Below are 57,671 nucleotides of genomic sequence, written 5' to 3' on the forward strand. Positions count from 1 at the left end.
GCCGCGAGCTTCTCGAGGTCGCCGAGGTCGATCTGCCAGGTGTTGCGGATGCCGGGGAGGTCGGGGTGCACCTCGTCGAAGCGCGCGAAGTGGTCGGCGGTCTCGACGATGATCGCGATGGCGCCCGAGTCGCTGAGGTTCCAGCGCACCTGCGCGGGGGAGCTCGTCTCGTAGACGGGCACCAGGACTGCGCCGGCGAACCAGGTGGCGAAGTCGATGAGCGTCCACTCGTAGCGCGTCTTGCACATGAGGCCGATCTTGTCGCCCGGCTCGATGCCGGCGGCGACGAGCCCCTTCGCGAGCGCGATGACCTGATCGTAGAACTCGCGCGTCGTCACCGGCGACCAGCCGCCGTCGGCGGTGGGCAGTGAGAACAGCACCGAGTCGGGCGTCGCGGCGAGCCGGTCGACGAGCAGGTCGGTGGTGTTCGCCGTGGGGTCTGGTGAGACCACGGCGGGCGTGGAGAATTCGGTCACGGTAGCTCCTTCGGCACCGGGAGGATCGCGCCCGGCTCGGGTACCTGCGCGACCTCGGCATTGGGGTCGATTACACTCTAGTCGTTGCTCGCGTGGCCACGGTCCCGGCACGAATCAGCCTCGTTCCTCTTTTGTCCCAGAAAGGCGGCGTCCGCGTGCACGCGATCGGAATCGACATCGGGGGGACGAAGATCGCCGGAGCGGTCGTCGACGAGCTCGGCGGCATCGTCCGCAGCGACCGCGTCCCGACGCCCGCCGGCGACGCGGCGAGCCTCGAGACCGCCGTCGTCGAGATGATCGAGGGCCTCCGCGCCGGCGAGGAGATCGGCGCCGTCGGCGTCGCCGCGGCCGGATTCGTCGACGCCGCGCAGTCGACCCTCTACTACGCGCCGAACATCGACTGGCGCAACGAGCCGTTGCGCGAGAAGCTCGAGGCGCGCGTGGGCGGCACCGTCGTCGTCGACAACGACGCAAATGCGGCGGGCTGGGCCGAGTTCCGGTTCGGCGCGGGGCGTCTCGTCAGCGACATGGTCATGCTCACGATCGGCACCGGCGTCGGCGGCGCGATCGTCGCGAACGACCGGCTGTTCCGCGGCGGATTCGGCGCGGGCGCCGAGCTCGGCCACCTCCGCGTCGTGCCCGACGGGCTCGCGTGCGGCTGCGGCCAGCGCGGGTGCATCGAGCAGTACGGCTCGGGGCGGGCCCTCCTGCGCATGGCCGGCGAGATCGCCGACGCCGGCGGGATCGGGCAGGCGCTCGCACGTGCCCGCGCCGAGCACGGCGAGCTCGACGGCGCCCTCGTCGGCGGGCTCATCGCCGAGGGCGACCCCGGCGCCGTCGCGGCGCTGCGCCAGCTCGGGCACTGGCTGGGCGAGGCCGCAGCGAGCCTCTCGGCGGTGCTCGACCCGCAGCGCTTCGTGTTCGGGGGAGGCGTCGCGATCGCGGGCGACCTGCTGCTCGACCCCATCCGCGAGTCGTATCTCGAGCACCTCCCGGCGCGGGGCTACCACCCCGAGCCCGATTTCGTCGTCGCCGAGCTCCAGAACGACGCCGGCGTCGTCGGCGCGGCCGACCTCGCCCGCGTGTGGGTCGCCGAGCACGCCTGAGCGGGCCGGCGGTAGGCTGATCGATGCGCCACGAGAAGGGAGCCGCGCGGTGTTCTACTGGATCATGAAGAACCTCGTGATCGGGCCGATCCTCCTCTCGATCTTCAGGCCGTGGGTCGTCGGGCTCGAGAACGTGCCCAAGGAGGGCGCCGTGGTGCTGGCGTCGAACCACCTCTCCTTCATCGACTCGATCTTCCTGCCGCTCGTCGTCGACCGCCCGGTGGTCTTCCTCGCGAAGAGCGACTACTTCACCGGCAAGGGGCTCAAGGGCTGGGCGACCCGCGTGTTCTTCCAGGCTGCCGGCCAGCTGCCGATCGACCGCTCCGGAGGCAAGGCCTCCGAGGCATCCCTGAACACCGGTCTCCGCGTGCTCGCCGAGGGCAGCATCCTCGGCATCTACCCCGAGGGCACCCGCAGCCCCGACGGCAAGCTCTACCGCGGGCGCACCGGCGTCGCGCGCATGGTCCTCGAATCGGGCGTCCCCGTGATCCCCGTGGCGATGATCGGCACCGAGCACGTCATGCCCATCGGCACCCGGCTGCCGAAGGTGCGCCGCATCGGGATCATCGTCGGCGAGCCGATCGACTTCTCCCGCTTCGAGGGTCTCGAGGGCGATCGCTTCGTGTTGCGTTCTGTGACGGACGAGCTCGTCTACCGTCTCCGCGCGTTGAGCGGCCAGGAATACGTCGACGTGTACGCGAGTTCCGTGAAGGAGCAGCGGGCCTCCCAATCGCGGTAGGCTCGAGGCGCGGCGGCGCGAACTGCGTCGCCGTTCCGCATCACGGCGCACCAGCGCCCCTCACCCCTCAGGACACACCCGTGGTACAGCTTGTCGAGCCCTTCGTGAACGCAGATCCTTCCGTGATCGCGGGCCTCGACTATTGGCGCGAGCTGCCGATCAAGCAGCAGCCCACCTGGCCCGACGCCGAGGCGGCGCGCGCGGCCTCGGCCGAGCTCGCCACGCTGCCGCCGCTGGTCTTCGCGGGCGAGGTCGACACGATGCGCGAGCGCCTCGCGGCCGCCTCGCGCGGTGAGGCCTTCCTCCTCCAGGGCGGCGACTGCGCCGAGACCTTCGCCGGTGCGACCGCCGACCAGATCCGCAACCGCGTGAAGACGGTCCTGCAGATGGCCGTGGTGCTCACGTACGGCGCCTCGATGCCGGTCGTGAAGATGGGCCGCATGGCGGGCCAGTTCGCGAAGCCGCGTTCGAGCGACCACGAGACCCGCGGTGACGTGACGCTGCCCGCGTACCGCGGCGACATCGTCAACGGGTACGACTTCACGCCCGAGTCGCGCGCCGCCGATCCCGGTCGCCTGATCCGCGGCTACCACACGGCCGCGTCGACGCTGAACCTCATCCGCGCCTTCACGCAGGGCGGCTTCGCCGACCTGCGCCAGGTGCACTCGTGGAACCAGGGCTTCGCGAAGAACCCCGCGAACTCCCGCTACGAGTCGATGGCGCGCGAGATCGACCGCGCCGTGAAGTTCATGGATGCCTGCGGTGCCGACTTCGAGGCGCTCAAGCACACCGAGTTCTACACCGGCCACGAGGGCCTGCTGATGGACTACGAGCGGCCGATGACGCGCATCGACTCGCGCACGGGCACTCCGTACGTCACGAGCGGCCACTTCATCTGGATCGGGGAGCGCACGCGCGAGCTCGACGGCGCGCACGTCGACTTCCTCTCGCGCGTCCGCAACCCGATCGGCGTGAAGCTCGGCCCGACGACGAGCCCCGAGACGATGCTCGAGCTCATCGAGAAGCTCGATCCCGAGCGCGAGCCGGGCCGTCTCACCTTCATCACGCGCATGGGCGCGGGCAAGATCCGCGAGGCGCTGCCGCCGCTGCTCGAGGCCGTCAAGCAGAGCGACGCGAACCCGCTGTGGGTGACCGACCCGATGCACGGCAACGGCATCACGACGCCGACCGGCTACAAGACCCGTCGTTTCGACGACGTCGTCGACGAGGTCAAGGGCTTCTTCGAGGCGCACCGCGCGGCCGGCACGCACCCGGGCGGCATCCACGTCGAGCTCACCGGCGACGACGTCACCGAGTGCCTCGGCGGCTCCGAGCAGATCGACGAGGCGACGCTCGCGACGCGCTACGAGTCGCTGTGCGACCCCCGCTTGAACCACATGCAGTCGCTCGAGCTCGCGTTCCTCGTGGCCGAGGAGCTCGCGGCGCGCTAGCCCGCACGATCCCCGACGTCGGCGCGGGGCATCCCCTTCTCGGGCGGATGCCCCGCGCCGAACTCGTGCTCCCGGGACGCACGCCGACGACGGGGAAGGCCGGGACGCGGGCCGGCACGGTCGAAGGCGTGTGCAGGCGCCCCGCTGGACCGCCGCGCGGAGCCGACGTGCCGGTGCCGCTCAGACGGTGAGGGTGGCGACGAGGGTGATCGTGCTGCCGCGGATCGCCTGCGTCTCGGCGGCCGGGTTCTGCTCGCTCACGGTGGCGAAGGCGATGAAGGCCTCGGGGAAGCTGTGGGCGACCTTGAACCCGGCGGCCTCGAGCTCGTCGATCGCGTCCTGGAGGGGCTTGCCGACGACGTTCGGCACCGCGACCAGGTCCTGGCCCTTCGACACCGTCAGCTCGACGGTCGACCCCGGGCGCATGGGGTCGCTCAGCCAGTCGGCGGTGACGACGTGGTCCTTCGGGACGTCGTTCGAGAAGACCGGGTCCTTGTAGGTCACCTCGAGCCCGGCGTCCTTCAGCTTCGCCTCGGCGTCGGCGACGGCGAGGCCCTCGACGGGCGGCACCGGGCCGACCGAGACGATCAGGGTGACCTCGCCCCGCTCGGGGTAGCTCGACGGAAGCGCCTCGCCGTCGGCGCCCAGGGCGCCGATCACGGAGCCGGGCGGCACGTCGGCCGAGAACTGCTCGACGGGGTCGAGGAGCGTGAACTCGGCGAGCAGTTCGTTCGCCGCGTCGACCGGCTGGCCGACGACGTCGGGCACCTCGAGGATGCGCGGCCCCTCGGAGACGAGGAGGATCACCGTAGAGCCGTTGCGCGCCGAGCTCCCGCCGGCGGGATCGGTGTCGATGACGGAGCCTGCGGCGATCTCGGGATCGGTGCGGGTCTCCTGCTTCACCTGGAACCCGGCGTCGGTGAGCAGCTCGAGCGCCGCCTCGGGCGTCTTCGCGGTCGTGTCGGGGATCGTCACGTACGCGCCGGGGCCGGCGCCGAAGTACCAGCCCGTTCCGGCGGCGAGGCCGGTGACGAGGAGGACGAGCGCGAGGATCCAGTAGCCGCGCCGCTTGCGTCGTGCGGCGCTCGTCGAGAGCTCGGCGGCGTCGTCGCCGTCCGACCCCTCGGCCGTCGCGACCGCCGCGGGAGCGGCGAGCGCCGCTGCGCCGAGCACGCGCGTCTCGGCCGTGGCGGTGCCCAGCGGCTCGCCGGCGGCGGGCAGCACCATCGTCGCCTGGGTGGTGAGCGGGACGTGCGAGGAGCGCAGCACCGGCTCGGCCTCGCGCAGGCGGTCGAGCAGCTCGCGGGCGTCGCGTGGGCGCTCGTCGGGGTCGCGGCGCGTGGCCCAGAGCACGAGCTCGTCGAGCTCCGCCGGCACGGCCGGGTTCTTCGAGCTGGGTGCCGGGACCTCGTCGTTCGCGTGCTGGTACGCGATCGTCATCGGCGCCTCGCCGACGTACGGCTGCTCGCCCGTCAGCATCTCGAACATCATGATGCCGACGGCGTAGATGTCGCTGCGAGCGTCGGCGACCCCGCGGGTCACGAGCTCGGGGGAGAGGTAGGCGATCGTCCCGAGGAGTGCCTGCCCCGTCGCGGTGTTCGCGCTGGCGGCGCGGGCCAGCCCGAAGTCGCCGAGCTTGATGCGGCCGTCGTCGGCGAGCAGCACGTTCTCGGGCTTGAGGTCGCGGTGCACGATGCCGGCCTTGTGCGCCGCGGCGAGGCCGGAGAGCACCGCGTCCATGATGTCGACGGTCTGCTCGGGGGTGAGCTTCTTGTAGTCCTTCAGGAGCTCGCGGAGCGTGATGCCGGGCAGGTACTCCATGACGAGGTACGCCATGTCGGCGTCCTGGCCCTGGTCGAAGACGTTCACGACGTTCGGGTGCGCGAGCCGGGCGGCCGAACGGGCCTCCTGCACGAAGCGCGTCTTGAAGGTGTTGTCGTCGGCCAGGTGACCGTGCATGATCTTGATCGCGACCCGCCGCTCCAGACGGAGGTCGGTCGCGAGGTAGACGGTCGCCATGCCGCCACGGGCGATCCGGGAGCGCACCTGATAGCGGCCGTCGATGAGACGGCCGATCATCGGGTCAGCGGGCGCGTTGGTCACCGTCCGAGTCTACGAAACGGCATATGCCCCGATCTGAACAAACGCCGCAGACGCGCCGATCGAAACCCCATCGTGATGCGGGTCAGCCGAGCTCGGCGAGCCAGGCCTTCGCCTGCGCCTCCCACTTGGCGTAGTGGTCGGGGTGGGCGCTCCGCTGCACCGATTGCGCCGCCTCGGTGAGCGACATCGATTCCCATCCGGGAATGTCGAGCAGCCCGGCGGTGACGCCGGGGTTGGGATTGGTCGGGCCGCCGTAGAAGGCGGTCGCGGCGCGGACCGGGTCGAGCACCTCCTCGACCGTGCCCCAGCCCTGGCTCGGTCGCTGCTGGAAGAGCCCCTGCGAGTCGCGATCGCCGTGCCGGACGTTCTTCAGCCCGGACTCCTGGGCGGCCGCTGCGAGGGCGACGACGATCCCCGAGTCGGGAACGCCGAGCTCTCGCCCCACGTCGACGATGAGCTGGGCGTTGGCGCGCATCTCCTCGGTGAGCACGACGCTCACGGACGCGACGGCGACGACCGGGACCGGCCGGGGGATGGCGAGCCGCTGGCCCGCCCTGATCGTCGCGTTCGCGTCGAGTCCGTTCGCCGCGATGAGCGCGGCGACCTCGACGTCGTTCCGTGCCGCGATGTCCCATACGGTGTCGCCGTCGACGACGAGGTGCGTGTCGGCCGGAGCGGTCGCACCGGGCTCCGCGGCGGATGGCGCGGTGACGGGCGGGGGAGCCGAGGCGTCCGCCGAGCGATCGTCGGCGTCGGGCGGCAGCACGATCGCCTCGCCGGGGAAGATGAGGGACTGGCGGCCGAGTCCGTTGACCCTGAGCAGCTCGTCCAGCGCGACGCCGTAACGCTCGGCGATGCCGCTCATCGTGTCGCCGTCGACGACGAGGTGCTTCGCGATGGCGTCGCGGGCGGGCGGCGCCGGCGCGGCCGCACGGCCGCCGGGCAGTGCGAGGCGCTGGCCGGGGAAGATCAGGCTCGACCAGCCGAGCCCGTTGTGGGCGAGCACCTCCGCGGTCGAGAGGCCGTACCGCTCGGCGATGCCGCTGACCGTGTCGCCCTCGGCGACGACGATCTCCGCCGGCACGGCGCCCGTGGCCGCGGCGGCGCGCACGGCCGCCCCGGAGGTCGACGCCTTCGCCTTCGGCTGGCGCTTGACCGGCTGCGGCGCGGCTTCGGCCGGCTGGGCGATGCCCAGGGTGACGGCCACGGCGCTCACCACGGCGAGCGGCACGGTGAGCAGCCCGCGGATGCCGCGAGCCGGCCCGCGTCCGCCGGGTCGACGCGGTTCGCGCCCGCCGGCGTCGTCGACGTCGTACGCCATGGTTCCCCCTTCGCCGGCCTGGAGCTCCGGCTCTCGCCACCGTCGCACAGGCGTCGGGGCGAGTCAAACACCCGGCCGCGAGTCCGCCGACTCGGGGCGGACGCGGGCGAGGGGGCCGGCCCGCGCCCGTTCCGCCGAACGCCCTCGGCTCGGGGCGCCACTTCCCGGTCGGCCCCCGGACGTGGCAGGCTTGTGCTGTGACCGATGCCGCCCAGACCACCTGGCTGACCGTTCCCGACCTCGTCGAGCTGCTGGGCGAGAGCCCCAGCCGCGTGCGCCGCATGATCGACGACCGGCATCTGCTGGCCGCTCGCGTCGACGGCGTGCTGAAGGTCCCCGCCGTCTTCATCAAGAACGACGCGCCGATGCCCGAGATCCACGGCACCGCGATCGTGCTCGCCGACGCGGGCTTCAGCGACACCGAGGCGCTCGAGTGGTTCCTCGCCGAGGAGGACAGCCTCGGCACCACCCCGATCGACGCGCTGCGCGCCGGCCGGAAGGCGGAGGTCCGACGGATCGCCCAGGCGCTGGCCTGAGCTCGAGCCGGCCGGGCCGAGCGCGCTCCGCGTCGCTCAGCTCGTGCGGCGGGTGACCGTCTTCGCCATCGCGGCGAGCTCGTTGCGGGCCTCGTTGCCGAGCGGTGCGTCGTCGAGGGCCGCGACCGCTCGGGCCGCGTTCCCGGCGATGAGGTCTTCGACCTCGTCGACGGCTCCGCATTCGGTGATCGTGCGCTGCAGCATCCGCACCTGCTCGGCGCTCAGCGACGGGTCGCCGAGGAGTTCGTCGAGGAGTCGCCGCTGTCCGGCCGAGAGCCGTCCGCGTGCGATCGCGATGAGCACGGTCCGCTTGCCCTCCCGGAGGTCGTCGCCGCTCGGCTTGCCGGTGACCTCGGGGTCGCCGAACACGCCGAGCAGGTCGTCGCGCAGCTGGTAGGCGATGCCGAGGGGCAGGCCGAAGTCGCGGAGCGCGCGGAGCTGCGCCTCGTCGGCCCCGGCGATCGAGGCGCCGATCACGAGTGGCGCCTCGATGCTGTACTTCGCCGACTTGTAGACGATGACGCGTTCGGCGCGAACCCGCTGCTCGTCGTCGGGCTGCACGTTCCAGGCGCGCTCCTCGAGGATGTCGAGGTACTGGCCCGCCGTGACCTCGGTGCGCATCCGCATGAACTCGCGACGCGCCGCGCGGGCGGCCGCGCGGTCGCCGAGGGCGTCGAGCCCCTCGTCGAGGATCTCGTCGCTCCAGCCGAGCAGGAGGTCGCCGAGGAGGATCGCCGAGTCGACGCCGAAGTCGGCGGAGTCCCCGGCCCAGCCGGAATCGGCGTGGAGCCCCTCGAAGAGGCGGTGCGCGGAGGGGAGGCCCCGGCGGGTGTCGGAACGGTCGATGAGGTCGTCGTGCACGAGCGCCGCGGCGTGGAAGAGCTCGAGCGCGGCGGCGGCCGAGACGACCGGGAACCGGTCGGGCCCCCCTGCCGACTCGAAGGGATCGAAGCCGCGCGTTCGCACGGACTCCCAGCCCCAGTAGCAGAAGAGTGCGCGGAACCGTTTTCCGCCGCTGAGAAAGCGCCGAGAGAAGCCGTCGAGCGGTTCGAGATCGGCGCTGATCGAGCGGAGAATGGAGGTGCGTTCGGCGAGGAATTCCTCGATGCGTTCGTGCACCATATCGACCAGTCGGGAGCTGTGAGCCACCCGCCTAGCCTACCGACGCAACGCAGGGCTAGAATGGACTCGGATGCGTCGATCCCGAGCCTGAGGGGAAAGAGATGCCGCTTTCAGAGCAGGAGCAACGTCTTCTCGAGGAGATGGAGCGGAACCTCTATCGCAACGATGCCGATTTCGTGCATGCCGTCGGTGGCGTGCGTGGTCGGCGACCGAACTACCGCGCCATCGTGCTCGGCGTGCTGCTCGCCGTCGCCGGCGTCGGTGCGCTGATCGTCGGCGTCGCGACGCAGATCCTGATCGTCGGCATCCTGGGCTTCGCGCTCATGTTCGCCGGCGTGCTCGTCGCGATCACCCCGTCGAAGCGCGGGGCCGCGGCCCCTGCTCCGAGCGAGCAGTCCTCCGGTGCGGCCAAGCCGCGCTCCGGCTCGGGCTTCATGGACCGCATGAACGAGCGCTGGGACCGTCGCCAGGACGGGCACGAGTAGCCACTCCACTTCGCACCACCTGAACGGGCCGATCGTCTGATCGGCCCGTTTTTCGTGTCCCCGGGGCGCCCGTCCCGTCGCCGCGGGGGTCGTCGCGAGGCATCCGGGCCGTGATCGACCCCATTTCGCCCCTCCGGCGTGTCGATTCCCTCCACCTTCCTCCACCCGCGGAAATCCGCGTGAACACGGGAGATCTCCGACCGATCCTCAGCGAATTCGAGCGAATATCGTTGATCGGTGGATGGAGGTGGAGTAAAGTGGGGGCACCTGGATTCTGGCCGGAGGAAAGGGGGTGGTGCGGTGTTCCTCGGGAGTTACGAACCAAAGCTCGATGAGAAGGGCCGCGTCATTCTTCCGGCGAAATTCCGGGAGGAGCTGTCGAACGGGCTCGTGCTGACACGCGGGCAGGAGCGCTGCGTCTACGTGTTCAGCGCTCGCGAGTTCGAGAGCATGAGCGAGAAGATCCGCCAAGCCCCGGTCACGAGCAAGCAGGCACGCGATTACATGCGCGTGTTCCTCTCGGGGGCGTCCGCGGAGACCCCCGACAAGCAGAACCGGGTCACCATCCCAGCCATGCTCCGCAGCTATGCGGGGCTCGACCGGGACCTCACGGTCATCGGCGCCGGCAGCCGGGTGGAGATCTGGGACCAGGCGGCGTGGCAGAGCTACCTCGCCGAGCAGGAGGCGGCCTTCGCGGAGACGGCGGAGGAGGTGATCCCCGGACTCTTCTGATCCACGGGTCCCGACTCCCAGCCGGCCGGGCCTGGTGCACTTCCCCGCATCAGGACGAACGGATGGGGATCAGGGCTCGAAGGCCCGGAAGGCAAGGCGGAATCATGGACATCGAACGCATTCACACCCCGGTCATGCTCGAGCGCACGCTCGAGCTGCTCGCCCCGGCGCTCGAGCAGCGCGGCGCGGTGATGGTCGATGCGACCCTCGGCATGGGCGGCCACACCGCGGCGTTCCTCGAACGCTTCCCCGAGCTCACCGTCATCGGCCTCGACCGCGACACCGACGCGCTCGGCATCGCCCGCGAGCGCCTCGCGAAGTACGGCGACCGGGCCCGCTTCGTGCACACGGTCTACGACGGCATCGCGAAGGCGGTCCGGTCCGAGGGGTTCACCGAGGTGCAGGGCGTGCTCTTCGACCTCGGCGTCTCCTCGTTGCAGCTCGACCGCGCCGAGCGCGGCTTCGCCTACTCGAAGGACGCCCCGCTCGACATGCGGATGGACTTCACGAAGGGGCGCACCGCGGCCGACGTCATCGCGGAGTCGAGCGAGGACGAGCTGCGACGCATCTTCCTCGACTACGGCGAGGAGAAGCTCGCGGCACGCTACGCGCGCGCCATCGTCAGGGCGCGCGAGGAGGCCCCGATCACGCGATCGGCCGAACTCGTCGCCGTGATCCAGGCGGCGACCCCGGTGGCCGTGCAGCGACAGGGGCACCCGGCGAAGCGGGTCTTCCAGGCCCTCCGCATCGAGGTGAACGAGGAGCTGTCGGTGCTCGAGCGGGCGATGCCCGCGGCCCTCGACTCGATCGCCGTCGGCGGCCGCATCGTCGTGCTCGCGTACCAGTCGCTCGAGGACCGCATCGTCAAGCGGGTGCTGCAGGCCGCATCGAGCTCGTCGGCACCCGCAGGGCTTCCGATGGAGCTGCCCGAGCACCGCCCGCAGTGGAAGCTCCTCGTCAGGGGCGCGGAGCTCGCGAGTGAATCCGAGCAGGCGGAGAACCCGCGTGCGAAGCCGGTGCGACTGCGCGCCGCAGAACGAGTGAGGAGGCCGTCATGAGCGCTGTGCCGGCCCAGTCCCTTCCCGCGCCCCGGCGCGCACCCGAGCGGCCCCGATGGCTCCGCCCCGCGCCCGAACCCGGCGGCGGTCGTGCGAAGCCCCGGCTCGCGTACGCGATCATCGCGGTCGCCGGCGTCGCGGTCATCGTCGTCGCGCAGCTGCTGCTCTCGATCGCCATCACGCAGGGCGCCTACGACATCGACGCGGCGACGATGCAGCAGTCCACCCTCGACCGCCAGGAGCAGCAGCTCCGGGAGGACCTCGACCGGGTCGAGTCGCCGCAGTACCTCGCCGCGAACGCCGAGGCGCTCGGCATGGTCCCGAACTCGAACCCGGTGCTGCTCCGGCTCTCCGACGGATCCGTGAGCGGCGACCCGTCCGCGGCGACCGGGGGAGCCGCGGCATCCGCGCCGCTCGTCCCGAATGCGCTCATCGACGGCGTGCCGCTCGTGACCGAGCAGCCCGCGGAGGAGACTCCGAAGGGCGAGACCGCAGCGGGGGCGGCGGGCGGATCGGGGGCCGAGGTCCCCGCTCAGGCTCCGGCACCTCCGCCGGTCGGCGAGGGCCTGCCGACGCCGGCCACCCACTAGCACCAGCACCAGCACCACGAGCACGAACGAGGATCGCAGCGGATGAACCGGACGAGTCGCCACCCGATGCGCAGGATCCTCGCCTCGGCGGTCGTGCTCCTCGTGCTCGTCGGGGTGTTCGTCGTGAAGCTCGTCGACATCCAGGTGGTGCGCGCCTCCGCGCTGAACGCCAAGTCGCAGGATGCGAGATCCCAGCCGGTGAAGGTATGGGGCGCCCGCGGCGACATCGTCGACGCGAACGGCACCGTGCTCGCCGACAGCGTGATGCGCTACGACATCGTCATCTCGCCGAAGCAGGCGCAGCTGGCGGTCCTCGAAGAGCGGCAGAAGAAGGACCCGAAGCGGAAGGCCGAGGTCACGACCGAGGAGCTCGTCGCCGCGCTCGCACCGGCGGCGGCCGAGCTCGGTCCCCTGCTCGGCCTCACCGCCGACCAGGTGATCGGGGTGGTCACCTCGAAGCTCGCGGAGGACCCCGACTCCGACTACGCCTTCCTCGCGAAGCAGGTCGACACGGAATCGTACGAGGCGGTCAAGGCCCTCGACGTCCCATGGGTGTACGCCGAGAAGCACCCCAGCCGCACGTATCCGAACGGCGCGGTCGGCGGCAACCTCCTCGGGTTCGTGCAGCCCGACGACGGCACGCCGCTCCAGGGCCTCGAGCTCGCCGAGGACCAGTGCCTCGCCGGCACCGACGGCGAGGTCAGCTACCTGCACAGCGCGGCCGACTGGGTGCCCATCCCCGGCAGCGAGATCGTGCACAAGCAGGCGAAGGACGGCGGCACGCTGAAGCTCACGATCGACGCCGACCTGCAGTACTTCGTGCAGCGCGTCGCCGAGGAGCAGCGTCGGGCCGTCGGCGCCGACTGGGCGACGGTGACGGTCATGGAGGTGAAGACCGGGCGCCTGCTGGCGATCGCCGACGTGCCGACCGTCGACCCGAACGACCCGTCGGCGACCGACGCCGACGACCGCGGCTCGCGCGCGTTCACGGCGCCGTTCGAGCCCGGCTCGACGTTCAAGGCGCTCACGGCCGCCTCGGTGCTCGACGCGGGCAAGGCGACGCCGGTCGACCAGATCATCGCGCCGTACCGGTACCTGCCGCCGAACGGCGCGAACATCAACGACAGCGCGTATCACGACGACTCGCGGCTCACGCTCACGGGCGTCCTCGTCGACTCGTCGAACACCGGGATGTCGATGTTCGGCGAGCGGATCAGCGACCGGCAGCGCTACGAGGACATGCTCGACTTCGGGCTCGGCGAGCCGACGGAGGTCGGATTCCCCCAGGAGGCCGCGGGCGACCTGCACGGCGACCCCGACGACTGGGACAACCAGACGAAGTACGCGACCATGTTCGGACAGGGCCTCACCACGACCGCCGTGCAGATCGCGAGCGTCTACCAGACCCTCGCGAACGGCGGCGTGCGCATGCCGGTCACGCTCGTCGACGGTTGCACGACCGCCGACGGGGAGACGACCTCCCCGCCGGCGCAGGGCACGAGGGTGGTCTCCGAGAAGGCCGCCGACGAGACGAGCGCGATGCTCGAGCGCGTGTACGCCGAGGGTTGGCTCGCCGACCGGTGGGAGATCCCGGGGTACCGCGTCGCCGCGAAGACGGGCACCGCGCAGGTCGCCGGTCCCGACGGGCAGTACCTGCCCGGCTACCTCGTCTCCGTCTCCGGCTTCGCTCCGGCCGACGATCCCGAGTTCGTCGTTTCGGTGAGCTTCCAGAATGCCGTTAAGATGAACTCGTCCGCCGCATCCGCTCCCGTCTTCCAAGAAGTGATGAGCCAGGTGCTGAAGAAGTATCGGACCGTTCCATCCGGCGCCCCGGCGCCCGATCTGCCAGCCACCTGGTGAGAAAGTTGGGTTCGTGACCGGATCGCCTCCAACGGCCCTCCGGCCGCAGCACCCGAGCCCCCGATCGCTCCGCGGCCTCGCCGAGGAGTTCGGGTTCGACGTGCGCGGCGAGCTCGGCGACCTCGAGGTCACGGGCGCGGGCCTCGCCTCCGGCGCCGTGCGCCCCGGCGACCTCTACGTCGGCGTGCCAGGGCGCAACGCCCACGGCGCCGGCTACGCGGTCGCCGCCCGCGACGCGGGTGCGGTCGCCGTGCTCACCGACGAGGCCGGCGCGACGCTCGCCGCCGAGTCCGGCCTGCCGATCCTCGTCACCCCCGACGCCCGCGCAGCGCTCGGCGAGGTCGCCGCGTGGATCCACCGCACGGCCGAGAACCCGGCGACCACGTTCGCGGTGACCGGCACGAACGGCAAGACGAGCGTCGTGTACCTGCTCTACGGCATCCTCCGCCAGCTCGGCGTGACGGCCGGACTCACCTCGACCGCCGAACGGCGCATCGGCGACGAGGCCGTGACGAGCTCGCTCACCACTCCCGAGGCGAGCGAGCTGCACGCGCTGCTCGCCCGCATGCGCGAGGTCGAGGTGCGCGCCGTCGGCATCGAGGTGTCGGCGCAGGCGCTCTCGCGGCACCGGGTCGACGGGCTCGTCTTCGACGTCGCCGGCTTCACGAACCTCACGCACGACCACCTCGACGACTACGCCGACATGACCGAGTACTTCGAGGCGAAGCGCGAGCTCTTCCAGCCCGATCGCGCCCGCCGCGGGGTCGTCACGGTCGACTCCGAGTGGGGCCGCCGGCTCGTGGCCGAGTCGCGGATCCCGGTGACGACGCTGACGAGCGACGCCGAGGTTCCGGCCGACTGGCGACTCACGATCCTCGACGAGGCGGCCGCGTACACGGCGTTCGCGCTCGACGCGCCCGACGGGCGCCGGCTCGAGACGCGCGTGCCGCTGCTCGGCTGGTACATGGCGGCGAATGCCGCGCTGGCGATCGTCATGCTCACCGAAGCGGGCTACGACCTCGATCGCATCGCCGTCGCACTCGAGCGCGACGGCGGCATCGACGCCTACATCCCCGGTCGCGCCGAGCGCATCTCGGGCGATCGCGGTCCGATCGTCTACATCGACTACGGGCACAGCCCCGACGCGTTCCTCCAGACGCTCGGCGCGATCCGCCGCTCGACCTCGGGTCGCGTCATCATGGTCTTCGGCGCCGACGGCGACCGCGACACGACGAAGCGCGCCGAGATGGGCGCGATCGCCGCCCGTGGCGCCGATGTCGTCGTCATCACCGACTTCCACCCTCGATTCGAGGATCCGGCGGCGATCCGCGCCGCGCTGATCGCCGGCGCGCGCGAGGCCGTGCCCGAACGCGAGATCCACGAGATCGCCGACCCGAGGGCGGCGTTCCGTGCGGCCCTGGCCCTCGCCGGCGACGGCGACGCCATCCTCTACGCCGGACCCGGCCACGAGGACTACCACGAAGTGAAAGGCGTGAAGATCCCGTACTCGGCACGCGAAGACTCCAAGCAGGCGCTCCGCGAAGCGGGGTGGCTCGAATGATCGCGCTCACGCTCTCCGAGATCGCGTCGGCCGCGGGCGGCACCCTCCGTCTCGACGGCTCGCCCGCGACCGCCGAGACCGTCGTCTCGGGCGCCGTCACGACCGACTCGCGCGAGATCGGCGCGGGTGACGTGTTCGTCGCCAAGCGCGGCGAGTTCGACGACGGCCACCGCTTCGCACCGTCCGCGGTCGAGCGCGGCGCCGCCGTCCTGATCGTCGAGCACGCCCTCGAACTGCCCGTGCCGCAGATCGTGGTCGCCGACTCGATCGACGCGCTCGGCGCCCTCGCGACCGAGGTCGTGCGCCGGGTGCGCGCCCTCGGCAGGCTGCGCATCGTCGGCGTCACCGGCTCGAACGGCAAGACCACGACGAAGAACCTGCTGCGCGCCGTGCTCGAGCAGGTCGGCCCGACCGTCGCCGCGCGCGCCTCGTACAACAACGAGGTCGGCGCTCCCGTCACCATGCTCGAGCTCGCGGAGGACACCGAGTTCCTCGTCGCCGAGATGGGCGCCTCCGGCGTCGGCGAGATCGCCCGCCTCATCCGCATGGCGCGCCCCGACGTCGGCATCGTGCTGAAGGTCGGCCTCGCGCACGCCGGCGAGTTCGGCGGCATCGAGAAGACCGTGCAGGCGAAGTCCGAGATGGTCACCGACCTGCTGCCCGGCGACGTGGCGGTGCTCAACGCCGACGACCCGCGAGTCGTTCCGATGGCCGGCCTCACCGACGCCCGCGTCGTCTGGTTCGGACTCGGCGACACCGCCGAGGTCCGCGCGACCGAGCTCCGCGCCCACTCGCGCGGCACCGACTTCACGGTGACGGTGCCCGGCGGCGAGCAGGCTCGGGTGCACTTCGGGGTGCTCGGCGAGCACCACGTCATGAACGCACTGGCCGCGGTCGCGGCATCCATCGAGCTCGGCGTGCCCCTCGCCGACGTGGTCGCCGCCCTCGAGCAGGTGACCCTCGCCGAGCGCTGGCGCATGCAGCTCATGGGCGGTCGCGACGGCATCACCGTCATCAACGACGCGTACAACGCGAGTCCCGACTCGATGTCGGCCGCACTCAAGACCCTCGCCCAGGTGCGAGAGCCCGGCAGCCGCACGATCGCCGTCCTCGGCGAGATGAGCGAGCTCGGCGAGTTCTCGGGGGAGGAGCACGACCGCATCGGCCTCCTCGCCGTGCGCCTCGGGATCTCGCAGCTCGTCGTCGTCGGCCAGGCCGCGCGTCGACTGCACATCTCCGCGATCAACGAAGGATCGTGGGACGGCGAATCGGCGTACGTCGAGACCGCCGACGAGGCCTTCGAGCTCGTCACCGCGGGCGCCCGCCCCGGTGACACGATTTTGGTGAAATCGTCGAACTCGGCGGGTCTCCGCCTGCTCGGCGACCGACTGGGAGAATGGTTCGCGTGAGCGCAGTGCATCATCTCGGCGAGGCTGGGCAGTCGAACTGCCTGCTCGGCGACCGACTGGGAGGATGGTTCGCGTGAGAGCACTGCTGACCGCCGGAGCGTTGTCGCTCGCCTTCACGCTGTTCCTGACCCCGCTGTTCATCCGCCTGTTCACGCGGATCGGCTGGGGCCAGTTCATCCGTGACGACGGGCCGCAGAGCCATCACGTCAAGCGCGGCACGCCCACGATGGGCGGCATCATCTTCATCCTCGGCGCGCTGTTCGGCTACTTCGTCGCGACGCTGCTCGTCTCGAACGAGAAGCCCACCGCCTCGGGCCTGCTGGTGCTCTTCATGATGGTGGGCCTCGGCCTCGTCGGCTTCGTCGACGACTTCCTGAAGACCCGCAAGAAGCAGAGCCTCGGGCTCGGCGGCTGGGCGAAGGTCGCGGGCCAGGTGATCGTCGCGGCGATCTTCGCGCTGCTCGCGCTCCAGTTCCCGAACGCGCAGGGCGTGACGCCCGCGAACACGAAGATCTCGTTCATCCGCGACCTGCCGCTCGACTTCATGGTGTTCGGCACCTTCTTCGGCATCCTCCTGTACGTCGTCTGGATCTGCCTGATCGCGTCGGCGACCTCGAACGGCGTCAACGTGACCGACGGCCTCGACGGCCTCGCCGGCGGCGCCTCGATCCTCGCGATCGGGTCGTTCGTGTTCATCGGGTTCTGGCAGTTCAACCAGGCGTGCGGCGCGGTCGGGCTCAACCCGAGCGACGAGTACCGCTGCTACAACGTGCGCGACCCGCTCGACATCGCGATCGTGTCGGCCGCCATCGTCGGCGGGCTCATCGGGTTCCTCTGGTGGAACACGAACCCGGCGAAGATCTACATGGGCGACACCGGATCGCTCGGCCTCGGCGGCGCCCTGGCCGCACTGGCGGTCGTGAGCCACACCGAGCTCCTCGTCATCATCATCGGCGGGCTCTTCGTCATCGAGACCGGCTCGGTCATCCTGCAGCGGGCCTACTTCAAGGTGACGCACGGCAAGCGCATCTTCCTGATGAGTCCGATCCACCACCACTTCGAGCTGAAGGGGTGGGCCGAGGTCACGATCGTCGTGCGCTTCTGGATCATCGCCGGACTCTTCGTCGCGGCGGGCGTCGGCGCGTTCTACTTCGAATGGCTGCAGAGCTGATGGCGGATGCCTCGGCGTCGGCCCCGGACCGTCTCGACACCCTCACGAGCTGGAACGCGGACTGGCGCGGGCTCAGGGTCGCGGTGCTCGGGGTCGGCGTCACCGGCTTCGCGGTGGCCGACACACTCACCGAGCTCGGCGCCGACGTCCTCGTCGTCGCGCCCGAGGTCGACGACGACCGCGCCCGCATCCTCGAGGTGATCGGCGCGAAGCTCCTCCGCCACCCCCTCGACGTCGTGCCGGCCGAACTCGAGGCGTTCGCGCCCGAGGTCGTCGTGGTCTCGCCCGGGTTCCACCCCGACCACCCGGTGCTCGAGTGGGCGGGCCGCGAGGGCGTCGCCGTCTGGGGCGACATCGAGCTCGCCTGGCGCGTGCGCGACAAGGTGAACGCCGCCGAGTGGATCCTCGTGACGGGCACGAACGGCAAGACGACGACCGTGCAGATGACCGCGACGTTCCTCGCGGCGAACGGCCTGCGGGCCGCCCCGTGCGGCAACATCGGCGTGCCGGTGCTCGACGCGGTGCGCGACCCCGGCGGGTTCGACGTGCTCGTGGTCGAGCTCTCGAGCTACCAACTGCACCACCTCCCGACCGTCGGCGTCGGCGCGGTGCACCCGTGGGCGAGCGTCGTCCTCAACATCGCCGACGACCACCTCGACTGGCACGGATCGTTCGAGGCGTACCGCGCGGCGAAGGCGAAGGTGTACGAGAACACGAAGCACGCCTGCGTCTTCAACCGCGCCGACGAGGCGACCCGGCGCATGGTCGAGGACGCCGAGGTCGAAGAGGGTGCCAGGGCGATCGGCTTCGGCCTCGACGTGCCCGGGCCGAGCGACTTCGGCGTCGTCGAGGGCATCCTCGCCGATCGGGCGTACCTCGACGACCGGCGCAACACCGCGCTCGAGATCACGACCCTCGCCGAGCTCGAACCGCGGGGACTCGACGCGCCGCACGTGGTCGCGAACATCCTCGCCGCGTCGGCGCTCGTGCGATCCTTCGGCGTGCCGGTCGGCGTCGTCCACGACGCGTTGAACGACTTCAGGCTCGACGCGCACCGCATCGAGACGGTGGCCGTGGCCGGGGGCGTCCGCTGGATCGACGACTCGAAGGCCACGAACCCGCACGCCGCCGAGGCGTCGCTGCGGGCGTTCGGCCGCGTCGTCTGGATCGTGGGCGGGCTCCTCAAGGGCGTCGACGCGGACGCGCTCGTCGCGGCGCACGTGGGGCGACTGCGCGCGGCGATCGTGATCGGCGTCGATCGCGAGCTGCTCGTGGCGGCGTTCCGCCGACACGCGCCCGAGCTGCCCCTCTTCGAGGTGATCGCCGACGACACTGAACAGGTGATGCCCGAGGCGGTCGCACTGGCCGCGTCGGTCGCCGCAGAGGGCGACACCGTGCTCCTCGCGCCCGCTGCGGCGTCGATGGACCAGTTCGCCGATTACGGCGATCGCGGCCGGCGGTTCCACGAGGCGGTCAGAACGATGCTGGGAGGTGAGGCGGATGGCGACTCCGCCCCGCTCGACCCGTCGCCAGAAGGCTGACCAGCAGGGCGTCTCGGCCGCCCGCATCCGGCTCGGGCGGGTCTTCCGCGTCGAGTCGGCCGACTACTTCCTGCTGCTCGGAACGACGCTCTTCCTCGTCGTCCTCGGCCTCGTCATGGTGCTCTCGGCGTCGCTGGTCGAGTCGTACCTGGAGGACGGCGGGCTGCTCGACCAGGCCGTCCGGCAGGGCGTGTTCGCGATCATCGGCATCCCGGCGATGCTCATCGCGAGCCGCATGCCCGAGCGCTTCTGGATGCGCATCGCCTGGCCCGCGCTCATCATCACCTGCATCCCCCAGCTGCTCGTGGTCGCCACCGACCTCGGCATCGAGGACGGCGGCAACACGAACTGGCTGCGCATCGGCCCCGTGCAGTTCCAGCCCTCCGAGTTCATCAAGGTCGCCCTCGTCATCTGGCTCGGGCTCATCGTCACGAAGAAGCAGGACAAGCTCGGCGACTTCACCCACGGCGTGCTGCCGATCCTGCTCGTCGGCGGCGGGGCGATCGGCCTCGTCCTCCTCGGCGGCGACCTCGGCACCGTGATGATCATGGGCGCGATGCTGCTCGGCGCGCTGTTCCTCATCGGGGTGCGGCTGCGGCTCCTGCTGCTGCCGATCGTGGTCGCGGTCGTGGGCTTCGTGATCGTGGCGTTCTCGAGCGAGAACCGCATGCGACGGATCATGTCGTTCGTCGACTCGAACTGCGACACCGGGTCGGCCGACACGCTGAACTCGTGCTGGCAGGTGATGCACGGCACGTACGCGCTCGCGAACGGCGGCGTCTTCGGGGTCGGCCTCGGCAACTCCGCGGCGAAGTGGTCGTGGCTGCCCGCCGCCGACAACGACTTCATCTTCGCCATCATCGGCGAGGAGCTCGGCCTCATCGGCGCGATCGTCGTCATCGGGCTGTTCGTGCTGCTCGCGGTCGCGTTCGCCCGGGTGCTCCGCAGCTCGCGCACGATGTTCGCGAAGACGGTCACCGCGGCCGTGATGGTGTGGGTCATCGGTCAGGCCTGTGTCAATATCGGAGTCGTGCTCGGAGTCTTCCCCGTCCTCGGTGTCCCGCTGCCGCTCGTCTCGGCCGGCGGCACCGCCCTGTTGACCACCCTCGTCGCGATCGGCGTCGTGCTGTCGGTCGCCCGCGATCCCGAGGCGCCGGCGCGCGCTGCCGCGCGCGCGGCGGCGCGCCGGGCCCGCGCCTCGGAGCGTGCCGCCCGATGAGCGTCTACCTGCTCGCCGGCGGCGGCACCGCCGGCCATGTGAACCCCCTGCTCGCCGTCGCCGACCGGCTCCGCGAGCGCGACGCCGACGCCGAGGTGCTCGTGCTCGGCACCGCGGAGGGCCTCGAGGCGCGGCTCGTCCCGGCGCGCGGCTACGAGCTCCTGACGATCGCGAAGGTGCCGTTCCCGCGCCGACCCAACCGTGCGGCCCTGGCGTTCCCGTCGCGGTTCAGCCGCTCGATCGACGACGTCGCGCGGATCATCTCCGACCGCGGCGTCGAGCTCGTCGTCGGGTTCGGCGGCTACGTCTCGACGCCCGCCTACCTCGCCGCCCGTCGCGCGGGCATCCCCGTCGTGATCCACGAGGCGAACGCGAAGCCGGGCCTCGCGAACCGGCTCGGCGCACGCTGGGCCGAGCAGGTCGGCGTCGCCTTCGAGGGCACGCCGCTGCCGCACGCCGAGGTGGTCGGCATGCCGCTCCGCCGCGAGATCGAGTCGCTCGACCGCGCGGCGCTGCGCGCCGAGGCCGCCGAGTTCTTCGGCCTCGACCCCGATCGTCCGGTGCTGCTCGCGACCGGCGGCTCGCTCGGGGCCCGTCGCATCAACCGCACCATGGTCGACAGCGCGGCCGCCATCACGGGTGCCGGCTGGCAGGTGCTGCACATCACGGGGGCGAACTCCGAGGTCGACGACCCGGGCGTGGCCGACTATCGCATGGTCGAGTACGCCGACCGCATGGACCTCGCCCTGGCGGCGGCCGACCTCGCGGTCTCCCGGGCCGGCGCGGCGACGGTCAGCGAGCTCGCGGCCCTCGGTCTTCCGGCCGTGTATGTGCCCTATCCCGTCGGCAACGGCGAACAGCGCTTCAACGCGGCCGGCGTGGTCGACGCAGGCGGAGGCATCCTCGTCGACGACGCGCGATTCGTGCCCGAGTGGGTGGACGCCGAGCTCGTCCCGCTCCTCGCCGACCGCGACCGCGTCGCCGCGATGGCCGCGGCGGCCGCGACCGCGGGCGTCCGCGACGGCACCGCGCGCATGGTCGCGCTCATCGACGCCGCGCTCGGCGGGGGAGCCGCGCACCAGGCCTGAGGCGCGTAACGTTGAACGTGGCGGATGCCACGTGCATCGCCCTCGAACCATCCGCACGCACGTCGTGCGACGCCCGCCCGACCGCACCGACGACACCCGAGGAAGAGCACCCGAACGTGACCATCAAGCCCGATCTCTCGATCCAGATCCCCGCCGAACTCGGCGCCGTGCACTTCGTCGGCATCGGGGGATCCGGCATGAGCGGCATCGCGCGGCTCTTCCTCGACGCCGGGCACCGGGTGACCGGCTCCGACGTGCGCGACTCGGCGAACATCGCCGCCCTCCGCGAGCTCGGCGCCGAGATCGCCATCGGCCACGCCGCCGAGAACCTCGGCGACGCCGAGGCGGTCGTCGTGACGGGCGCGCTGTGGCAGGACAACCCCGAGTACCGGCTGGCGCTCGAGCGCGGCCTCCCGGTGCTGCACCGCTCGCAGGCGCTCGCGTGGCTCATCTCGGGCCAGCGCCTGGTCTCGGTCGCCGGCGCGCACGGCAAGACGACCTCGACGGGCATGATCGTCACCGGGCTCCTCGCCCAGGGCGCCGATCCGAGCTTCGTCAACGGCGGCGTGATCGAGGGCCTCGGCGTCTCGTCCGGCGCGGGCGCCGACGAGCTGTTCGTCGTCGAGGCCGACGAGTCCGACGGGTCCTTCCTGCTCTACGACACCGCGATCGCGCTCATCACGAACGTCGATCCCGACCACCTCGACCACTACGGCTCGCGCGCGGCGTTCGAGCAGGCCTTCGTCGACTTCGCCGACCGGGCGAGCGAGCTCGTCGTCGTCTCCTCCGACGACGCGGGGGCGAAGCGCGTCACCGAACGTCTCGCGCACGAGCACGTGGTCACCTTCGGCGAGGCGGCGGATGCCACGGTGCGGGTGCACTCCATCGAGACCGACGGTCCCGTGGCCTTCTCGATCGCGTACGACGGCGTCGACCACCGCGCGCAGCTGCTCGTGCCCGGCCGGCACAACGCCATCAACGCGGCCGGCGCCTTCGCCGTGCTCGTGGGGCTCGGCTTCGACGCCGCGGCCTCCCTGGCCGGCATCGCCCGGTTCGCGGGCACCGGTCGCCGCTTCGAGCTGCACGGCACCGTCGGCGGCGTGAGCGTCTACGACGACTACGCGCACCACCCGACCGAGGTCGCCGCGGCCCTCGCCGCCGCGCGTACGGTCGTGGGCGAGGGGCGCATCATCGCCGTGCACCAGCCGCACACCTACAGCCGCACCCAGGCGTTCGCGAAGGAGTTCGCCGAGGTGCTCGAGGAGTTCGCCGACGAGACCGTCGTGCTCGACGTCTACGGCGCCCGCGAGGACCCGGTGCCAGGCGTGACCGGGGCGCTGGTGAGCGAGCGTTTCGCCGACTCCTCGCACGTCGCCTTCGTGCCCGACTGGCAGGAGGCGGCCGACCACACCGCCCGCATCGCCCGTGAGGGCGACTTCGTCATCACGCTCGGCTGCGGCGACGTCTACCGCATCGTGCCGCAGCTGCTCGGCTCGCTCGAGCGGGAGCGCGGATGACGGTGGGCCGCCCGTGAAGCGGCCGCAGGGCTTCGAGGCGCGGCCGCCGAGGCGTCCGTCGACGGGCGATCGGGCGCCGTCCGAGCCCGGACCGACGACCGCTGCGGGCGCACGCCGGCGGAGCGGAGGCGGGATCGCCGACCGCGTGAGCACCGAGCCGATCGCCGTCGTGGCCGGCGCCGGCGCCGTCGCTGCCGGCGCCCGGGTGCCTCGGGACCTTCAGGAGACGGTGCCCCTCGACGACCTCCGTCGCGGGCTCGCGGGCCCCGGCGGGGCGGGCGGGCGCGACGAGCGCGATGCCGAGCCGCGCGATGCCGAGCCGCGCGACGCCGCGCCGGGCGTCGACCCGCACGACCACGCGACCGGCGCCGTGCGGCGCGACGACGCGAAGGGTGCGCGGCGGGCCGTGGCGGCGGCGGAGCGCGCCCGGCGCCGCTACGAGAAGCAGGAGGTGCGCCGCTTCACGAAGCGCTCGCGGCGGCGGCGACTCGTCTGGTCGGTCGTCGGCGGGGCGCTCGCGCTGCTCGTGGTCGTCGTCGTCGGCGGTGCCTACTCGCCGCTCATGGCGCTGCGCGAGGTGCGCGTCGAAGGCGCGGCCCGCATCCCGCCGGAGCAGATCGTCGCCGCCTTCGAGGGGGAGCTCGGCACGCCGCTGCCGCTCGTCACGCGCGACGACGTCCACAGCGCCCTCGCGGGGTTCAGCCTCATCGAGACGTACTCGACCGAGACCATCCCGCCCGGGACCCTCGTCGTCCGCATCGTCGAACGGACGCCCGTCGGCGTCATCGAGACGGCCCGCGGCCTCGAGCTCGTCGACGGCGCGGGGGTCGTCATCGACCGCCTCGACGCGCGCCCCGACGGGCAGCCGCTCATCGAGACGCCCGGCGGCACCGCCTCTGACGGCTTCCGCGCCGTCGCGGCGGTCGTGCGCAACCTCCCGGCGGAGGTGCGGACGCAGCTCGTCGGCGCCACGGCGGAGACGGCCGACGACGTGCGCCTCGAGCTCGCCGGGGGAGTGCCGGTGGTCTGGGGCGGAGCCGGCGACTCGGCGACGAAGGCGGCGGTGCTCGCGCGCCTGATGGCCGTCGCGCCGCCCGACACGGTGTCGGGCTACGACGTCTCGTCGCCCGAGAGCGCCGTCACGTACTGACCCCGGGGGCCTCCGGAGGGCGCTCCGCGGGCATTCTGGGGGCCGGATCGCGACACGCCGGGAGCGCCTTTCGCGGGCCGCGCGGTGCGCCTCGTACCGTCATCACAGGAATTGCATACTCAGCAAAACTTTAACCTTCGACTAGAGGTTCAGGGTTCAGAGTTCGCACGGAAGGCCGGACATGTCGACAAACCAGAACTACCTCGCCGTCATCAAGGTGGTCGGTATCGGCGGCGGCGGCGTCAACGCCGTCAATCGCATGATCGAACTCGGCCTCCGCGGAGTCGAATTCATCGCGATCAACACCGATGCGCAGGCGCTGCTCATGAGCGACGCCGACGTCAAGCTCGACGTGGGGCGCGACCTCACCCGAGGACTCGGCGCGGGCGCCGACCCCGAGGTCGGCCGCCGCGCCGCCGAGGACCACGCGGAGGAGATCGAGGAGGCGCTGGCCGGCGCCGACATGGTCTTCGTCACCGCCGGCGAAGGCGGCGGCACGGGCACGGGCGGCGCTCCCGTCGTGGCCCGCATCGCGAAGTCGATCGGCGCGCTCACCATCGGTGTCGTCACGAAGCCGTTCGGCTTCGAGGGCAAGCGCCGCCAGACCCAGGCCGAGCAGGGCGTCGCGCGTCTGAAGGAAGAGGTCGACACCCTCATCGTGGTGCCGAACGACCGCCTGCTCGAGATCAGCGACCGCGGCATCTCGATGCTCGAGGCCTTCGCGACCGCCGACCAGGTGCTGCTCGCCGGTGTCCAGGGCATCACCGACCTCATCACGACGCCCGGCCTCATCAACCTCGACTTCGCCGACGTCAAGTCGGTCATGCAGGGAGCGGGCTCCGCCCTCATGGGCATCGGCTCCTCGCGGGGGGCGGATCGTGCGATCAAGGCGGCAGAACTCGCGGTCGCGAGTCCGCTGCTCGAGGCGTCGATCGACGGCGCGCACGGCGTCCTGCTCTCCATCCAGGGCGGCTCGAACCTCGGCATCTTCGAGATCAACGACGCCGCGAGGCTCGTGCAGGAGGCCGTGCACCCCGAGGCCAACATCATCTTCGGTGCCGTCATCGACGACACGCTGGGCGACGAGGTGCGCGTCACCGTCATCGCCGCGGGCTTCGACGGCGGCGAGCCGAACGCGAAGCCGGTCGAGGCGCGTCGCACGAACTTCGTCCCGGCGGCGGCCGCCGCGGTCGGCGCGGGCGTCGGGGGCACCGGCTCGCTCGGCGAGTCGCTCGGCGGCGACGTCGCCGAGGTCATCGCGGAGATCGACATCGACGAGCTCGTCGAGACGGCGAACTGGGGCGAGGCGCAGAGCTCGACCGCGGACCAGATCGTCACCGACCCGGCCTTCGACGACAACGACGACGACCTCGACATCCCCGACTTCCTGAAGTGAGCGGGCTCGGCTACCGCCTCGCGGCCGTCCAGGCGGGCATCGCGGATGCCGCGCGCGAGGCCGGCCGCGAGGCATCCGGGATCACGACCATCGTGGTCACGAAGTTCCACCCGGCGTCGCTCGTGCGCGAGCTCGCCGCGCACGGCGTGCGCGACGTCGGGGAGAACCGGCATCAGGAGGCGCAGGCCAAGGCCGCCGAGCTCGCCGACCTCGGGCTCCGCTGGCACTTCGTCGGGCAGCTGCAGAGCAAGAAGGCGAAGCAGGTGCGGGCGTACGCCGCGGCGATCCACTCGGTCGACCGGCCCGCGCTCGTCGACGCGCTGCGTTCGGACGAGGCATCCGTCGACTGCTTCGTTCAGGTGAACCTCACCGACGACCCCGGGCGCGGCGGCGTCGCGCCCGACGCGCTCGAGGAGCTCGTCGAGCGCGTGCTCGGCACGCCGGGACTTCGGCTCCGCGGGCTGATGGCCGTCGCTCCGCTCGACGAGCCGGCGCGCCCCGCGTTCGCCCGCGTCCGCGAGCTCTCCGAGCGCGTCGTCCGCCTCGCACCGGAGGCGCGCGACCTGTCCATGGGGATGTCCCACGACTTTCGCGACGCGATTCTGGAGGGTGCGACACACCTCCGGATCGGCAGCGCAATCACCGGGAATCGGCCGGCCGCCGGTTAACCTCGAAGAGACGGAACACAGACGGAGGCATCGATGTCGAACCCGCTCAAGAAGACCATGGTCTACCTCGGACTCGCCGATGAGGAGCTCGAGCACGAGGCGCCCCACGCGCAGCCCCAGGCCGCAGCGGCGCCCGCCCCGGTCGTGCACGCCGCCCCGGCCCCCGCGCAGAAGACCGGCGCAGCGGTGACCCCGCTGCGCAAGCACCACGTCCAACCGAGCACCCCGCAGGCGGAGATGAACGAGATCCTGACCGTCCACCCGCGTCAGTACCGTGACGCGCAAGTCATCGCAGAGTCCTTCCGTGAGGGCGTGCCGGTGATCATCAACCTCTCGCAGATGTCCGATGCCGACGCACGGCGTCTCATCGACTTCGCGAGCGGCCTCTCGCAGGGGCTCTACGGCAAGATCGAGCGGGTCACGAGCAAGGTCTTCCTGCTCTCGCCCGCGCACGTGGTCGTCTCGGGGGAGACGGGCGACGCGGAGGGCGACGTCGAGGCGTCGTTCTTCACGCACGCGTAGCCGCCCGTGGGCGCGCTCCTCGTCGTCTGGAACATCCTGTACGCACTCCTCCTCATCTACTTCTTCGTGATGTGGGGGCGTTTCGTCCTCGATCTCGTGCGGACGTTCAATCGTTCGTGGCGCCCGAGGGGCTTCTGGCTCGTCGTCGTCGAGCTCGTGTACAGCACCACCGATCCGCCGGTGAAGTTCTTCCGGCGGATCCTTCCGCCGATCCGCATCGGGCAGGTGGCACTCGACCTCGGGTGGAGCCTCGCGATGCTGGTCGTCATCCTCGCCATGACCATCGTGTCGGGGCTGGCCGCGGCGGCGGCCGCATCCTGAACATCTCCTGCGATCGTGACAAGCCGAGACGATCGGCGCTCACGACTCTCAGGTGGTGTTTGCTACCGTTAGCAGAACGTGATCGAACCGATCGAACAGATTTGAGGGTGGAAAGCCATGGCGCTAACTCCGGAAGATGTGGTCAACAAGCGCTTCCAGGCGACGAAGTTCCGGGAGGGCTACGACCAGGACGAGGTCGATGACTTCCTCGACGAGGTCGTCGTCGAACTGCGTCGGCTGAACCAGGAGAACGACGAGCTGCGCCAGCGCGTCGCGGCGGCCGAAGCCCGTGCCGCGGAGGCCGCGCAGGCGCCCGCCCCCGCTGCGCCGGCACCTGCCGCGGTGTACACCGAGCCGGCCGCCCCGCCGCCCACCGTCGCCGTGCCGACGCAGGCCCCGGCCGTGCAGTCCGAGCTCGACGAGCAGACGTCGACCACCAACCTGCTGCAGCTCGCCCGCCGCCTCCACGAGGAGCACGTGCGCGAGGGCATCGAGAAGCGCGACGCGCTCATCGCCGAGGGCCACGCGACCGCGGCCCGCGTCGTCGCCGAGGCCGAGGCCAAGCAGCGCCAGCAGATGGGCATCCTCGATCAGGAGCGCGTCGCGCTCGAGAAGCGCGTCGACGAGCTCCGCACCTTCGAGCGCGACTACCGCGCGAAGCTGAAGAGCTACATCGAGGGCCAGCTGCGCGACCTCGACACCGCCGCCCCCGTGCAGGTGTCGGGCAACCAGGGCTTCTCGGCCCCCGCCGAGCAGCCGGCACCGACCTTCCAGGGCTTTGGCGGCTGAGCCGGCCGCGAAGGTCGGCACCACCACCGCCCTGCTGGTCCTGGCCGGCGCCGCGATCGCGGCGTACGGCCTCGACCAGTTGAGCAAGTTCCTCGTCGTCTCGAACCTCACCGAAGGTGAGATCGTGCCGGTGCTGGGCTCCGTGCTCCAGTGGCAGTTCGTGCGCAACCCCGGCGCGGCATTCTCCCTCGCGAGCGGCATGACGTGGATCTTCACGATCCTCGCCGCGAGCGTGATCACGTTCATCATCTGGTTCGCCCGGCGCATCCGCTCGGTGGCGTGGGCGCTCGTCTTCGGCCTGCTGCTCGGCGGCGTGCTCGGCAACCTGACCGATCGGCTCTTCCGCGAGCCGAGCTTCGGACTGGGCCACGTGATCGACTTCATCTCCACCCCGTGGATGCTCCCGGCGATCTACAACGTCGCCGACATCGCGATCGTGTCGAGCATGGTGCTGTTCATGATCCTGACGATCCGCGGCATCGGGCTCGACGGCTCGCGCGAGGTGCGACCCGCCAAGACCGCGGCGGATGCCGCGTCGCCGGCCTCGTCCGACGACGGGCCCGAGGCGCCTCGGCCGCCGGCCGCGGATCCGCTCCGCGCGCACGAGGCCTGATGGAGCACCGCTCGTTCCCGGTTCCCGACGGGCTCGACGGCACGCGGGTCGACGCGGGCCTGGCGAAGCTCCTCGGCTTCTCGCGCACCCTCGCCGCCGAGATCGCCTCCGGCGGAGGCGTCAGCGTCGACGGCGCGACCGTCGACAAGTCCGACCGGCTGCGGGCCGGCGGCTGGCTCGAGGTGAGCTGGGAGCCGCCGCGCACGCTCGCGGTCGAGCCGATCGCAGTGCCCGAGCTCGGCATCGTCCACGACGACGACGACCTCGTGGTGGTCGACAAGCCGGCGGGCGTCGCCGCGCACCCCTCGCTCGGCTGGACGGGTCCGACGGTCGTCGGCGCCCTCGCCGCCGCGGGGTTCCGCATCTCGACGTCGGGGGCGCCCGAACGGCAGGGCGTCGTGCACCGGCTCGACGCGGGCACGAGCGGCCTCATGGTGGTCGCGAAGTCGGAGCGCGCCTACACCGAGCTCAAGCGGCAGTTCCACGATCGCGAGGTCGAGAAGATCTACCACACCGTCGTTCAGGGGCATCCCGACCCGCTCGCCGGCACGATCGACGCGCCCGTCGGGCGCCACCCGCGCTCCGAGTGGAAGTTCGCGGTGACCGCGGACGGCAAGCACGCCGTCACCCACTACGAGACGCTCGAGGCGTTCCCGTACGCCTCGCTCCTCGAGGTGCACCTCGAGACGGGGCGCACGCACCAGATCCGCGTGCACATGGCCGCGCAGCGGCACCCGTGCGCGGGCGACGCCATGTACGGCGCCGACCCGACGCTGTCGGAGCGGCTCGGACTCACCCGCCAGTGGCTGCACGCCCACGAACTCTCGCTCACGCACCCGGGCACCGGCGAGTGGACGACGTTCACCTCCGAGTACCCCGACGACCTCGCCCACGCGCTCGAGCTGCTGCGCGGCGACTGACGCCGGTCGTCCGGGTCGCGTGCGAACCGGCCCCGAGGTGGGCGGCTCGCCCTAGACTCGAAGACACCCCCAGAACCACCCCGCAGCATCCGAAGAGGAGCCCCGTGGCCGCCGATTCATTCGTCCACCTGCACGTGCATTCCGAGTACTCGATGCTCGACGGAGCGGCCCGGGTGGGCGAGCTGATCAAGGCCGCGCAGGGCGAGGGCATGCCGGCCGTCGCGGTCACCGACCACGGCAACGTGTTCGGCGCCTACGACTTCTGGAAACAGGCGACCGACGCCGGCATCAAGCCGATCATCGGCACCGAGGCGTACATCACGCCCGGCACCGCGCGCGGCGACAAGACCCGCGTTCGCTGGGGCAACGGCGGCGGCGACGACGTCTCCGGCTCGGGCGCGTACACCCACATGACCCTGCTCTCCGAGACGACCGAGGGCATGCACAACCTGTTCCGGCTCTCGAGCCGCGCGTCGATCGAGGGCTACTACTTCAAGCCGCGCATGGACCGCGAGCTGCTCTCGACCTACTCGAAGGGGCTCATCGCGACGACCGGCTGCCCGTCGGGCGAGGTGCAGACGAGGCTCAGGCTCGGCCAGTACGACGAGGCGCTGAAGGCCGCCGCCGACTTCCGCGACATCTTCGGCAAGGAGAACTACTTCGCCGAGATCATGGACCACGGCCTCGGCATCGAGCGCCGCATCATGGAGGACCTGCACCGGCTCGCGAAGGAGCTGGGCCTGCCGCTCGTGGCCACGAACGACCTGCACTACACGCACGCCGACGATGCGAAGAGCCACGCGGCCCTGCTCTGCGTGCAGTCGGGCTCGACGCTCGACGACCCCAACCGGTTCAAGTTCGACGCCGACGAGTTCTACCTGAAGACGGCGGCCGAGATGCGCCACGTCTTCCGCGACCACCCCGAGGCGTGCGACAACACGCTGCTGATCGCCGAGCGCTGCGACGTGCAGTTCAACACGAGCGCCAACTACATGCCGCGATTCCCCGTGCCGCCCGGTGAGAGCGAGGAGACCTGGTTCGTGAAGGAGGTCGACCGGGGCCTCGAGCTGCGCTACCCGAACGGCATCCCGGCCGAGGTGCGCAAGCAGGCCGACTACGAGGTCGGCGTCATCCTGCAGATGGGCTTCCCCGGCTACTTCCTCGTCGTCGCCGACTTCATCAACTGGTCGAAGGAGCACGGCATCCGCGTCGGACCGGGCCGCGGCTCGGGTGCCGGTTCGATGGCCGCGTACGCGATGAAGATCACCGACCTCGATCCGCTGCAGCACGGGCTCATCTTCGAGCGCTTCCTCAACCCCGACCGCGTCTCCATGCCCGACTTCGACGTCGACTTCGACGAGCGTCGTCGCGGCGAGGTCATCAAGTACGTGACCGAGAAGTACGGCGAGGAGCGCGTCGCGCAGATCGTCACCTACGGCACCATCAAGGCCAAGCAGGCGCTGAAGGACTCCGGGCGCGTGCTCGGCTTCCCGTTCTCGATGGGCGAGAAGCTCACGAAGGCGATGCCGCCGGCCGTCATGGGCAAGGACATCCCGCTCACCGGCATCTTCGACAAGAACCACCCGCGCTACAAAGAGGCCGGCGACATCCGGGCGATCGTCGAGACCGACCCCGAGGCCCGCACCGTGTTCGACACGGCGCTCGGCCTCGAGAACCTGAAGCGGCAGTGGGGCGTCCACGCGGCCGGCGTCATCATGTCGAGCGACCCGCTGATCGACATCATCCCGATCATGAAGCGCGAGCAGGACGGCCAGATCGTCACGCAGTTCGACTACCCGGCGTGCGAGTCGCTCGGCCTGATCAAGATGGACTTCCTGGGGCTGCGCAACCTCACGATCATCGACGACGCGCTCGACAACATCGAGGCGAACCGCGGGTTCCGCCCGGTGCTCGAGGACCTCGAGCTCGACGACCCCGAGGCGTACGCACTGCTCTCGCGCGGCGACACGCTCGGGGTGTTCCAGCTCGACGGCGGACCGATGCGCGCGCTCCTCAGGCTCATGAAGCCCGACAACTTCGAAGACATCTCGGCCGTCATCGCGCTGTACCGTCCGGGCCCCATGGGTGCGAACTCGCACACCAACTACGCGCTCCGCAAGAACGGGCTGCAGGAGATCACCCCGATCCACGCCGAGTTCGCCGAGTCGCTGAAAGACATCCTCGACACGAGCTACGGCCTGATCATCTACCAGGAGCAGGTCATGGCGATCGCCCAGCGCGTCGCCGGCTTCTCGCTCGGACAGGCCGACATCCTCCGCCGCGCGATGGGCAAGAAGAAGAAGTCCGAGCTCGACAAGCAGTACGAGGGCTTCTCGAACGGCATGAAGGCGAACGGCTACTCCGAGGAGGCGATCGGCAAGCTCTGGGAGATCCTGCTGCCCTTCTCCGACTACGCCTTCAACAAAGCGCACTCCGCGGCCTACGGCGTGCTGAGCTACTGGACGGCGTACCTCAAGGCGCACTTCCCTGCGGAGTACATGGCGGCCCTCCTCACGAGCGTCGGCGACGCCCGCGACAAGCTCGCGCTCTACCTCAACGAGTGCCGCCGCATGGGCATCAAGGTGCTGCCGCCCGACGTCAACGAGTCGATCGGCTTCTTCGCGGCCGTCGGCGACGACATCCGATTCGGGCTCGGCGCCGTGCGCAACGTCGGCTTCAACGTCGTCGACGCGATCCGCGCCGCGCGCGACGAGAAGGGGCGCTTCGAGTCGTTCCACGACTTCCTGAAGAAGTCGCCCCTGCCGGTGGCGAACAAGCGCACCGTCGAGTCGCTCATCAAGGCCGGCGCCTTCGACTCGCTCGGCGCGACCCGGCGCGCGCTCGTCGAGATCCACGAGGGCGCGGTCGAGTCGGCGGTCGGCGAGAAGCGCGTCGAGGCGACCGGCCAGGCGGGCTTCGACTTCGACTCGCTGCTCGCCGAGCACGAGGAGGCACCGCCGTCGCTCGTGCCCGACCGGCCCGAGTGGGCCAAGCGCGACAAGCTCGCCTTCGAGCGCGAGATGCTCGGGCTCTACGTCTCCGACCACCCGCTCGCCGGGCTCGAGGCGCCGCTCGCCAAGCACGCCTCGACGACGATCACCGACCTCATGGGCTCCGACGCCACGCAGGACGGCGACACCGTGACGATCGCCGGCCTCGTGACGAGCGTGCAGCACCGCGTCGCGAAGGCCTCGGGCAACCAGTACGGCATGATCCAGGTCGAGGACTTCTCGGGCGAGATCACCGTCATGTTCATGGGCAAGGCGTACCAGGAGTTCGCGCCGGGCCTGCAGGCCGACTCGATCGCCGTCGTGCGCGGGCGGGTGAGCATGCGCGACGACGGCATGAACCTGCACGCGTACAGCGTGTTCACCCCCGAGCTCGGCCAGGGCGACGAGAGCGGCCCCGTCATGATCTCGCTGCCCGACCAGCGCGCGACGACCGAGACGATCACCGCGCTCGGCGATGTGCTCATCCGGCACCGGGGCGACACCGAGGTGCGGTTGAAGCTCGTGCGCGGGCGGAGCGCCCGGGTGTTCGAGCTGCCGTACCCGGTGAAGGTGAGCGCCGACTTCTACGGCGAGCTGAAGAGCCTGCTCGGCCCGAACTGCCTCGTGTGACGCGCGCCCGCCGGGCGATCATGCGCGCTCGGTAGGCTTGACGGGCCATGCGTACCATCGACCTCCGCGGAACCCGTCCGTCCACGACCGAGCTGCTCGCGCTCGTCCCTCGCGCCGCGACCGACGTGTCGGCCGCCCTCGAGCCGGCCCGAGCGCTCATCGACGCCGTGCGCGAGCACGGCGGGTCGGCGCTCCTCGACCAGGCCGAGCGGTTCGACCGGGTGCGGCCGCCCCACGTCCGGGTGCCCGCCGACGAGCTCGCCGCCGCGCGCGAGGCCCTCGCCCCCGAGATCCGCGACGCGATCGAGCGCACCGTCGAGCGCGTCCGGGCCGCGAGCGCCGCCCAGGTGCCTGCGCCCGAGCGCACCGTGCTCGGCGACGGCGCGGTCGTCGAGCAGCGCTGGCAGCCCGTCGCCCGGGTCGGCCTCTACGTGCCGGGCGGCAAGGCCGTCTACCCGTCGAGCGTCGTCATGAACGTGGTGCCGGCCCAGGCCGCGGGCGTGCGCTCGATCGCCCTCGCCTCGCCGCCGCAGGCCGAGTTCGGCGGCCGGGTGCACCCCACGATCGCCGGCGTCGCGGCCCTGCTCGGCATCACCGAGGTGTACGCCATGGGCGGCGCGGGGGCGATCGGCGCCTTCGCCTACGGCGTGCCCGACCTCGGGCTCGAGCCGGTGCAGCGGGTGACGGGACCGGGCAACGTGTTCGTGGCGGCGGCCAAGCGGCTGGTGCAGGGCGTGACCGGCATCGACGCCGAAGCCGGGCCGACCGACATCCTCGTGATCGCCGACGACGGGGCCGACGCCGATTTCGTGGCCGCCGACCTCGTGAGCCAGGCCGAGCACGACGAGCTCGCCGCCTCGGTGCTCGTCACCGACTCCGCCGATTTCGCGTCGCGCGCCGTCGCACGTCTCGAGGCGCGAGTCAGCGCGACGAAGCACCGCGAAAGGGTGCGGCAGGCGGTCGACGGCGTGCAGTCGGCCGTCGTGCTCGTCGACGACCTCGAGCAGGCCACCGACTTCGCGAACGCGTTCGGCCCCGAGCACCTCGAGATCCAGGTGCGCGACGTCGACGCGGTGCTCGCCCGCATCGAGAACGCCGGCGCCATCTTCGTCGGGCCCTACTCGCCGGTGAGCCTCGGCGACTACGCGGCCGGCTCGAACCACGTGCTGCCGACGGGCGGGCAGTCGCGGTACGCGGCCGGACTCTCGGCCGCGACGTTCCTGCGCCCGCAGCAGGTCGTGCGCTACGACGAGCAGGCGCTCCGCGAGGTCGCCCCGGTCATCGCGGCGCTCTCCGCCGAGGAGGACCTGCCCGCGCACGGCGAGGCCGTGACCGCGCGGTTCGACCGCTCCTGAGGGCGACGGCGCCCGACGTCGTCGCGGCGCGCGGCCTCCGGCGGCGCGCCGCGCGCCACTAGGCTGGGGGACACCATGTACTGCCCGTTCTGCCGTCATCCCGATTCGCGCGTCATCGACTCCCGCACGAGCGACGACGGGCTCTCGATCCGTCGCCGCCGTCAGTGCCCCGAGTGCGGGCGGCGCTTCTCGACGACCGAGACGGCGAGTCTCGTCGTGATCAAGCGCAGCGGCGTCGTCGAGCCGTTCAGCCGCGAGAAGGTCGTGCTCGGCGTGAAGAAGGCCTGCCAGGGGCGTCCCGTCACCGACTCCGACCTCGCGGTGCTCGCGCAGAAGGTCGAGGAGACGATCCGCTCGACCGGCGCCTCGCAGATCGAGGCGAACGACATCGGGCTCGCCATCCTCCCGCCCCTGCGCGAGCTCGACGAGGTCGCCTACCTGCGCTTCGCGAGCGTCTACCAGGCGTTCGACTCGCTCGACGACTTCGAATCGGCGATCGAGCTGCTGCGCGCGGAGCACGGGCACCTGCCGGCCCGACCGGTCGAGTGACGCGACGGGTGCCGCGACCGGTACCCTGAATCCGGCATGTATCGACTTCTCTTCTCCGCGTTCCTCTCCAAGCTCGACCCCGAAGACGCGCATCACCTCGCATTCCGGGTGATCAAGGCGCTCCCGACGCTCGGCGTCGGCCGGGTGGTCGAGCGCTTCACCGCGCCCGACCCGTCGCTCGCGGTCGAGGCGCTCGGGCTCCGGTTCCCCTCGCCGTTCGGCGTCGCGGCGGGCTTCGACAAGGACGGCCTCGCGGTGCTCGGCCTCGGTAACCTCGGCTTCGGCCACGTCGAGGTCGGCACGATCACCGCGATCGCGCAGCCGGGCAACGAGCGCCCGCGCCTGTTCCGCCTCGTGAAGGACCGCGCGCTCATCAACCGCATGGGCTTCAACAACGGCGGGGCGGATGCCGCGGCCGGCCGCCTCTCGCGGCTGTCGCGCCGCACGCGGCGCCCGGTGCTCGGGGTCAACATCGGCAAGAGCCGGGTCACCGCGGTCGAGGACGCGGTCGGCGACTACGAGCGCAGCGCGAAGCTGCTCGCACCGTACGCCGACTACCTCGTGGTGAACGTCAGCTCGCCGAACACCCCCGGGCTGCGCGGCCTCCAGGAGCTCGACGCCCTCGCCCCGCTGCTCGAGGCCGTGCGCGCCGCGAGCGGCACGACGCCGCTGCTCGTGAAGATCGCCCCCGATCTCGACGACGCCGAGGTTGTGCGCATCTGCGAGCTCGTGGTGCGCCTCGGCCTCGACGGCCTCATCGCCACGAACACGACGATCTCGCGCGCCGGGCTCCGCACCGAGGCATCCGCCGTCGAGGCGATCGGGGCGGGCGGCCTCTCGGGCGCTCCGCTCGCCGAGCGCTCGCTCGAGGTGCTGAAGCTCGTGCGGCGGCACGTGCCGGCCGAGCTCTGCGTGATCTCCGTCGGCGGCGTCGAGACGGCTGCCGACGTGCAGGACCGGCTCGACGCCGGTGCGACGCTCGTGCAGGGCTACTCGGCGTTCATCTATCGCGGCCCGCTGTGGGCGCGGCAGGTCAACCGCGGGCTCGCGGCGTTCCGTCGTTCGCGCACCGCCGCGGTCTCGGCGTAGGCGGGCCGTCGGGGCGGCAGATCGGCCGCCTCGGCGGGCGGGCGCTGCGGCACGCGGGCGACGCGCGGCCGACTGGTCAGACGACCCCGACCTCGGCGAGCTGGTCGGCGATGGTCGACCCGTCGCTCGCGGAGACCCACGGCACCTCGGTGCCGTGCTCCTCGGCCTTCGTGCGGCCGCCGGCGAGCACCGCCTCGCCCGTCGAGAGACGCCGGATCGCGATCGCCTCCACGCGGTCGGGGTGCTCCGCGGCGAACTGCGCGTAGAGCTCCTCGTCGTGCTGCCCGTCGTCGCCGATGAGCAGCCAGCGCACGTTCGGGAACTCCTCGGCGAGGCGCCGCAGGTTCTCCTGCTTGTGCTCGCGCCCGCTGCGGAACCAGCGGTCGTGCGTCGGGCCCCAGTCGGTGAGGAGCAGCGGGCCGGCGGGGTAGAGGTTGCGGGAGAGGAAGCGCGTGAGGGTCGGGGCGACGTTCCACGCGCCCGTCGACAGGTAGATGACGGGGGAGCCGGGGTGCGAGCGCGCGAGGCGCTCGAAGAGGACGGCCATGCCGGGCGTCGGGATGCGGGCGTGCTCGTCGAGCACGAAGGTGTTCCACGCGGCGACGAGCGGGCGGGGGAGCGCCGTCACCATCACGGTGTCGTCGACGTCGGAGATGATGCCGAACTCGACGTCGGGGCCGACGATGCGGATCGGCGCCTCGACGGGGTTCGCGCCCTCGGTGCCGAGCGTCGCGCGGTGCCAGCCGGGCTCGAGAGCGACCGGCACGGTCGTGTCGACCACGCCGCCGCGGTCGGCGAGCACCTCGATGCGCTGCCCGCCGATCTCGATGACGACGGGCACGTCGCCGACGGGCACGCTCGTGAAGCTGCGCCAGCCGCGGATGCCCTGGTCGCCGCGACGGCGGCGCCGCTTCGAGCCCTGGTCGGGTGCGATCGGCTTGTGCAGCAGGACCCGGCAGAAGACGCGGACCCACTCGGTCGAGCCGTAGCCGGTGTAGGGGACCACGGTGGGGATGTGTCCGCGACGGCGCGCCCATCGCGAGCGGACGTCGTGGATCCAGTCTTCGATGCGCGCGGCACGATGCCGGACCTGGCGCTCTCGGGATCCGGCCGGGGTGGGGGAGCTCGCCGGCATCCACTCAGTCTGTCATGCGACCGGCCCGGCTCGCGAAACGGGCCGCGATCGGTCGATCGAGCCGTTCGACGACCGGTAGAGTGGTCCGAGCAACTGAGGAGGTTCCGTGCCGAACATCGACCTGATCCTCGGGGCCGATCCGAGCCGGAGGCGCTCGGTCCGCACCGAGCCGACGCAGCGTCGCTCGAGCCAGCGTCTCGACGCGCTGCTCGACGCCGCCGCGGAGATCGTCGACGAGTCGGGCTTCGAGCGGCTGACGACCCAGATGGTCGCCGAGCGCGCCGGGGCCTCGATCGGCACGGTGTACCGCTACTTCCCCGACCGCGTCGCCGTGCTCTACGCGCTGCGCGAGCGCTCGGTCCGCCGCTACCGCGAGCGGGTCGCCGACGAGATGGAGCGGGTAGAGCTCGAGTCCTGGTGGACGGTGCTCGACGTCGCGCTCGAGGTCTGCGCGACGATGTACCGCGACGAGCCCGGCTTCACCGTCGTGCACGCGGCGCAGCGCGAGCTCGCCGAGGGCGACATCGAGCCCGAGTTCGCCCACCGCATGGCACGGCTCATCGAGGCCGAGTTCGGCGACAGCGCCGACGAGGACGAGTTGCGGTTCCGCCTGGGCGTGGCGATGGAGATCGGCGACGCGCTCATCAGCCGTGCGTTCGAGCGCACTGCCGATGGCGACGAGCGCTACCTCGCCGAGGCGAAGCGCCTCGTGCACGACTACCTCGCCGAGCACCTCGGCGCGGTGATCGCGGCCTCGAGCGCCGCCTGACCGGGCTCGCGACGCGCGGCGTCAATCCGTTGCCCTGAAGCGCGATCGGTGTTTGGCTTGAGCCTGCACATCGAGCGAACGCCGACGACGGGATGAAGCCAGCATGATCGAGTTCCGCGGCGTTTCGAAGCGCTTCCCCGACGGCACCCTCGCGGTGTCCGGCGTCGACATCGTGATCCCGCCCCGCAAGACGACGGTCCTCGTCGGCTCATCGGGCTCCGGCAAGACGACGCTCCTGCGCATGATCAACCGGATGGTCGACCCGAGCGACGGCCAGGTGCTCATCGACGGCACGGATGTCTCGACCCTCGAGCCCGTCGCGCTGCGCCGCAGCATCGGCTACGTGATGCAGAACTCGGGCCTCCTGCCGCACCGCAAGGTGATCGACAACGTGGCGACCGTCCCGATGCTGCGCGGCACCCGCCGGCGCGAGGCGCACGCGAGGGCGCTCGAGCTGCTCGACACCGTGGGGCTCGACCGCTCGCTCGCCGACAAGTACCCGAGCCAGCTCTCGGGCGGCCAGCAGCAGCGCGTCGGCGTGGCACGGGGCCTCGCGGTCGACCCGAACATCCTGCTCATGGACGAGCCGTTCGGCGCGGTCGACCCGATCGTCCGCTCGGAGCTGCAGCAGGAGCTGCTGCGGTTGCAGGGCGAGCTCGGGAAGACGGTCGTCTTCGTCACCCACGACATCGACGAGGCGTTCCTCCTCGGCGATCAGGTCGTCATCATGCAGCAGGGCGGCAGGATCTCGCAGGCGGCGTCGCCGGCCGAGATCCTCGCCCGCCCGGCCGACGACTTCGTCGCCGACTTCGTGGGCGCGGACCGGGGCAAGCGCGTGCTGCACCTCAGGGAGGTCGACGGGCGGCAGGTGGTCGTCGACGAGGACGGGCGCGCGGCGGGAGTGCTCGCCTCGTGACCTGGCTCTGGTCGAACCTCGACCTGGTCGCCGAGCTGAGCCTCGTGCACCTGGCATTGTCGGTGCCGGCGATCATACTGAGCTTCGTGGTCTCCGTTCCGATCGGCTGGCTCGCGCACCGCTACCGGTGGTCGCGCGGCGTGCTGCTCACGCTGTGCGGGCTGCTCTACGCGATCCCCTCGCTCGCCCTGCTCATCGCCCTTCCGGTCTTCACCGGGCTGGGGGTGCGCTCGCCCGTGAACCTGGTGGTCGCGCTGACGCTCTACGGGGTCGCGGTGATCGTGCGCACGGCCGCCGACGCCTTCGACGCGATCGACCGCGACGTGCGCCAGTCGGCGACCGCGGTCGGCTACTCGGCGTTCGGGCGCTTCCGGTCCGTCGAGCTCCCGCTCGCCGGGCCGGTGCTCCTCTCGGGGCTCCGGGTCGTCATCGTCAGCACCGTCAGCCTCGCGACGATCGGCGCGGTGATCGGCGTGCCGAGCCTCGGCAGCCTCTTCACCGACGGCTTCCAGCGCGGCATCCAGGCCGAGATCGTCACCGGCATCGTCGCGACGATCGCGCTCGCCCTCCTGCTCGACCTGCTCGCCGTGCTCGCGGGGCGGCTCCTCATGCCGTGGACGCGCGTCGGGGCGCGCCGCAGGCGCGTCGTCGCCGCACCCGTCCCCGAGGAGGCGCTGCCGTGAACCTCGTCGCCGACGGCGTCGCATGGATCCTCGACCCCGCCAACTGGCAGGGCCCGGGCAGCATCCCCGAGCGCATCGGCCAGCACCTGCTGCTCTCGCTCGTCGTGCTGCTCATCGCCTCCGCGATCGCCCTGCCGACCGGTGCGGTCATCGGCCACACCGGCCGCGGCAAGCAGCTCGTGGTCATGGTCTCGGGCGGACTGCGTGCCCTGCCCACGCTCGGCGTGCTGACGCTCTTCGGCCTCTGGCTCGGCATCGGGCTCGCGGCGCCGGTGATCTCCCTCGTCATCCTCGCGGTGCCGCCGCTGCTCGCCGGCGCCTACGCGGGGTTCGAGGCGGTCGACCGCCGCACGATCGACGCGGCGCGCGCGATGGGCATGCGCGAGCGCGAGATCGTGGGCGGCGTCGAGCTGCCGCTCGGCCTGCCGATCATCGTCGGCGGCGTGCGCTCGGCCGCGCTGCAGATCATCGCGACGGCGACGCTGGCGGCGTACGTGGCCGACGTGGGGCTCGGCCGGCCCATCTTCCAGGGGCTCAAGACCCGTGACTACGGCGAGATGCTCGGCGGCTCGATCCTCGTGATCCTGCTCGCGCTCGTCGTCGACGGGGCGTTCGCGCTCGCGCAGCGCCTCGTCGTGCCCGCCGGCGTGCGGGCGACCCGCACTCGTGAACTCCGCTCGCGGCCGACCCGGCGGCGAGCGGTCGTGGGGCGACCCATCCATGAAGGGAACAGGCAATGATCACAGCAGGAAAAGGCCGATTCGTCGCGCTGGCGGCGGTCGCGGTCGGGGCGACAGTGGCCCTGGCAGGGTGCGCATCGGGCGATCCGCTCGACAGCGGATCGGGCGAGACCGACGGCGGCGGCGAGACCCTCGTCGTCGGCTCGCAGGACTACTACTCGAACGAGATCATCGCGCAGATCTACGCGCAGGCGCTCGAGGCGAACGGCTTCACGGTCGACCTCCAGCCCCGCATCGGGCAGCGCGAGGTCTACATGCCCGAGCTCGAGAGCGGCGCGATCGACGTCTTCCCCGAGTACACGGGCAACCTCCTCCAGTACTACGTGCCCGACACCACGGCGACGACCGCCGACGACGTCTACGCCGAGCTCGAGGGCGCCCTGCCCGAGGGCCTGCGCGTCCTCGACCAGTCGCCGGCCACCGACCAGGACTCCTACAACGTCACGAAGGAGTTCTCGGAGACGAACGGCGTCACGAGCCTCGCCGACCTCGCGAAGGTCGAGACCCCGTTGACGCTCGGCGGCAACTCCGAGCTCGCGACGCGGCCCTACGGGCCCGAGGGCCTGAAGTCGGTCTACGGGGTCGACGTCGCGTTCACCCCCATCGAGGACAGCGGCGGGCCGCTCACCATCAAGGCCCTCCAGGACGGCGCGGTGCAGCTCGTGAACATCTACAGCGCCAACCCGGCCATCTCCACGAGCGACCTCGTGACCCTCGAGGACCCGGAGGGGCTCTTCCTCGCCTCGAACGTGGTTCCCGTGGTGAGTGAGAAGGTCGACGACGAGGCCGCCGAGGTGATCGACACGGTCAGCGCGGCGCTCACCGCCGCCGACCTCGTCGCGCTCAACGCGCTCAGCGTCGACGAGCAGCAGTCGGCCGAGCAGATCGCGAGCGACTGGCTGGCCGAGCAGAAGCTGTTCTGATCGACGCGGCGCCGGCTAGCGGCCGGCGTCGTGCTCGGAGGGGCCGGGTGCCGAGGCATCCGGCCCTTCGTCGTCCTGCGGGACGCGCGCTGCCGTCGGGGGTGCCGGTGCGGCGCGCGTGAAGGCGGCGGGGGTGCTCGTCGCGGTGTCGAGGGCACCCGAGTCGTCGGCGGCCTCGGCGGCCTCCATGTGCTTGGCCTCGGAGCGCACGATGAGCTTCTTCGCGCCCCACACGACGAGGAGGAAGAGCACGATCACCGCGACGAAGATGTAGCCGGCCCAGTGCAGCTCGCGGCTGAGCTCGCGATAGCTGCCTGCGGCCGCCCAGCCGACCGAGACGTACGCGAACGCCCAGATGACGCACGCGGGCGCCGTCCATGCGATGAACCTGCGGTAGCGCATCGTGCTCATGCCGACGGTCAGCGGGATGAGCGAGTGCAGCACGGGCAGGAAGCGCGAGATGAAGATGGCCGGTCCGCCGCGGCGGTCGAGGTAGCGCTGCGCGCGATGCCAGTTGTCCTCGCCGATCTTCCGTCCGAGGCGCGAGTGGAGGATGTGCGGGCCGAACCAGCGCCCGAGGGCGAAGCCGATGCTCTCGCCGATGAGCGCGCCGACGATGACCGTGAACGTCAGGGCGAGGTACTCGCCGACGCTGTCGACGGCGGTGGCGGCGACCAGCACGATGGTGTCGCCCGGCACGACGAGACCGATGAGCACGCTCGTCTCGAGCATGATGCCGAGTCCGGCGAGGAGGGTGCGGGCGACCGGGTCGACCGCCTGCACGGTGTTGAGGATCCAGTCGAGGATCTCGTTCATCGTTCGAGCGTAACGGTGGGCGGGCGACGGCGCGTCACCCTGCGGGATGATCCGCCAGTACCGCGGTATAGGCCGCGAGCGGTACCAGGAGGAGGAGTGCGGACGCTCCGAGCACGAGCATCCGGGGCATCGCCGTCGACGAGGATGCCGCGGGCACGACGTCGAGCCGGTCGAGCCGCGCGGCGAGCATGTCGGCATCGGCGATCACGGTCTCGTCGCCGTAGCCGCCCGGGCCGCCCTCGCCGACGACGAGGAGCGCACCGCGGAGTGCGTCGTCGCCGGCGGCGCGTCGTGCGCGGTCGTCGGCGAGCATCTCGGCGAGGAGGATGACGGATCGCTCGGCGCGGTTCGCGATCGGGAACCAGGGGAGCGCGCTGTGCCAGGCGCGGAACGCGAGGAGCACGAGATGGTGGAGCTGGTCGAGGTGCGCTCGCTCGTGGGCGATCACCGCGGCGAGCTCGTCGGGCGAGAGCGCGTCGATGAGCCCGTCGGTGAGCACGGTCGCGGTGCGGATCCCGGGCACGCAGTACGCGAGCGGTGCGGGGTGCGCGAGCACGCGGGTGTGCGGCTGCCCCGGCATGGGGTCGCCGAGCAGGGCGACGAGCTGGTGCTGGCGTCGCCGCTCGCGTTCGGCGCGGACGGCCGTGAGTGCGAGGTTCAGTGCGAGGTGCGCGGCGAGGCCGGCGGCCAGCGTGAGGGCGGCGAGGTGCACGACCCCGAACTCGGCCGGGATCGGGCCGGTGAACAGGGCGGGGACGAGCGCGTGCCAGGCGCCCATCAGCGACCCAGCGGGGGAGGCGCCGAACACGAGGAGGCAGCCGATCATCGAGACGCCGCCGGCCACGGCGATGGCCTGCCAGAGCGCGAGGGCGACGGCGGGGGAGTGCGCGGGCCACGCCGCACGCGAGAGGACGACCGGGATCGGCCACGCGAGCGTGAGCGCGAGGGCGCCGAGGCCCACGGCGACGGCGATCACGGTCAGCGTTTGACGAGCTCGTCGAGGAGGCGCCGGAGCGTCGCCGCCTCGCCGTCGCTCACGGTGCCCACGAATCGGGCCAGTGCGGCGTCGCGGTCGCTCGAGCGGTCGAGCACCTCGTGCATGAGCTCGGCGGTGTGCTCCTCGCGCGAGAGGAGCGCCTGGTAGCGGTGGGGGCGGTGCTCGCGCGTGCGGCTCACGAAGCCCTTGCGCTCGAGGCGCGAGAGGACGGTGAGCACGGTGGTCGTGGCCGGGACGTGCCCGCCCTCGCCGTCGCGCACCGCGAGGGCGTCGCGCAGTTCGTTGGCCGAGAGCGCGGCGTCGCTCGACCAGAGCACCTCCATCACGGAGCGCTCGAGATCTCCGAGGTTCGCCATGCCTCCAGACTACCGCCGATCGCGCATTTGTTCTACGCTTCGTAGAAGAACGTCGCTTCGGCGTTCTTCCCGTGTGAAAGAGGCATCCGTGTGAATGAGTTGCTCGACCCGCTGCTGCTCGCTCGATGGCAATTCGGTCTGACGACCGTCTACCACTTCCTGTTCGTCCCGATCACGATCGGACTCGCGACCACCGTCGCGATCTTCCAGACGGCCTGGTTCCGCACCGACAAGGTCGAGTACCTGAAGATCACGCGGTTCTTCGGCAACCTCTTCCTGATCAACTTCGCCATGGGCGTCGTGACCGGCATCGTGCAGGAGTTCCAGTTCGGCATGAACTGGTCGGAGTACTCGCGCTTCGTCGGCGACGTCTTCGGGGCGCCGCTCGCGCTCGAGGGCCTGCTCGCCTTCTTCTTCGAGGCGACGTTCATCGGACTCTGGATCTTCGGCTGGGACAAGCTCCCGCGCGGCATCCACCTCGCGACGATCTGGTGCACCGCGATCGGCACGATCGTGTCGGCGTACTTCATCCTCGCGGCGAACGCGTTCATGCAGAATCCCGTCGGCTACGAGATGAACGCCGAGAAGGGGCGTGCCGAGCTCGTCGACATCGGGGCGCTGCTCACGAACCCGGTGGCCCTCGCCGCGTTCCCGCACACGATCGCCGCGAGCTTCATGGTGACCGCCGGCCTCATCATCTCGGCCGCCGCATGGCACCTCTCGCGCAACCAGCACCTCGACACGATGCGCCCCGCGCTGAAGTTCGGCCTCTGGACGATGGTCGGCGCCGGCATCCTCACGACGATCTTCGGCGACCAACTCAGCCTCGCCATGGTGGCCACGCAGCCGATGAAGATGGCCGCCGCCGAGGCGACGTACGACACCGTCTGCGGCGCCGACGCCTCGTTCTCGCTCTTCACGCTCGGCACGCCCGACGGCTCGAGCGAGCTCTTCTCGGTGCGCGTGCCGTACCTGCTCTCGCTGCTGTCGACGCACTCCTTCGACGGCTGCGTCGAGGGCATCAACGACCTGCAGGCGCAGTACACCGAGCTCTACGGTCCCGGCGACTACGCGCCCATCATCTGGGTCACCTACTGGGCGTTCCGCTGGATGATCGGCCTCGGCATGCTCCACGTCCTCATCGCGGTCGTGGGCCTCTGGGTCACCCGCAAGGGCCGGATGCCGAAGCAGCGCTGGATCTGGAAGGTCGCGATCTGGAGCTTCCCGCTCTCGCTCGCCGCCATGAGCGTCGGCTGGGTCTTCACCGAGATGGGTCGCCAGCCCTGGATCGTGTTCAGCCTGCTGCCGACCGAGTCGGCCGTGTCGCCGAACGTCACCGGCCTCGACGTGCTCATCTCGCTGATCGCGTTCACGCTCGTCTACGGGGCGCTCGCGGTGGTCGAGGTGCGCCTGCTGCTGCGGGCCATCAGGAAGGGCCCGCCCGAACTCGGCGAACCCGACCCCGAGTCGGGCCGCATCGAACCCGCCACGACGGTCTACTGAAAGGAGGAGGACAAGTGGATCTCCCCACGCTCTGGTTCTGGATCGTCGCGTTCCTCTTCGTCGGATACTTCGTACTCGACGGCTTCGACTTCGGCGTCGGCATGTCGCTGCCGTTCCTCGGCAAGGACGACACCGATCGACGCGTGCTCATCAACACGATCGGCCCCGTCTGGGACCTCAACGAGACCTGGGTGATCGTCGCGGGGGCCTCGCTCTTCGCGGCCTTCCCCGAGTGGTACGCGACGCTCTTCTCGGGCTTCTACCTCGCACTGCTGCTCATCCTGCTCGCACTCATCGTGCGCGGCGTCTCGTTCGAGTACCGCCACCAGCGCCCCGAGTCGCAGTGGAAGGGCCGATTCGACCTCATGATCGTCATCGGCTCGGCGGTGCCCGCGCTGCTCTGGGGCGTCGCCTTCGCGAACATCGTGCAGGGCGTGCCGCTCGACGCCGACCACAACTACACGGGCACGCTGTTCGACCTGCTGAACCCGTACGCGCTCCTCGGGGGCCTGACCACGCTCCTCCTCTTCTTCACGCACGGCGTCGTCTTCGTGTCGCTGAAGACCGAGGGCGAGCTGCGCGAGCGGGCACGCCGCCTCGCGGTGCGGTCGGGCGTCGTCACGATCGTCGTCGCCGCGACGTTCCTGCTGTGGACGGGCCTCGCGTTCGGCACCTTCTGGTTCTGGATCCTCGCCGCGGTGGCGGCGGTCGCCCTCATCGGCGGCTGGCTCGCGAACCTGCGGGGCGCGGAGGGGGTCGCGTTCACGCTCATGGCCGCGACGATCGCGGCAGCGGTGTTCGCGCTCTTCGCCGCGCTCTTCCCAGAGGTGATGCCCGCCTCGAACGACCCGGCGAACAGCCTCACGATCGAGAACGCCTCGTCGACGACGTACACGCTCACGTTCATGAGCTGGGTGGCGCTGATCTTCCTACCGCTCATCCTCGCGTACCAGGGCTGGACGTACTGGGTCTTCCGCAAGCGCGTGAGCCGCTCGGCGATCGAAGCCTCGACCCACTGAGTCGGCCGGCGTGAAACCCCTCGACCCCAGACTGGTGCGCCGCTCGCGCGCCGCCCGCGGCTTCCTCGTCGCGGGCGGTGCGCTGGCCGTGGTGCAGGCGGCGGCGATCATCGCGGTGGCGTGGTCGATCGCGACCCTCGTCGTCGGCCTCATCGAGGGCGTGCCGATGACCGAGGCGTGGCCGGCCCTCGCCGTGCTCGTGGCCGCCGCGTGCGTTCGGGCGCTCGCGAGCTGGGCGTGGGAGCTCGTCGGGTCGACGGGCGCGCAGCGCGTCAAGCGCGAGCTGCGCGCCGAGCTGCTGGCAGCCCTCGAGCGCCGGCCCGGCGGCGTCGCCGGCTTCTCGTCGGCGCGCATCGCCACGCTGCTCGGGCCCGGCCTCGACGCGCTCGACGACTACTTCGGCCGGTACCTTCCGCAGCTCGTGCTCACGGTGGTCGCGACCCCGGCGTGCATCGCGGCGGCCTGGATCGCCGATCCGCTCTCGGGGCTCGTGCTCGTGATCGTGCTCCCGCTCATCCCCGTGTTCATGGCGCTCATCGGCATGGCGACCGAGGCGGTGCAGCGCCGCCAGTGGGAGAGCCTCTCCGCGCTGTCGCGGGGCTTCCTCGAGGTCGTCGGCGGGCTGTCGACGCTGATCCTCTTCGGCCGCGCCGAGCGGCAGGCGCGGCGCATCCGCGAGGTGACCGACGGCTACCGCCGGCACACGATGAAGGTCCTCCGCATCACCTTCCTCTCGGGGTTCACCCTCGAGTTCGCCGCGAGCCTCTCGGTCGCGCTCGTCGCGGTGTCGATCGGCCTGCGGCTCGTCTCGGGCGACATGTCGCTTGCGCCCGGGCTCCTCGTGCTCGTGCTCGCGCCCGAGGTGTTCCTGCCCCTGCGCAACGTCGGTGCGGCGTTCCACGCCTCCGCCGCGGGCGTGACGGCCGCGGACGACGCGTTCGCGCTGCTCGATGCGGCGGGCGAGGCGTCGGAGGAACCGGCCCCGGCCGCCGGGTCGATCGCGAACGGGGATGCCCCGGCGCACGGGCCGCGCACCGGGCTCCTCGTCTCCGGCCTCTCCGTCAGCCGCGGCGGGCGGCCGGTGATCGAGCGTCTCGACGCCGCCGTCGCCCCGGGCGCGCTCGTCGCGGTGACCGGCCCGAGCGGCAGCGGCAAGTCGACCTTCTTCGCCGCGCTGCTCGGCTTCGCCGCGCTCGGCGCGGGGCAGCTGACCTGGGACGGGCGCCCGCTGGACGGACGGGGCCGCGAGCTCATCGCCTGGGCGGGCCAGTCGCCGATGCTCCTCGCTGGCACCGTCGCCGAGAACGTCCGGCTCGGCGACGAGGCGGCGGACCCGGCACTCCTCGAGCGCGCGCTGGCCGTCGCCGGCGTCGACGTCCCCGCCGGGCTCGTGCTCGGCGCGGGCGGCTCCGGACTCTCGGGCGGACAGGCGCAGCGCGTCGCGATCGCCCGTGCCGTGCACCGGCTGCTGGCGCGCCGCCTGCCGCTCCTCCTCCTCGACGAGCCCACCTCGGCGCAGGACGAGGGGCGCGAGGCGGCCCTCGTCGAACGCCTGCGGGCGCTCTGCGACGGGGGAGCGGCGGTGCTGGTGGCGACCCATCGCCCGGCGCTCGTCGACGCCGCCGACGACTGCATCGAACCGGCGGTGACGCGTGTCTGAGACGACCAGCGCCCCCCGCACCCCGCGTGCCTCGGCGGGCACCCGCTCGGTGCTCCGCACGAGCATCCCGCCGTTCGCGCGGCTGCTGCCCTCTGTGCTGTTCGGCGTCCTCTCTGGCGGCTCGGCCGTCGTGCTCCTCGCGTGCTCCGCGTGGCTCATCGCCCGCGCCGCCGAGCAGCCTCCCGTCCTCTACCTCTCGCTCGCGATCGTCGGCGTGCGGGCGTTCGCGCTCGGCCGCGCGGTGTTCCGCTACCTCGAGCGGCTGAGCGGTCACGACGCCGCCTTCCGTCAGCTCGCGGCGATCCGCGGCGGCATCTTCGAACGGATGCTCCCCGTCGCCCCCGACGGCGTCGCGGCGCTGCGCCGCGGCGAGCTGCTGTCCCGCTTCGTCGGCGACGTCGACGAGCTGCAGAACGTGCCGCTCCGGGCGGTGCAGCCGGTGGTGAGCGCGCTCGTCGTGCTGCTCGGCGCGGTCGTCGGGGTCGCGCTGCTCGCGCCCGGGTCGGCGTTCGCCCTGCTCGGATGCCTCGTGCTCGGCGTCGGCGCGACCCTGCTCGTGCAGCGCGCGGTCGCCGCCCGCGCCGAGTCGAGGCTCGCCCCGCTCCGCGGCGAGCTGCAGGCCGCGGTCGTCGACCAGGTGCAGTCGCTCGAGATGCTCGTCGCCTTCGACGCGGCGGCGGCCGGGCGTGCCCGCATCGACGCGCTCGGCGAGCGGCTCGCGCGCCTGACGCGGGCGAGCGCCTCCGCGGCGGGAGCCGCCGCCGCGATCATGTCGGCGATCGGCGGGATCGCGGTCGCCCTCGCGATCGTCACCGCCGAGCCGCTCCTCACCTCGGGGCGCATCGACGGCCCCACCTTCGCGGTGCTGTGCCTCGTGCCGCTCGCCATCGCCGAGGTGGCCGCGGCCATCCCTCCCGCGGCGAGCGCGTGGCGGCTCGGCCGGGTCAGCGCCGAGCGCGTCGCGAGCGCCGTGCCCGAGCAGGTGCCCGCCGAGATCCCGGTGGCCCCCGCCGTCCCGGTGAAGGCCCCGGCCGCGGGGACCACGCCGGCGATCTCGCTGCGCGGCGTCACCGCGAGCTGGCCCGGAGCGACGGCGCCGACGCTCGAGGGGCTCGACCTCGAGCTGGCGCCCGGCGAGCGGGTGCTCGTGCGCGGTCGGTCGGGCGCGGGGAAGTCGACGCTCGCGCACGTGCTCGTGCGATTCCTCGAGACGAGCGGGTCGTACCGCATCGGCGGGGTCGAGGCCTCCGAGCTCGAACCGGGCGACGTGCGCCGACTCGTCGGACTCGTGGAGCAGCGACCCTGGCTCTTCGACGAGGACGTGCGCCAGAACCTCGTCTTCGCCCGCGACACGGCGAGCGACGACGAGCTGCTCGCCGTGCTCGACCGCGTGGGCCTTCGCGAGTGGGTGCTCGAGCGCGGCGGGCTCGACGCGCGCGTCGGCGAGCGCGGTTCGCTCGTCTCGGGAGGCCAGGTGCAACGACTGGCGCTCGCGCGGGCGATGCTGGCGGGGTTCCCGGTGCTCGTGCTCGACGAGCCGACGGCCAACGTCGACCGCGATCGAGCAGACGCGCTGCTGCGCGATCTGCTCGGCGCGGCCGAGGGCGAGGGCCGCACCGTCGTGCTCATCTCGCACGTGCCGGTCGATCCGTCCCTCGTCGATCGCGTCGTCACGATCGCGGGCGGGCGGGCGATCGCGTCGGATGCCGCGGGCGCCCGCGGCTGAACGTTGATCGGTGCGCCGCACTCGGTCGCCGGGCATCTCCTCCGTCGCCGCCGTTCGCGACCCGTCGTCGCGACCGCCCCGTGCCGACGAGCGGGACGGGCGGTCGGCGGCACGGCGCTTCGCCCTAGGCTTGGAGGATGCCCCGACGAATCCGGTCTCGCGTGCTGCCCGTCTGGCGCGACCCCGCCGAGGTGTTCGGCCGGCACTACGCGGGTGCCGAGCACGTCGTCTGGCTTGACGGCGGCGACGACGCGAACGGGGTGAGCGTGCTGGGCCGCGCTCACGCGGGCAGCGAGCTCGTCACGGCCGTCCTCACGACCGACGGGCACGCGATGCCCGGCATCGGGCGCGTCGAGGTCGTCCGCCCGGCCGAGGCCGCACCGACCGCGACCGTGCGCGAGGGCCCGGTGTTCGACGTGCTCGCCGAGGCGCTCGCGCTGCCCGCGGTGGAGCTCGCGACCGGGGTGCCCGCGCCGGGCCCGCTCGGCTGGTTCGGCTGGTTCGGCTACGAGCTCGGGGCGGCGGCCGACGGCGTGCCCGTCGCGGATGCCGAGACGCCCGACGCGGCGTTCCTGTTCCTCGACCGGGTGCTCGTCTTCGACCACGCGGCGCGCGAGCTGCGGCTGGTCTGGCTCGACTCCGACGACGGGGCCGACTGGGCCGACGCGCAGGCCGCGGCACTCGGCGAGGAGCCCGCGGCCGGCGGCGAGACGGCGACCGCGTGGCATCCGCGCGGTTCGACCGCGACCGCGAGCGCGACCGCACCCGCGGTCGCCCGATGGCGTCACGACGCCGCTCGCTACGCCGAGTTGATCGACGCCTGCCAGGCGGCCATCGTGCGCGGCGACGCCTACCAGCTCTGCCTCACCAACCGGGTCGACGTCGACGTCCGCCCCGACCCGGCAGCGGCCTACCTCGCGCTCCGGGCGTCGAGCCCGAGCCACCACGGCGGCTACGTGCGGTTCGGCGAGCACGCCCTGCTCAGCGCCTCGCCCGAGCAGTTCCTGCTCGTCGAGCCCTCCGGGCGCGTCTCCACGAAGCCGATGAAGGGCACCCGACCGCGCGACGCCGACCCGGTCCGCGACGCCGCGCTCCGCGCCGAGCTGCTCGCGAGCGACAAGGAGCGCGCCGAGAACCTCATGATCGTCGACCTCATGCGCAACGACCTCGGGCGCATCGCCGAACTCGGCAGCGTCGGCGTCGAGGGGCTCCTCGAGGTCGAGGAGTACGCGCACGTGCACCAGCTCGTCTCGACGGTGCACGCGCGCATCGCACCGCCGCTCTCGGTGCTCGACGTCGTGCGCGCGGCGTTCCCCGCGGGGTCGATGACGGGCGCGCCCAAGCACAGCGCGATGTCGATCCTGCACGGGCTCGAGCAGGGGCCGCGCGGCGTCTACTCGGGCGCGTTCGGCTACCTCGGCGTCGACGGCGGCGCCGATCTCGCCATGGTGATCCGCTCGATCGTGCTCGCCCCGTCGGGCGCGAGCATCGGCACGGGCGGCGGCATCACGGCGCTCTCGGTCGCCGCGGAGGAGATCGAGGAGACCCGCGTGAAGGCCCGCGCCCTGCTCGCGGTGCTCGGCGCGGCATCCACCCCCGGTGAGTGACTAGGCTGGATACCCGAGTGCGCCGTGCTCCGGCGCGCCCTGCAGACCCCGCGGCGGAGCCCGCCGAGCGACAGACGATTGAGAGTCACGTGGCACACGATCACGACCCTGCACACGCCGAACCCGGCGCGTACGACTTCGCCGCCATCCAGGCGAAGTGGCTTCCCGTGTGGGACGAGCTCGAGCCGTTCCGCGCCGGGTCGTCGGGCGACACGCGACCCCGCAAGTACGTGCTCGACATGTTCCCGTACCCCTCCGGAGACCTGCACATGGGTCACGCCGAGGCGTTCGGCTTCGGCGACATCGCCGCGCGCTACTGGCGCCACCAGGGCTTCGACGTGCTGCACCCGATCGGCTGGGACTCGTTCGGCCTGCCGGCCGAGAACGCGGCGATCAAGCGCGGCGCCGACCCTCGCGAGTGGACCTACGCGAACATCGCGCAGCAGAAGGCCTCGTTCCGCCAGTACGCGCCGAGCTTCGACTGGTCGCGCGAGCTGCACACGAGCGACCCCGAGTACTACAAGTGGAACCAGTGGCTGTTCCTGAAGCTCTACGAGAAGGGCATCGCCTACCGCAAGGCGGGCCAGGTCAACTGGTGCCCCAACGACCAGACCGTGCTCGCGAACGAGCAGGTCGTCGACGGCCACTGCGAGCGCTGCGGGGCCGTCGTCACGAAGAAGGCGCTGACGCAGTGGTACTTCCGCGTCACCGACTACGCCGATCGCCTGCTCGACGACCTCAACCAGCTCGAGGGCAGCTGGCCGTCGAAGGTCGTCTCGATGCAGCGCAACTGGATCGGCCGTTCGGCCGGTGCCGACGTCGAGTTCGAGATCGAGGGCCGTGACGGCCGGGTGCCGGTGTTCACGACCCGCCCCGACACCCTCTACGGCGCGACGTTCATGGTCGTCGCGGTCGACTCCGAGCTGGCCGCCGAGCTCGCCGGCGGCGCCTCGGCGGAGGTGCAGCAGCGCTTCGGCGACTACCTCGACTCGGTGCGCGCCGAGAGCGACATCGAGCGTCTCGCGACCGATCGCCCGAAGACGGGCGTGTTCCTCGAGCGCTATGCGATCAACCCGCTGAACGGCGAGCGCCTGCCGATCTGGGCGAGCGACTACGTGCTGGCCGACTACGGTCACGGCGCGATCATGGCCGTGCCCGCGCACGACCAGCGCGACCTCGACTTCGCGCGCGCCTTCGAGCTGCCCGTGCGCGTCGTCGTCGACACCAACGCGCCCGTCACCGGCGTCATCCCCGTCATCCCGCTCGATGAGAACGGCGTGCCGTACCTCCCCGAGGACCTGCCGCCGCTCGACCCGGCCGGCACCGGCGTCGCCCTCACGGGCGAGGGCCGCCTCATCAACTCGGGCCCGCTCGACGGACTCTCGAAGTCGAACGCCATCCGCCGTGCGATCGAGATCCTCGACGAACGCGGCACCGGCCGTGCGGCGAAGAACTACCGTCTGCGCGACTGGCTGATCTCGCGCCAGCGCTTCTGGGGCACGCCCATCCCGATCATCCACTGCTCCGACTGCGGCGAGGTGCCGGTGCCCGAGAGCGAGCTGCCGGTGCGCCTGCCCGACGCGGCGGGCCTCGACCTGAAGCCGAAGGGCTCGAGCCCGCTCGGCGCGGCCGAGGACTGGGTGAACGTCGCCTGCCCGAACTGCGGGGGTGCGGCCAAGCGCGACTCCGACACGATGGACACCTTCGTCGACAGCTCGTGGTACTACCTGCGGTACCTGAACGCGAACGACGACAGCCGGGCGTTCGACCCGGCCGAGGCCGAGAAGTGGGCGCCCGTCGACCAGTACGTCGGCGGCGTCGAGCACGCGATCCTGCACCTGCTCTACTCGCGCTTCATCACGAAGGTGCTGTTCGACCTCGGCTACCTCGGCTTCACCGAGCCGTTCACCTCGCTGCTGAACCAGGGCATGGTGCTCATGGACGGCTCGAAGATGTCGAAGTCGAAGGGCAACCTGGTCGAGTTCGCCTCCGAGCTCGCCGCCCACGGCACCGACGCGCTCCGCGTGACGCTCGCCTTCGCCGGCCCGCCAGAGGACGACATCGACTGGGCCGACCTGTCGCCCGTGGGCTCGGCGAAGTTCCTCGCGCGCGCCTGGCGCATCGCCGGCGAGGTCACCTCGTCGCCCGAGGTCGACTGGTCGACCGGCGACCGCGCGCTGCGCCGCATCACGCATCGACTGCTCGCGGATGCTCCGGGGCTCGCGGAGGCGTACAAGTTCAACGTCATCGTGGCACGCCTCATGGAGCTCGTGAACGCGACCCGCAAGGCGATCGACTCGGGGCCCGGGGCATCCGATGCCGCGGTGCGCGAAGCGGCAGAGGTGACCGCGATGGTGCTCGACCTGTTCGCGCCGTACACCGCCGAAGACATGTGGCAGCGCCTCGGCTACGAGCCGACGGTCGCGCTCGTGCCGTGGCGCAAGGCCGACCCCGCGCTCCTCATCGAGGAGCAGGTCACCGCGGTCGTGCAGGTCGACGGCAAGGTGCGCGATCGCCTCGAGGTCTCGCCGAAGATCTCGGCCGACGAGCTCGAGCAGCTCGCGCGGGCCTCGGAGGCCGTGATTCGCACGGTCGGCGACCGCGAGGTCGTCAACGTGATCGTGCGCGCACCGCGCCTCGTCAACATCGCGACGCGCGGCTGACGAGTGCCGTGACGACGTGGCCGGCGGCAGCGCTGCCGGCCACGTTCAGCCCCCGCCAAGGCGCCGCCGATAGCGTCGGAGGATGACGTTCGGGGGCGGCATCGCGGGTTCTGGTCGAGTTCGGATGCCACGGGGGAATCACTTCGCGGTGACCTGGTCGATCCCCGACGACTACGGCGGCATGACCGGCGCGCTGCTCGCCCGCTCGTCGTCGTTCGCGCGGCTGGGCGGTGTCGAGGTCGGCGTGCTCACCTTCGATGCACGCCCCGACACTCGCGAGCTCGAGCAGCGGCTGCGCGACCGCGGAGCGATCGCCGACGGCGTCACGGTCGTCAACCTCTACGAGTGGCTCCGTGCGAACCCGCTGCCCGGCGGTCGCCTGCGGCTCGAACGCGACGTCTTCACCCCGCTCGCCGACCACGAGACCGACGACACGACGGCGCGAAGTGGTCGAGTCGTGGCGAGGATCCGCCGCGATGCCGACGGCCGGGTGCTGCAGATCGACCATCTGCGCGACGACGGCAGCCTCGTGCTCAGCGACCGCAGGGACGCCCGCGTGCGCGGCGTGCTCGGTGGGCGCTCGCTCGTGCTCTGCGACGGCGAAGGGCGGCCGGTGCGCTCTTGGCGCCGCGCGTGGCCGCTCTACACCGCCTGGCTCGACGCGCTCACGGCGTCGACCCCGAGCTTCATGATCGTCGACAGCAAGACGATCGCGCCCTTCATGCTGAGCTACCGGCGTTCGCACGTCGTGACGGCCCACGTGGTGCACGCCTCGCACCGTGGCGCACCGGGGGGAGGGCACCCGGTGCGCGAGTCGCGGCGGGAGGTGTTCGAGCATCTCGACGACTTCGATCTCGTCGCGCTGCTGTCGCGCCGGCAGGCGGCGGAGGTCGCCGAGATCACCGGCCCGCACGAGCACCTGGCCGTCATCCCGAATGCGCGGCCGCCGCGCGACTCCGACGGGCCGCGCGCGCCCGGACGGCGGGCGAGCGACGCGCTCCGGCCGGTCGGGGCGGGCGTCGTGCTCGCCTCGCTGACCTCGCGGAAGCGGGTGTCGGACGCGATCGAGGCGGTCGCCGCGGCCTCCGCGGCGGGGCCGCGCGGGGATGCGACGCTGCGCGGACGACCGTCGCCGCTCACGCTCGACGTGTACGGCGACGGCGAGGAGCGCGAGCTGCTCGAACGGCTGGCCGCCGGCACGCGGGGCGTGCGACTGCACGGCTTCGCGCCCGATGCGCGCCGGCACCTCGAGGAGCGCTCGTTCCTCGTCCTGACCTCGCGCTCGGAGGGCTTCCCCCTCGTGCTGGTCGAGGCGATGGCGGCCGGCTGCATCCCGATCGCGTACGACATCCGCTACGGCCCGGCCGACCTCATCCGCGACGGGAGGAACGGGCTCCTCGTGCCGAGCGGCGACGTCGAGGCCCTCGCCGCCGCGATCGGCTCGCTCCAGCGGATGCCGCCGAGGCGGGTCGCGTCCATGCGACGGGCCGCGCGGCGCAGCGCACGGGCGTTCGACGAGCGCCGGGTGGTCGCGACGTGGGCGCGCGAGCTGTCGTGGGCGCGGGCGCGCCGCGAACTCCGTCGCTCGCACCGGGTGCCGCGGCTCCGGGCCGCGCTGCAGCGCGTGCCGTTCGGGCCGCGGGTACGACGCATCGCCGTTCGGGCGCAGGCCGTGGTCGGGCGCCTCGGGGTCACCGGTCCGCGGTCGCGGCGGACGCGCTGACCGCGTCGGGCGCGAGCGTGGAGCAGGCCGCGCGTCGGTGACTCCTCCTCGACAGCCGGAGTGAGCCGCGGGCTCCCCGTCGCCGCCTGCCGAGCGATGATTCCGGGCCCGCGCGATCGTAGATTTCGGGGATGCCGCCGCCAGCACCGACCGACCCGCTCGCCGCGCTCGATCCCTCGGCGCGGCGGGCGTCGGCCCGCGTGCGACTCGGCGTCGGTGCGGCCGTCGCCCTCTTCATCGCCGCGGTCGCCGTCGCCGCGATGCTGTCGTTCACGAGCGCGGGCGGGGGAGCCCAGCCGAGCATCTCCTTCTCGGACTCGGGCGGCGACGGGGGAGCGGGCGGCGCCGACGCGGCGACCGCGGCCGGCGCCTCGCCGTCGGTGGTGCTCGTGCACGTCCTCGGCGCCGTCGCCGAGCCGGGGCTCGTCGAGCTCGACGAGGGTGCCCGGGTCGTCGATGCGATCGCCGCCGCCGGTGGACTGTCCGCCGATGCCGATCCCGCAGGGGTGAACCTCGCGCGCGCGGTCGCCGACGGGGAGCAGCTGGTGGTGCCGGTCGTCGGGGCGACGCCGGCGGAAGGTGCGGGCGCGGGCGTCGGCGGCGGCGCACCCGCCGACGGCAAGGTGCATCTCAACACGGCCGACGTCGCCGAGCTCGACACCCTGCCGCGCATCGGGCCGGCCCTCGCCCAGCGCATCATCGACTGGCGCGAGGCCAACGGGCCGTTCACGAGCACCGAACAGCTGCTCGATGTCGCGGGCATCGGCGACGCCGTGTACTCGGGGCTCGCCGACCTGGTCGCGCCCTGAATGCGCGACGCGAGGCTGGCCGCACCCGCCGTCTCCGCCTGGGCGGCGGCGTGGGCGGTGGTCGCCGCACCCGACGCCGGGATCCCGGCCTGGATGCCGCTCCCGGCGCTCTGGGGGCTCGCAGCGATGCTGCTCGTCGTCGCGCTGCTCGGGCGGGGGTCCGGGAGGGAGGCCGGCCGCGGGCTCGACCCGCGAACCGTGCGTCCGCGGCTCGTCGGCGCGGCCGCGACCGCGTCGATCGCCGCCGTCGCGGCCGCGCTCGTCGCGACCTCGGCCGGCATCGCCCTCTCCGCCAGGGACGCCTCGCCGCTGGCGACGGCGGCGGTAGCGCGATCGACCGTCGACGTCGTCGTGGAGCTCACCGCGGCGCCGCGCGCGATGGCCTCGGTGATGCCGGCGTGGGCGGCGCCGACCGCGTCGGCCGATCAGCGCGGCGACGGCGGGCCGATGATGCAGGCACGCTCGTCGATGCGCATCGAGGGACGTCTCCTGAGCGTCGACGGGGCGCCGGTCTCGCCCGTGCCGGTGAGCGGCGTCGTGGACGCGGTGCCGTCGACGCTCCAGCTCGGCGCCAGGCTGGCGTTCACGGCCCGCGCGTCGCCCGAGCCCTCGGCCGAGGCATCCGCGTTCAGGTTGCGGGCGCAGTCCGAGGTCGAGGTGGCCGCGCCGCCCGTATGGCTCGCGTGGAGCGCGGGCCTCCGGACCGGCTTCGCCGACGCGGCCACCCGACTCGAGGGCGACGGCGGCGCGCTCGTGCCCGGTCTCGCGATCGGCGACACGAGCGCGGTGGGCGAACCGCTGGACGCGGCGATGAAGGCGAGCTCGCTAGCCCGTCTTTATTTACCCCACGCGGCAATCGAAGACACAGCGCCGGGGAGTTTTCCACGACCGGGGAGCGCCCACGGGTCGTCCTTGGGCTTGGTGAGGTGTGCGACGACCTCGGACGGGTAGAACCGCCACGCGCGACCAATCCGGAAGCCTGGAATGCATCCCTCAGGGGTCGGACGTTCCTCGGATGCCTTCGCGTAGACCGTCTGCTCGTGGACGCTAAGTATCCCAGCAAGTTCGCGCACAGTAACGGCCTTCTCATTCCCAGCGTCGCTCATGGGAGTCAGTGTGCTGGAATCCCGGTCGCGTCGTCCACTTCTCCCGGAGTAGTGGCTTTCCGCGTCTACGCTCGTTCGTATGGATGAGATCCCCGCGTCGGAGCCGGATTGCCCGACCTGCGGAACCCGCACGATCGCGACCAAGGGCGGTATCTACGTGTGCCGGGCGTGCAAAGTCCCGGTGCATCCTGCGGTGGGGCTTCCGTAGAATCAGGGGCATACTCGCGCGGGCCGGCGCCCCTACAAATGGAGCCCCCCATGGTTCAAGACGCCCCCCGCTGGCATCCCATCCTCGCCGCCGTAGAAGGCCCCGTAGGCACTTGGCGGATGATCGACACACTCGGCGCACAGTACGGCCTCATACGGCTCGTCAGGGTCAATGGAGAGCCCAAGTACCGTGCGGAGATGAAAGGCCGTCACATCGGCTACGGAAACTCGCTACG

General features: G+C 71.8%; 49 protein-coding genes and 1 pseudogene (1 of these 50 only partly in view). 42 read left to right on the top strand and 8 right to left on the bottom strand.

All coding sequences use genetic code 11. The features are described 5' to 3' along the window. Nucleotides 1-476, bottom strand: partial view of an AMP-dependent synthetase/ligase gene (locus ACFVSL_RS14075; RefSeq protein WP_386941602.1) — the 5' portion only. 1,357 nt of this gene lie to the left of the window's left edge; 476 of the gene's 1,833 nt are visible here — the first part of the coding sequence; it begins with the start codon at nt 474-476; the stop codon falls past the left edge of the window. Between the two features lie 155 nt (nt 477-631). Here ACFVSL_RS14075 and ACFVSL_RS14080 point away from each other — a divergent pair, with 155 nt between their 5' ends. The 3 genes from ACFVSL_RS14080 to ACFVSL_RS14090 all read left to right on the top strand — a co-directional run bounded on the left by ACFVSL_RS14080 (nt 632) and on the right by ACFVSL_RS14090 (nt 3,772). Next, a complete protein-coding gene (locus tag ACFVSL_RS14080; RefSeq protein ID WP_386941603.1) occupies nt 632-1,582 on the top strand; it encodes an ROK family glucokinase in 951 nt (316 codons plus the stop codon). A gap of 49 nt (nt 1,583-1,631) precedes the next feature. Next, complete coding sequence (locus ACFVSL_RS14085) at nt 1,632-2,321, top strand: lysophospholipid acyltransferase family protein (protein WP_386941604.1); 690 nt, start codon at nt 1,632-1,634, stop codon at nt 2,319-2,321. An 80-nt stretch (nt 2,322-2,401) separates the two neighbouring features. Then, entirely contained in the window at nt 2,402-3,772 is a 1,371-nt protein-coding gene (locus ACFVSL_RS14090) for a class II 3-deoxy-7-phosphoheptulonate synthase (protein WP_386941605.1), read from the top strand. Nucleotides 3,773-3,952: 180 nt separating this feature from the next. On the opposite strand, the gene pknB is transcribed toward ACFVSL_RS14090, so the two are convergent. Continuing rightward, nucleotides 3,953-5,875 (bottom strand): Stk1 family PASTA domain-containing Ser/Thr kinase, encoded by a 1,923-nt coding sequence (pknB, locus tag ACFVSL_RS14095; protein WP_386941606.1) that lies wholly within the window; start codon nt 5,873-5,875, stop codon nt 3,953-3,955. Nucleotides 5,876-5,957: 82 nt separating this feature from the next. Then, nucleotides 5,958-7,196, bottom strand: coding sequence for a LysM peptidoglycan-binding domain-containing protein (locus tag ACFVSL_RS14100; RefSeq protein ID WP_386941607.1), 1,239 nt, complete (start codon nt 7,194-7,196; stop codon nt 5,958-5,960). Between the two features lie 197 nt (nt 7,197-7,393). Here ACFVSL_RS14100 and ACFVSL_RS14105 point away from each other — a divergent pair, with 197 nt between their 5' ends. Beyond that, complete coding sequence (locus tag ACFVSL_RS14105) at nt 7,394-7,732, top strand: Rv2175c family DNA-binding protein (RefSeq protein WP_386941608.1); 339 nt, start codon at nt 7,394-7,396, stop codon at nt 7,730-7,732. Nucleotides 7,733-7,768: 36 nt separating this feature from the next. On the opposite strand, the gene ACFVSL_RS14110 is transcribed toward ACFVSL_RS14105, so the two are convergent. Next, complete coding sequence (locus tag ACFVSL_RS14110) at nt 7,769-8,881, bottom strand: polyprenyl synthetase family protein (RefSeq protein WP_386941609.1); 1,113 nt, start codon at nt 8,879-8,881, stop codon at nt 7,769-7,771. A gap of 74 nt (nt 8,882-8,955) precedes the next feature. Between ACFVSL_RS14110 and ACFVSL_RS14115 the strand changes: the two genes are divergently transcribed. The 24 genes from ACFVSL_RS14115 to ACFVSL_RS14230 all read left to right on the top strand — a co-directional run bounded on the left by ACFVSL_RS14115 (nt 8,956) and on the right by ACFVSL_RS14230 (nt 36,077). Next, complete coding sequence (locus ACFVSL_RS14115; RefSeq protein ID WP_386941610.1) at nt 8,956-9,339, top strand: DUF3040 domain-containing protein; 384 nt, start codon at nt 8,956-8,958, stop codon at nt 9,337-9,339. Nucleotides 9,340-9,639: 300 nt separating this feature from the next. Next, nucleotides 9,640-10,071, top strand: a complete 432-nt coding sequence (mraZ, locus tag ACFVSL_RS14120; protein ID WP_026378744.1) for a division/cell wall cluster transcriptional repressor MraZ — start codon at nt 9,640-9,642, stop codon at nt 10,069-10,071. 104 nt (nt 10,072-10,175) lie between these two features. Next, entirely contained in the window at nt 10,176-11,129 is a 954-nt protein-coding gene (rsmH, locus tag ACFVSL_RS14125) for a 16S rRNA (cytosine(1402)-N(4))-methyltransferase RsmH (protein WP_386941611.1), read from the top strand. Continuing rightward, nucleotides 11,126-11,719, top strand: coding sequence for a hypothetical protein (locus ACFVSL_RS14130; RefSeq protein WP_386941612.1), 594 nt, complete (start codon nt 11,126-11,128; stop codon nt 11,717-11,719). The genes rsmH and ACFVSL_RS14130 overlap by 4 nt, the downstream gene beginning before the upstream one ends. Before the next feature lie 42 nt (nt 11,720-11,761). Next, nucleotides 11,762-13,579, top strand: a complete 1,818-nt coding sequence (locus tag ACFVSL_RS14135) for a peptidoglycan D,D-transpeptidase FtsI family protein (RefSeq protein WP_386941613.1) — start codon at nt 11,762-11,764, stop codon at nt 13,577-13,579. 13 nt (nt 13,580-13,592) lie between these two features. Continuing rightward, entirely contained in the window at nt 13,593-15,140 is a 1,548-nt protein-coding gene (locus tag ACFVSL_RS14140; RefSeq protein WP_386941614.1) for a Mur ligase family protein, read from the top strand. Beyond that, nucleotides 15,137-16,549: a UDP-N-acetylmuramoyl-tripeptide--D-alanyl-D-alanine ligase gene (gene murF, locus ACFVSL_RS14145; RefSeq protein ID WP_386941615.1), complete on the top strand. Its 1,413-nt coding sequence runs from the start codon at nt 15,137-15,139 to the stop codon at nt 16,547-16,549. The genes ACFVSL_RS14140 and murF overlap by 4 nt, the downstream gene beginning before the upstream one ends. A 73-nt stretch (nt 16,550-16,622) precedes the next feature. Next, nucleotides 16,623-17,720 carry a phospho-N-acetylmuramoyl-pentapeptide-transferase gene (mraY, locus tag ACFVSL_RS14150; protein ID WP_386941616.1) on the top strand — a complete coding sequence of 366 codons (1,098 nt, stop codon included), beginning with the start codon at nt 16,623-16,625 and terminating at the stop codon, nt 17,718-17,720. Beyond that, a complete protein-coding gene (gene murD / locus ACFVSL_RS14155) occupies nt 17,705-19,261 on the top strand; it encodes a UDP-N-acetylmuramoyl-L-alanine--D-glutamate ligase (RefSeq protein WP_386941617.1) in 1,557 nt (518 codons plus the stop codon). The genes mraY and murD overlap by 16 nt, the downstream gene beginning before the upstream one ends. Continuing rightward, a complete protein-coding gene (gene ftsW, locus ACFVSL_RS14160) occupies nt 19,221-20,480 on the top strand; it encodes a putative lipid II flippase FtsW (RefSeq protein WP_386941618.1) in 1,260 nt (419 codons plus the stop codon). Before murD ends, ftsW begins: the two co-directional genes overlap by 41 nt. Beyond that, nucleotides 20,477-21,568 (top strand): undecaprenyldiphospho-muramoylpentapeptide beta-N-acetylglucosaminyltransferase, encoded by a 1,092-nt coding sequence (murG, locus tag ACFVSL_RS14165; RefSeq protein WP_386941619.1) that lies wholly within the window; start codon nt 20,477-20,479, stop codon nt 21,566-21,568. Before ftsW ends, murG begins: the two co-directional genes overlap by 4 nt. Before the next feature lie 116 nt (nt 21,569-21,684). Next, nucleotides 21,685-23,085 carry a UDP-N-acetylmuramate--L-alanine ligase gene (gene murC, locus ACFVSL_RS14170; protein WP_386941620.1) on the top strand — a complete coding sequence of 467 codons (1,401 nt, stop codon included), beginning with the start codon at nt 21,685-21,687 and terminating at the stop codon, nt 23,083-23,085. Between the two features lie 145 nt (nt 23,086-23,230). Next, a complete protein-coding gene (locus tag ACFVSL_RS14175; RefSeq protein ID WP_386941621.1) occupies nt 23,231-24,235 on the top strand; it encodes an FtsQ-type POTRA domain-containing protein in 1,005 nt (334 codons plus the stop codon). Between the two features lie 181 nt (nt 24,236-24,416). Then, nucleotides 24,417-25,631 carry a cell division protein FtsZ gene (gene ftsZ / locus ACFVSL_RS14180; RefSeq protein WP_386941622.1) on the top strand — a complete coding sequence of 405 codons (1,215 nt, stop codon included), beginning with the start codon at nt 24,417-24,419 and terminating at the stop codon, nt 25,629-25,631. Then, nucleotides 25,628-26,299, top strand: coding sequence for a YggS family pyridoxal phosphate-dependent enzyme (locus tag ACFVSL_RS14185; RefSeq protein WP_386941623.1), 672 nt, complete (start codon nt 25,628-25,630; stop codon nt 26,297-26,299). Before ftsZ ends, ACFVSL_RS14185 begins: the two co-directional genes overlap by 4 nt. A gap of 33 nt (nt 26,300-26,332) precedes the next feature. Then, nucleotides 26,333-26,821 carry a cell division protein SepF gene (locus tag ACFVSL_RS14190; RefSeq protein ID WP_157424340.1) on the top strand — a complete coding sequence of 163 codons (489 nt, stop codon included), beginning with the start codon at nt 26,333-26,335 and terminating at the stop codon, nt 26,819-26,821. A gap of 6 nt (nt 26,822-26,827) precedes the next feature. After that, nucleotides 26,828-27,142 (top strand): YggT family protein, encoded by a 315-nt coding sequence (locus ACFVSL_RS14195; protein ID WP_386941624.1) that lies wholly within the window; start codon nt 26,828-26,830, stop codon nt 27,140-27,142. 117 nt (nt 27,143-27,259) lie between these two features. Continuing rightward, nucleotides 27,260-27,931, top strand: a complete 672-nt coding sequence (locus ACFVSL_RS14200; RefSeq protein ID WP_386941625.1) for a DivIVA domain-containing protein — start codon at nt 27,260-27,262, stop codon at nt 27,929-27,931. After that, nucleotides 27,921-28,544 carry a signal peptidase II gene (lspA, locus tag ACFVSL_RS14205; protein WP_386941626.1) on the top strand — a complete coding sequence of 208 codons (624 nt, stop codon included), beginning with the start codon at nt 27,921-27,923 and terminating at the stop codon, nt 28,542-28,544. Before ACFVSL_RS14200 ends, lspA begins: the two co-directional genes overlap by 11 nt. Further along, nucleotides 28,544-29,464, top strand: coding sequence for an RluA family pseudouridine synthase (locus tag ACFVSL_RS14210; RefSeq protein WP_386941627.1), 921 nt, complete (start codon nt 28,544-28,546; stop codon nt 29,462-29,464). The genes lspA and ACFVSL_RS14210 overlap by 1 nt, the downstream gene beginning before the upstream one ends. Nucleotides 29,465-29,616: 152 nt before the next feature. Then, nucleotides 29,617-33,084, top strand: coding sequence for a DNA polymerase III subunit alpha (gene dnaE, locus ACFVSL_RS14215; protein WP_386941873.1), 3,468 nt, complete (start codon nt 29,617-29,619; stop codon nt 33,082-33,084). Nucleotides 33,085-33,131: 47 nt separating this feature from the next. Continuing rightward, nucleotides 33,132-34,439: a histidinol dehydrogenase gene (hisD, locus tag ACFVSL_RS14220; RefSeq protein WP_386941628.1), complete on the top strand. Its 1,308-nt coding sequence runs from the start codon at nt 33,132-33,134 to the stop codon at nt 34,437-34,439. Between the two features lie 75 nt (nt 34,440-34,514). Continuing rightward, nucleotides 34,515-34,988: a transcriptional regulator NrdR gene (nrdR, locus tag ACFVSL_RS14225; RefSeq protein WP_386941629.1), complete on the top strand. Its 474-nt coding sequence runs from the start codon at nt 34,515-34,517 to the stop codon at nt 34,986-34,988. Nucleotides 34,989-35,024: 36 nt separating this feature from the next. Beyond that, a complete protein-coding gene (locus ACFVSL_RS14230; RefSeq protein ID WP_386941630.1) occupies nt 35,025-36,077 on the top strand; it encodes a quinone-dependent dihydroorotate dehydrogenase in 1,053 nt (350 codons plus the stop codon). Between the two features lie 76 nt (nt 36,078-36,153). Here ACFVSL_RS14230 and ACFVSL_RS14235 read toward each other — a convergent pair whose 3' ends face one another. Beyond that, nucleotides 36,154-37,212: an App1 family protein gene (locus ACFVSL_RS14235; protein ID WP_386941631.1), complete on the bottom strand. Its 1,059-nt coding sequence runs from the start codon at nt 37,210-37,212 to the stop codon at nt 36,154-36,156. Between the two features lie 106 nt (nt 37,213-37,318). Between ACFVSL_RS14235 and ACFVSL_RS14240 the strand changes: the two genes are divergently transcribed. From ACFVSL_RS14240 to ACFVSL_RS14260, 5 genes are all read left to right on the top strand, one after another. Continuing rightward, nucleotides 37,319-37,981 (top strand): TetR family transcriptional regulator, encoded by a 663-nt coding sequence (locus ACFVSL_RS14240; protein WP_386941632.1) that lies wholly within the window; start codon nt 37,319-37,321, stop codon nt 37,979-37,981. A 103-nt stretch (nt 37,982-38,084) separates the two neighbouring features. Further along, nucleotides 38,085-38,897 (top strand): ABC transporter ATP-binding protein, encoded by an 813-nt coding sequence (locus ACFVSL_RS14245; RefSeq protein WP_386941633.1) that lies wholly within the window; start codon nt 38,085-38,087, stop codon nt 38,895-38,897. Next, nucleotides 38,894-39,580 carry an ABC transporter permease gene (locus ACFVSL_RS14250; protein ID WP_386941634.1) on the top strand — a complete coding sequence of 229 codons (687 nt, stop codon included), beginning with the start codon at nt 38,894-38,896 and terminating at the stop codon, nt 39,578-39,580. The genes ACFVSL_RS14245 and ACFVSL_RS14250 overlap by 4 nt, the downstream gene beginning before the upstream one ends. Next, a complete protein-coding gene (locus ACFVSL_RS14255) occupies nt 39,577-40,320 on the top strand; it encodes an ABC transporter permease (RefSeq protein WP_386941635.1) in 744 nt (247 codons plus the stop codon). Before ACFVSL_RS14250 ends, ACFVSL_RS14255 begins: the two co-directional genes overlap by 4 nt. Continuing rightward, nucleotides 40,317-41,243: an ABC transporter substrate-binding protein gene (locus tag ACFVSL_RS14260; protein ID WP_386941636.1), complete on the top strand. Its 927-nt coding sequence runs from the start codon at nt 40,317-40,319 to the stop codon at nt 41,241-41,243. Before ACFVSL_RS14255 ends, ACFVSL_RS14260 begins: the two co-directional genes overlap by 4 nt. Before the next feature lie 147 nt (nt 41,244-41,390). Here the strand turns inward: ACFVSL_RS14260 and ACFVSL_RS14265 are convergent. The 3 genes and pseudogenes from ACFVSL_RS14265 to ACFVSL_RS14275 all read right to left on the bottom strand — a co-directional run. Continuing rightward, nucleotides 41,391-42,059, bottom strand: a pseudogene (locus ACFVSL_RS14265) (DedA family protein); the annotation flags it as partial. 34 nt (nt 42,060-42,093) lie between these two features. After that, nucleotides 42,094-43,035: a M56 family metallopeptidase gene (locus ACFVSL_RS14270; protein WP_386941637.1), complete on the bottom strand. Its 942-nt coding sequence runs from the start codon at nt 43,033-43,035 to the stop codon at nt 42,094-42,096. Between the two features lie 2 nt (nt 43,036-43,037). Next, complete coding sequence (locus tag ACFVSL_RS14275) at nt 43,038-43,412, bottom strand: BlaI/MecI/CopY family transcriptional regulator (RefSeq protein WP_386941638.1); 375 nt, start codon at nt 43,410-43,412, stop codon at nt 43,038-43,040. Between the two features lie 90 nt (nt 43,413-43,502). Here ACFVSL_RS14275 and ACFVSL_RS14280 point away from each other — a divergent pair, with 90 nt between their 5' ends. The 9 genes from ACFVSL_RS14280 to ACFVSL_RS14320 all read left to right on the top strand — a co-directional run bounded on the left by ACFVSL_RS14280 (nt 43,503) and on the right by ACFVSL_RS14320 (nt 57,073). Further along, nucleotides 43,503-44,915, top strand: coding sequence for a cytochrome ubiquinol oxidase subunit I (locus ACFVSL_RS14280; protein ID WP_386941639.1), 1,413 nt, complete (start codon nt 43,503-43,505; stop codon nt 44,913-44,915). A 14-nt stretch (nt 44,916-44,929) separates the two neighbouring features. Continuing rightward, a complete protein-coding gene (cydB, locus tag ACFVSL_RS14285; protein ID WP_386941640.1) occupies nt 44,930-45,934 on the top strand; it encodes a cytochrome d ubiquinol oxidase subunit II in 1,005 nt (334 codons plus the stop codon). Between the two features lie 10 nt (nt 45,935-45,944). Beyond that, a complete protein-coding gene (cydD, locus tag ACFVSL_RS14290; protein WP_386941641.1) occupies nt 45,945-47,594 on the top strand; it encodes a thiol reductant ABC exporter subunit CydD in 1,650 nt (549 codons plus the stop codon). Continuing rightward, the gene (cydC, locus tag ACFVSL_RS14295) at nt 47,587-49,320 is read left to right on the top strand and encodes a thiol reductant ABC exporter subunit CydC (RefSeq protein ID WP_386941642.1); all 1,734 of its coding nucleotides are present in this window, start codon (nt 47,587-47,589) and stop codon (nt 49,318-49,320) included. The genes cydD and cydC overlap by 8 nt, the downstream gene beginning before the upstream one ends. A gap of 137 nt (nt 49,321-49,457) precedes the next feature. Continuing rightward, nucleotides 49,458-50,927 (top strand): aminodeoxychorismate synthase component I, encoded by a 1,470-nt coding sequence (gene pabB / locus ACFVSL_RS14300; RefSeq protein WP_386941643.1) that lies wholly within the window; start codon nt 49,458-49,460, stop codon nt 50,925-50,927. A gap of 89 nt (nt 50,928-51,016) precedes the next feature. Then, nucleotides 51,017-53,590 carry a leucine--tRNA ligase gene (gene leuS / locus ACFVSL_RS14305; protein WP_386941644.1) on the top strand — a complete coding sequence of 858 codons (2,574 nt, stop codon included), beginning with the start codon at nt 51,017-51,019 and terminating at the stop codon, nt 53,588-53,590. A gap of 148 nt (nt 53,591-53,738) precedes the next feature. Beyond that, nucleotides 53,739-55,313, top strand: a complete 1,575-nt coding sequence (locus ACFVSL_RS14310) for a glycosyltransferase (RefSeq protein WP_386941645.1) — start codon at nt 53,739-53,741, stop codon at nt 55,311-55,313. Nucleotides 55,314-55,444: 131 nt separating this feature from the next. After that, on the top strand, nt 55,445-56,122 hold the full coding sequence (locus tag ACFVSL_RS14315) for a helix-hairpin-helix domain-containing protein (protein WP_386941646.1): 678 nt from the start codon (nt 55,445-55,447) through the stop codon (nt 56,120-56,122). After that, nucleotides 56,123-57,073: a hypothetical protein gene (locus ACFVSL_RS14320; RefSeq protein WP_386941647.1), complete on the top strand. Its 951-nt coding sequence runs from the start codon at nt 56,123-56,125 to the stop codon at nt 57,071-57,073. It abuts the gene before it with no gap. Nucleotides 57,074-57,671: the final 598 nt, after the last annotated feature.

Origin of the sequence: Agromyces sp. NPDC058064 (assembly GCF_042885275.1) — a bacterium.
Lineage (GTDB): Bacteria > Actinomycetota > Actinomycetes > Actinomycetales > Microbacteriaceae > Agromyces.

Bases quoted from the DNA above. Each gene is read 5' to 3' on its own strand.
- ACFVSL_RS14100 (WP_386941607.1), bottom strand. From the start codon at position 7,196: ATGGCGTACGACGTCGACGACGCCGGCGGGCGCGAACCGCGTCGACCC.
- ACFVSL_RS14115 (WP_386941610.1), top strand. From the start codon at position 8,956: ATGCCGCTTTCAGAGCAGGAGCAACGTCTTCTCGAGGAGATGGAGCGG.
- rsmH (WP_386941611.1), top strand. From the start codon at position 10,176: ATGGACATCGAACGCATTCACACCCCGGTCATGCTCGAGCGCACGCTC.
- ACFVSL_RS14130 (WP_386941612.1), top strand. From the start codon at position 11,126: ATGAGCGCTGTGCCGGCCCAGTCCCTTCCCGCGCCCCGGCGCGCACCC.
- ACFVSL_RS14135 (WP_386941613.1), top strand. From the start codon at position 11,762: ATGAACCGGACGAGTCGCCACCCGATGCGCAGGATCCTCGCCTCGGCG.
- murF (WP_386941615.1), top strand. From the start codon at position 15,137: ATGATCGCGCTCACGCTCTCCGAGATCGCGTCGGCCGCGGGCGGCACC.
- murD (WP_386941617.1), top strand. From the start codon at position 17,705: ATGGCTGCAGAGCTGATGGCGGATGCCTCGGCGTCGGCCCCGGACCGT.
- ftsW (WP_386941618.1), top strand. From the start codon at position 19,221: ATGGCGACTCCGCCCCGCTCGACCCGTCGCCAGAAGGCTGACCAGCAG.
- murG (WP_386941619.1), top strand. From the start codon at position 20,477: ATGAGCGTCTACCTGCTCGCCGGCGGCGGCACCGCCGGCCATGTGAAC.
- ftsZ (WP_386941622.1), top strand. From the start codon at position 24,417: ATGTCGACAAACCAGAACTACCTCGCCGTCATCAAGGTGGTCGGTATC.
- ACFVSL_RS14190 (WP_157424340.1), top strand. From the start codon at position 26,333: ATGTCGAACCCGCTCAAGAAGACCATGGTCTACCTCGGACTCGCCGAT.
- ACFVSL_RS14200 (WP_386941625.1), top strand. From the start codon at position 27,260: ATGGCGCTAACTCCGGAAGATGTGGTCAACAAGCGCTTCCAGGCGACG.
- ACFVSL_RS14210 (WP_386941627.1), top strand. From the start codon at position 28,544: ATGGAGCACCGCTCGTTCCCGGTTCCCGACGGGCTCGACGGCACGCGG.
- dnaE (WP_386941873.1), top strand. From the start codon at position 29,617: ATGCTCGACGGAGCGGCCCGGGTGGGCGAGCTGATCAAGGCCGCGCAG.
- hisD (WP_386941628.1), top strand. From the start codon at position 33,132: ATGCGTACCATCGACCTCCGCGGAACCCGTCCGTCCACGACCGAGCTG.
- nrdR (WP_386941629.1), top strand. From the start codon at position 34,515: ATGTACTGCCCGTTCTGCCGTCATCCCGATTCGCGCGTCATCGACTCC.
- ACFVSL_RS14230 (WP_386941630.1), top strand. From the start codon at position 35,025: ATGTATCGACTTCTCTTCTCCGCGTTCCTCTCCAAGCTCGACCCCGAA.
- ACFVSL_RS14235 (WP_386941631.1), bottom strand. From the start codon at position 37,212: ATGCCGGCGAGCTCCCCCACCCCGGCCGGATCCCGAGAGCGCCAGGTC.
- ACFVSL_RS14245 (WP_386941633.1), top strand. From the start codon at position 38,085: ATGATCGAGTTCCGCGGCGTTTCGAAGCGCTTCCCCGACGGCACCCTC.
- ACFVSL_RS14260 (WP_386941636.1), top strand. From the start codon at position 40,317: ATGATCACAGCAGGAAAAGGCCGATTCGTCGCGCTGGCGGCGGTCGCG.
- ACFVSL_RS14275 (WP_386941638.1), bottom strand. From the start codon at position 43,412: ATGGCGAACCTCGGAGATCTCGAGCGCTCCGTGATGGAGGTGCTCTGG.
- pabB (WP_386941643.1), top strand. From the start codon at position 49,458: ATGCCCCGACGAATCCGGTCTCGCGTGCTGCCCGTCTGGCGCGACCCC.
- ACFVSL_RS14315 (WP_386941646.1), top strand. From the start codon at position 55,445: ATGCCGCCGCCAGCACCGACCGACCCGCTCGCCGCGCTCGATCCCTCG.
- ACFVSL_RS14320 (WP_386941647.1), top strand. From the start codon at position 56,123: ATGCGCGACGCGAGGCTGGCCGCACCCGCCGTCTCCGCCTGGGCGGCG.